Origin of the sequence: uncultured Albimonas sp., assembly GCF_963977235.1 — a bacterium.
Lineage (GTDB): Bacteria > Pseudomonadota > Alphaproteobacteria > Rhodobacterales > Rhodobacteraceae > Albimonas.
In genome coordinates this window covers 1-57671 of the sequence record NZ_CAXBOD010000004.1, presented here as the reverse complement: position 1 = coordinate 57671, position 57671 = coordinate 1, and the positions used below count along the sequence as shown (strand labels likewise).

49 protein-coding genes (1 of these 49 running past the window's edge) are annotated in these 57671 nt (G+C 71.8%); 31 read left to right on the top strand and 18 right to left on the bottom strand.

Annotation, left to right across the window (positions count from 1 at the left end):
- Positions 1-841, bottom strand: partial view of a TRAP transporter substrate-binding protein DctP gene (gene dctP, locus AAC134_RS04960; RefSeq protein ID WP_339947953.1) — the 5' portion only. The gene continues 209 nt to the left of window position 1, outside the view; the window shows 841 of its 1050 coding nt (coding positions 1-841); its start codon is at positions 839-841; its stop codon lies beyond the left edge, outside the window.
- 434 nt (positions 842-1275) lie between these two features.
- On the opposite strand from dctP, the gene AAC134_RS04955 reads away from it, so the two are divergent.
- The 4 genes from AAC134_RS04955 (at position 1276) to AAC134_RS04940 (ending at position 6516) form a co-directional block, all read left to right on the top strand.
- On the top strand, positions 1276-2865 hold the full coding sequence (locus AAC134_RS04955) for a GMC family oxidoreductase (RefSeq protein WP_339947952.1): 1590 nt from the start codon (positions 1276-1278) through the stop codon (positions 2863-2865).
- Positions 2866-3184: 319 nt separating this feature from the next.
- Positions 3185-4165: a glycine betaine ABC transporter substrate-binding protein gene (locus tag AAC134_RS04950; RefSeq protein WP_339947951.1), complete on the top strand. Its 981-nt coding sequence runs from the start codon at positions 3185-3187 to the stop codon at positions 4163-4165.
- Between the two features lie 223 nt (positions 4166-4388).
- Positions 4389-5444, top strand: coding sequence for an ABC transporter permease subunit (locus tag AAC134_RS04945; RefSeq protein WP_339947950.1), 1056 nt, complete (start codon positions 4389-4391; stop codon positions 5442-5444).
- A 13-nt stretch (positions 5445-5457) separates the two neighbouring features.
- Positions 5458-6516, top strand: coding sequence for an ATP-binding cassette domain-containing protein (locus tag AAC134_RS04940; protein WP_339947949.1), 1059 nt, complete (start codon positions 5458-5460; stop codon positions 6514-6516).
- 106 nt (positions 6517-6622) lie between these two features.
- Here the strand turns inward: AAC134_RS04940 and AAC134_RS04935 are convergent, their stop codons facing one another.
- Entirely contained in the window at positions 6623-7558 is a 936-nt protein-coding gene (locus AAC134_RS04935; protein ID WP_339947948.1) for an N-carbamoyl-D-amino-acid hydrolase, read from the bottom strand.
- 101 nt (positions 7559-7659) lie between these two features.
- Between AAC134_RS04935 and AAC134_RS04930 the strand changes: the two genes are divergently transcribed.
- The 9 genes from AAC134_RS04930 to AAC134_RS04890 all read left to right on the top strand — a co-directional run bounded on the left by AAC134_RS04930 (position 7660) and on the right by AAC134_RS04890 (position 16910).
- Positions 7660-8556 (top strand): LysR family transcriptional regulator, encoded by an 897-nt coding sequence (locus AAC134_RS04930; protein WP_339947947.1) that lies wholly within the window; start codon positions 7660-7662, stop codon positions 8554-8556.
- Positions 8557-8670: 114 nt separating this feature from the next.
- The gene (locus tag AAC134_RS04925) at positions 8671-9741 is read left to right on the top strand and encodes an ABC transporter ATP-binding protein (protein WP_339947946.1); all 1071 of its coding nucleotides are present in this window, start codon (positions 8671-8673) and stop codon (positions 9739-9741) included.
- 149 nt (positions 9742-9890) lie between these two features.
- Positions 9891-11027: an ABC transporter substrate-binding protein gene (locus AAC134_RS04920; RefSeq protein WP_339947945.1), complete on the top strand. Its 1137-nt coding sequence runs from the start codon at positions 9891-9893 to the stop codon at positions 11025-11027.
- 142 nt (positions 11028-11169) lie between these two features.
- Positions 11170-12006, top strand: coding sequence for an ABC transporter permease (locus tag AAC134_RS04915; protein WP_339947944.1), 837 nt, complete (start codon positions 11170-11172; stop codon positions 12004-12006).
- A 1-nt stretch (position 12007) separates the two neighbouring features.
- On the top strand, positions 12008-12820 hold the full coding sequence (locus tag AAC134_RS04910; RefSeq protein ID WP_339947943.1) for an ABC transporter permease: 813 nt from the start codon (positions 12008-12010) through the stop codon (positions 12818-12820).
- Positions 12817-14214, top strand: coding sequence for an amidohydrolase family protein (locus AAC134_RS04905; protein WP_339947942.1), 1398 nt, complete (start codon positions 12817-12819; stop codon positions 14212-14214). The genes AAC134_RS04910 and AAC134_RS04905 overlap by 4 nt, the downstream gene beginning before the upstream one ends.
- Positions 14211-14972, top strand: a complete 762-nt coding sequence (locus tag AAC134_RS04900) for a DUF1028 domain-containing protein (RefSeq protein WP_339947941.1) — start codon at positions 14211-14213, stop codon at positions 14970-14972. The genes AAC134_RS04905 and AAC134_RS04900 overlap by 4 nt, the downstream gene beginning before the upstream one ends.
- The gene (locus tag AAC134_RS04895; protein WP_339947940.1) at positions 14969-16282 is read left to right on the top strand and encodes an FAD-binding oxidoreductase; all 1314 of its coding nucleotides are present in this window, start codon (positions 14969-14971) and stop codon (positions 16280-16282) included. The genes AAC134_RS04900 and AAC134_RS04895 overlap by 4 nt, the downstream gene beginning before the upstream one ends.
- 151 nt (positions 16283-16433) lie before the next feature.
- On the top strand, positions 16434-16910 hold the full coding sequence (locus AAC134_RS04890) for a hypothetical protein (RefSeq protein WP_339947939.1): 477 nt from the start codon (positions 16434-16436) through the stop codon (positions 16908-16910).
- Positions 16911-17397: 487 nt separating this feature from the next.
- On the opposite strand, the gene AAC134_RS04885 is transcribed toward AAC134_RS04890, so the two are convergent.
- On the bottom strand, positions 17398-19050 hold the full coding sequence (locus AAC134_RS04885) for a thiamine pyrophosphate-dependent enzyme (RefSeq protein ID WP_339947938.1): 1653 nt from the start codon (positions 19048-19050) through the stop codon (positions 17398-17400).
- A 163-nt stretch (positions 19051-19213) separates the two neighbouring features.
- Here AAC134_RS04885 and AAC134_RS04880 point away from each other — a divergent pair, with 163 nt between their 5' ends.
- Complete coding sequence (locus tag AAC134_RS04880; protein ID WP_339947937.1) at positions 19214-19828, top strand: VPLPA-CTERM sorting domain-containing protein; 615 nt, start codon at positions 19214-19216, stop codon at positions 19826-19828.
- A gap of 146 nt (positions 19829-19974) precedes the next feature.
- Here AAC134_RS04880 and AAC134_RS04875 read toward each other — a convergent pair whose 3' ends face one another.
- The 5 genes from AAC134_RS04875 to AAC134_RS04855 all read right to left on the bottom strand — a co-directional run bounded on the left by AAC134_RS04875 (position 19975) and on the right by AAC134_RS04855 (position 24925).
- Positions 19975-20760: a class II aldolase/adducin family protein gene (locus AAC134_RS04875; RefSeq protein WP_339947936.1), complete on the bottom strand. Its 786-nt coding sequence runs from the start codon at positions 20758-20760 to the stop codon at positions 19975-19977.
- Positions 20754-21482, bottom strand: a complete 729-nt coding sequence (locus AAC134_RS04870; protein WP_339947935.1) for a nitroreductase — start codon at positions 21480-21482, stop codon at positions 20754-20756. Before AAC134_RS04870 ends, AAC134_RS04875 begins: the two co-directional genes overlap by 7 nt.
- Positions 21479-23062, bottom strand: coding sequence for an amidohydrolase (locus AAC134_RS04865; RefSeq protein WP_339947934.1), 1584 nt, complete (start codon positions 23060-23062; stop codon positions 21479-21481). The genes AAC134_RS04870 and AAC134_RS04865 overlap by 4 nt, the downstream gene beginning before the upstream one ends.
- A gap of 2 nt (positions 23063-23064) precedes the next feature.
- Positions 23065-24069, bottom strand: coding sequence for an arginine deiminase family protein (locus AAC134_RS04860; protein WP_339947933.1), 1005 nt, complete (start codon positions 24067-24069; stop codon positions 23065-23067).
- A gap of 148 nt (positions 24070-24217) precedes the next feature.
- On the bottom strand, positions 24218-24925 hold the full coding sequence (locus AAC134_RS04855; protein WP_339947932.1) for a helix-turn-helix domain-containing protein: 708 nt from the start codon (positions 24923-24925) through the stop codon (positions 24218-24220).
- A gap of 214 nt (positions 24926-25139) precedes the next feature.
- On the opposite strand from AAC134_RS04855, the gene AAC134_RS04850 reads away from it, so the two are divergent.
- From AAC134_RS04850 to AAC134_RS04830, 5 genes are all read left to right on the top strand, one after another.
- On the top strand, positions 25140-26060 hold the full coding sequence (locus AAC134_RS04850) for a polysaccharide deacetylase (protein ID WP_339947931.1): 921 nt from the start codon (positions 25140-25142) through the stop codon (positions 26058-26060).
- A 138-nt stretch (positions 26061-26198) separates the two neighbouring features.
- Positions 26199-27032, top strand: a complete 834-nt coding sequence (locus AAC134_RS04845) for an ABC transporter substrate-binding protein (protein WP_339947930.1) — start codon at positions 26199-26201, stop codon at positions 27030-27032.
- Complete coding sequence (locus AAC134_RS04840) at positions 27032-27916, top strand: amino acid ABC transporter permease (protein WP_339947929.1); 885 nt, start codon at positions 27032-27034, stop codon at positions 27914-27916. Before AAC134_RS04845 ends, AAC134_RS04840 begins: the two co-directional genes overlap by 1 nt.
- On the top strand, positions 27913-28749 hold the full coding sequence (locus tag AAC134_RS04835; RefSeq protein WP_339947928.1) for an amino acid ABC transporter ATP-binding protein: 837 nt from the start codon (positions 27913-27915) through the stop codon (positions 28747-28749). Before AAC134_RS04840 ends, AAC134_RS04835 begins: the two co-directional genes overlap by 4 nt.
- A gap of 117 nt (positions 28750-28866) precedes the next feature.
- A complete protein-coding gene (locus tag AAC134_RS04830; RefSeq protein ID WP_339947927.1) occupies positions 28867-29553 on the top strand; it encodes a hypothetical protein in 687 nt (228 codons plus the stop codon).
- Positions 29554-29609: 56 nt separating this feature from the next.
- Here the strand turns inward: AAC134_RS04830 and AAC134_RS04825 are convergent, their stop codons facing one another.
- The 5 genes from AAC134_RS04825 to AAC134_RS04805 all read right to left on the bottom strand — a co-directional run bounded on the left by AAC134_RS04825 (position 29610) and on the right by AAC134_RS04805 (position 36244).
- Positions 29610-30608 carry a hypothetical protein gene (locus AAC134_RS04825; RefSeq protein ID WP_339947926.1) on the bottom strand — a complete coding sequence of 333 codons (999 nt, stop codon included), beginning with the start codon at positions 30606-30608 and terminating at the stop codon, positions 29610-29612.
- Positions 30609-30760: 152 nt separating this feature from the next.
- Positions 30761-32035, bottom strand: a complete 1275-nt coding sequence (locus AAC134_RS04820) for a hydantoinase/carbamoylase family amidase (RefSeq protein ID WP_339947925.1) — start codon at positions 32033-32035, stop codon at positions 30761-30763.
- A gap of 31 nt (positions 32036-32066) precedes the next feature.
- Positions 32067-33551 (bottom strand): PLP-dependent aminotransferase family protein, encoded by a 1485-nt coding sequence (locus tag AAC134_RS04815; protein ID WP_339947924.1) that lies wholly within the window; start codon positions 33549-33551, stop codon positions 32067-32069.
- Positions 33552-33620: 69 nt separating this feature from the next.
- Positions 33621-34604 (bottom strand): CobW family GTP-binding protein, encoded by a 984-nt coding sequence (locus tag AAC134_RS04810; RefSeq protein ID WP_339947923.1) that lies wholly within the window; start codon positions 34602-34604, stop codon positions 33621-33623.
- Positions 34601-36244 (bottom strand): amidohydrolase, encoded by a 1644-nt coding sequence (locus AAC134_RS04805; protein WP_339947922.1) that lies wholly within the window; start codon positions 36242-36244, stop codon positions 34601-34603. Before AAC134_RS04805 ends, AAC134_RS04810 begins: the two co-directional genes overlap by 4 nt.
- 226 nt (positions 36245-36470) lie before the next feature.
- Between AAC134_RS04805 and AAC134_RS04800 the strand changes: the two genes are divergently transcribed.
- From AAC134_RS04800 to AAC134_RS04765, 8 genes are all read left to right on the top strand, one after another.
- Positions 36471-38057 (top strand): ABC transporter substrate-binding protein, encoded by a 1587-nt coding sequence (locus AAC134_RS04800; RefSeq protein WP_339947921.1) that lies wholly within the window; start codon positions 36471-36473, stop codon positions 38055-38057.
- A 112-nt stretch (positions 38058-38169) separates the two neighbouring features.
- The gene (locus AAC134_RS04795) at positions 38170-39156 is read left to right on the top strand and encodes an ABC transporter permease (protein WP_339947920.1); all 987 of its coding nucleotides are present in this window, start codon (positions 38170-38172) and stop codon (positions 39154-39156) included.
- 89 nt (positions 39157-39245) lie between these two features.
- On the top strand, positions 39246-40082 hold the full coding sequence (locus AAC134_RS04790) for an ABC transporter permease (protein ID WP_339948014.1): 837 nt from the start codon (positions 39246-39248) through the stop codon (positions 40080-40082).
- A gap of 8 nt (positions 40083-40090) precedes the next feature.
- Complete coding sequence (locus AAC134_RS04785; RefSeq protein ID WP_339947919.1) at positions 40091-41107, top strand: ABC transporter ATP-binding protein; 1017 nt, start codon at positions 40091-40093, stop codon at positions 41105-41107.
- Positions 41104-42132: an oligopeptide/dipeptide ABC transporter ATP-binding protein gene (locus AAC134_RS04780; protein ID WP_339947918.1), complete on the top strand. Its 1029-nt coding sequence runs from the start codon at positions 41104-41106 to the stop codon at positions 42130-42132. The genes AAC134_RS04785 and AAC134_RS04780 overlap by 4 nt, the downstream gene beginning before the upstream one ends.
- A 112-nt stretch (positions 42133-42244) precedes the next feature.
- Entirely contained in the window at positions 42245-43630 is a 1386-nt protein-coding gene (locus AAC134_RS04775) for an aminotransferase class III-fold pyridoxal phosphate-dependent enzyme (RefSeq protein ID WP_339947917.1), read from the top strand.
- 136 nt (positions 43631-43766) lie between these two features.
- Positions 43767-45290: an aldehyde dehydrogenase family protein gene (locus AAC134_RS04770; protein WP_339947916.1), complete on the top strand. Its 1524-nt coding sequence runs from the start codon at positions 43767-43769 to the stop codon at positions 45288-45290.
- A 4-nt stretch (positions 45291-45294) separates the two neighbouring features.
- On the top strand, positions 45295-46095 hold the full coding sequence (locus AAC134_RS04765) for a sulfite exporter TauE/SafE family protein (RefSeq protein ID WP_339947915.1): 801 nt from the start codon (positions 45295-45297) through the stop codon (positions 46093-46095).
- A gap of 321 nt (positions 46096-46416) precedes the next feature.
- On the opposite strand, the gene AAC134_RS04760 is transcribed toward AAC134_RS04765, so the two are convergent.
- The 5 genes from AAC134_RS04760 to AAC134_RS04740 form a co-directional block, all read right to left on the bottom strand.
- On the bottom strand, positions 46417-47763 hold the full coding sequence (locus AAC134_RS04760) for a pitrilysin family protein (RefSeq protein ID WP_339947914.1): 1347 nt from the start codon (positions 47761-47763) through the stop codon (positions 46417-46419).
- Positions 47760-49214 (bottom strand): pitrilysin family protein, encoded by a 1455-nt coding sequence (locus tag AAC134_RS04755; RefSeq protein WP_339947913.1) that lies wholly within the window; start codon positions 49212-49214, stop codon positions 47760-47762. The genes AAC134_RS04760 and AAC134_RS04755 overlap by 4 nt, the downstream gene beginning before the upstream one ends.
- A 324-nt stretch (positions 49215-49538) precedes the next feature.
- The gene (locus AAC134_RS04750; RefSeq protein WP_339947912.1) at positions 49539-50222 is read right to left on the bottom strand and encodes a DUF3035 domain-containing protein; all 684 of its coding nucleotides are present in this window, start codon (positions 50220-50222) and stop codon (positions 49539-49541) included.
- A gap of 64 nt (positions 50223-50286) precedes the next feature.
- A complete protein-coding gene (gene lspA, locus AAC134_RS04745) occupies positions 50287-50754 on the bottom strand; it encodes a signal peptidase II (protein WP_339947911.1) in 468 nt (155 codons plus the stop codon).
- Positions 50755-50792: 38 nt separating this feature from the next.
- On the bottom strand, positions 50793-51059 hold the full coding sequence (locus AAC134_RS04740; RefSeq protein ID WP_339947910.1) for a hypothetical protein: 267 nt from the start codon (positions 51057-51059) through the stop codon (positions 50793-50795).
- A 299-nt stretch (positions 51060-51358) separates the two neighbouring features.
- Between AAC134_RS04740 and AAC134_RS04735 the strand changes: the two genes are divergently transcribed.
- The 4 genes from AAC134_RS04735 to mutL form a co-directional block, all read left to right on the top strand.
- Positions 51359-53089: a tetratricopeptide repeat protein gene (locus AAC134_RS04735; RefSeq protein ID WP_339947909.1), complete on the top strand. Its 1731-nt coding sequence runs from the start codon at positions 51359-51361 to the stop codon at positions 53087-53089.
- Between the two features lie 85 nt (positions 53090-53174).
- Positions 53175-54071, top strand: coding sequence for a 4-(cytidine 5'-diphospho)-2-C-methyl-D-erythritol kinase (locus tag AAC134_RS04730; RefSeq protein ID WP_339947908.1), 897 nt, complete (start codon positions 53175-53177; stop codon positions 54069-54071).
- Positions 54072-54083: 12 nt separating this feature from the next.
- Positions 54084-55184: an NAD(P)/FAD-dependent oxidoreductase gene (locus AAC134_RS04725; protein ID WP_339947907.1), complete on the top strand. Its 1101-nt coding sequence runs from the start codon at positions 54084-54086 to the stop codon at positions 55182-55184.
- Positions 55185-55746: 562 nt separating this feature from the next.
- Positions 55747-57671 (top strand): DNA mismatch repair endonuclease MutL (mutL, locus tag AAC134_RS04720; protein WP_339947906.1); only part of this gene is annotated, 1925 nt, incomplete at its 3' end.

The window sequence follows — 57671 nt, the reverse complement described above, 5'->3', positions numbered from 1 at the left end:
TGTAGACCTGCTTCACCTCGGGCTTGAGATCCTCGAGCAGCTGCTTGTACTGGTCGGGCAGGGCGTCATAGGCGGTCTGCGAGAACACCACCGGACAATCCGAGGTCCCCGGGCTCATGTTCGAGGTGAACCAGTCGGCCACCTCGTGGATCTTGTAGGAGGCGTGAGCGTAGGTGTAGGGCAGCGACTCCGCGTCGATCGTGCCGCGCTGCAGGGCGGTGTAGACCTCGGTGGCGGGCATCGACTGGCGGGTGGCGCCCATCTTCTCCATCGCCACGCCCACGCCGCCGCCGGCCCGCACGCGCAGACCGTTGAAGTCCTCGGGCTTGGTCGGCGCGTCGCCCACGCCCATGAACTCGTACTGCGGCAGGTTGGTGGTGACGTAGTACATCGCGTTCCAGGCCGCCATCTCGTCGGCCAGGATCGGGTCCTCGTAAAGGCCCGTGCGCACGTCCCAGGCGGTGTCGAAGTCCGGGATCGGCAGGAACGGCATGGTCATCACCATCAGGGCGGGGTTCTTGCCCGGATGGTAGAAGTTGCAGAAGGCCGCGCCCTCGAAGGCGCCGGCCTTCAGGCCGTCGAGGTTCTCCTTGGCCTTCGAGATCTGCTCGCCGAAGAACACGCGCAGCTGGAAGTTGCCGTCGGTCTCCTCGTCGAGCCGCTTGGCCAGGTGCTCGATGCCCGAGGTGAAGGCCCGCGGATTGCCCCAGAAGGAGAACTTCCAGAACACGCTGGGCCCCTCGACGTTGGCCGCCGAGGCGACCGAGGGCGCGACGAGGCCGAGGACGGCGGCGGCGAGCACGCCTTGCGCGCCCTTCCGCAGGATGCGGCGGTTGGTCATGACACCTCCCTGTGTCGTGTTTGGGCGCTCTTGCGGCGCCTTGGATGCGCTGAAGGGCGGCGATGCGCCCTGTCCACGTGTCAGGAGAGACAGGCGGCGCCCGCCAAGTCAACCGTCGTCAGCCGCCATTCAGTCCCGGGGCCCGCCGCCGGCCCGCCGTCGGCCCGCCGCCTGTCCGGGACGTGTCCGGGGCGCGCCCGGCGCCGGCCAAGCCCCTGTCCGCGGCCCGCAGTTTCGCGCCCCCTTCCCCTCCGGCCCTCCTCCCCCTCCGGCCCTCCTCCCCCTCCGGCCCCCCTCCCGCTCCGGTCCCGCCGCCCGGCCTCCGCGACCGACTCCCCCGGGCCGTCCCCGCCTGCGCCCTCTTGGCCTCTGGCCCCGCGCCGCCGGCCGCGGCCAGGATGCGCGCCTGAGGGCGCGGCAAGGAGCATGTGGCGATGAGCGAGATCCATGACGTCATCGTGGTGGGGGCGGGCTCGGCGGGGGCGGCGCTGGCCGGGCGCCTCTCCGAGGATCCCGAGACCCGCGTGCTGCTGCTCGAGGCCGGCGCCGACTGGCGCGCGGCGCAGGCGCCCCGGGCCGCCCGCTCGGCCAACATCTTCCCCTTCATGATGCAGCCCGGCCACCAGGCCGAATGGCAGTGGCCCGGCGTCTGGAGCCGCCGCACCGCCGTCCAGCAGCCCCGCCACTACTGGCGCGGCCGGGGCCTGGGCGGCAGCTCGCTGGTCAACGCCCAGATCGCCATCTGGGGCGTGGGCGCGGCCTTCGACGCCTGGGCCGCCGCCGGCTGCGAGGGCTGGAGCGCCCAGGACGTCCTGCCGCTGTTCGCGCGGATGGAGCACGACCCCGAGATGGCCCACGCCAACCACCATGGCCAGGGCGGCCCGCTGCCGATCTACCGCGCCCCGCAGGACAGCTGGGGCCCGCTCGACAAAGCCCTGCGCGACGCCGCGCTCGCCTGCGGCCACCCCTGGAACCCCGACCTCAACGCGCCCGACGGCGAGGGCGTCTCCTGCTACCCGATCAACAGCCGCAACCTCGAGCGGGTGACCACCAACGACGCCTATCTCGAGCCGGCCCGCGCGCGGCCCAACCTGACCATCCTGGGCGGCGCGCTGGTCGACCGGGTGCTGCTCGAGGACGGCCGCGCCACGGGCGTCCTCGCCCGCGTGGACGGCCAGGCGCGCCGCTTCCACGGCCGCGAGATCGTGCTCTGCGCGGGCGCGGTCCACTCGCCCGCGATCCTGATGCGCTCGGGCCTCGGCCCCTCGATGCAGCTGCGCGCCCACGGCATCGCCGTCGCGCGCGAGATGCCCGACGTGGGCCGCAACTTCATGGACCACCCGATGCTGCGCGTCGCCGTGCACCTCGACCCCGCCCACGCCACCGCCCACCGCGACTTCCGGCACACCAACTGCTGCGTCACCTACTCCTCCGGGCTGGGCGAGGGCGGCGCGCGCGACATGATCCTGATCGGCTTCAACCATCGCAACATCGAGGGTCTGGACGCGCCCAACGCGCTCGGCGCGGTGGGGATCGGCCTGTTCGACGCCTTCTCCCGCGGGGAAGTGAGCCTGACCTCCGCCCGCCCCGAGGACGATCCCCGGATCGAGGAGAACATGCTCTCCGACCCCCGCGACCTGCTGCGGATGCGCGACGGGCTGCGCCGGGTGCGCGAGATGGCCCGCCAGCCGGCCCTGCGCGGCATCGCCGAGCGGATCGAGGTGGCCGAGTCCGGCGTCGACCTCGAGACCGCGGCCGACCTCCCCGACGCCGAGCTCGACGCCCTGATCCTGGCCCATGTCGGCGACATCCAGCACGCGGCCGGAACCTGCCGGATGAGCGCCTTCCGCGATCCCCAGGGGGTGGTGAACCCGGACCTGGGCGTGAAGGGCGTGCCGGGGCTGCGGGTCGCCGACGCCTCGGTGATGCCGATGGACTGCCGGGCCAACACCCACATGACCTGCGTGATGATCGGCGAGTGGCTGGCCGAGCGCCTGAAATCCACGCCGCGCGCCGCCGCCTGAGCGCCAGACCTCCCGCCCCCCCTCCCGCCCCCCTCCCGGGGCCGGCCCGGCGCCGCCCTGCGGGGGGCGCGGCCGGCCCGCGGGATAGCCTGCGCGCGGAAACCGTCAGCCCCCCTTGGCGAACCGGCGTGCCTTCGGGCGGGGCCCCCGCCGAAAACGTTGGTTTGCGACGGGCGCGCGTCGGAAACGCGCCTGCGGGGTTGAAATCCGCGGATGAATGAAACCTAATCTCCTTCGACGTCAACGACGTGCGCCGCCCGACCCTTCGGGAGGCGCCAGAAAGCCGAGCCGCCCGGGAAGCCTCAGGGAGACGCCTTCGATGAACAAGTTCATGGCCGCCGCCATCGGCGCAGCCGCACTGCCCGTCCTCGCCCTGCCCACCGCCGCCGCCGCCCAGTGCGGCGAGGTGGTGATGACCGAGATGAACTGGAAATCCTCCCAGGTCGTCACCGCGGTCGCCGAATTCGTGCTCGAACAGGGCTATGGCTGCGACGTGAAGATGGTCGCCTCCTCGACCGTCCCCGCGCTCGCCTCGGTGGCCGAGACCGGCAAGCCCGACATCGTCACCGAACTGTGGATCAACGGCGCCCCCACCTACGGCGCGATGCAGGAGGCCGGCAAGATCGAGACCCTGACCGACGTCCTCTCGGACGGCGGCATCGAGGGCTGGTGGATCCCCCAGTACGTGGTCGACGCGCACCCCGAGGCGGCGACGCTGGAGGGCATCCTCGCCAACCCCGAACTGGTCGGCAACCGCTTCCACCAGTGCCCCGAGGGCTGGGGCTGCCAGCGGGCCAACGCCTCCAAGGGCGAGGCCGCGGGGCTCGAGGAGGCCGGGATCGAGATCTTCCAGCACGGCTCGGGCGAGACGCTGGCCGCCTCGATCGCCTCGGCCTTCCAGAACGAGGAGCCGTGGTTCGGCTACTACTGGGGTCCGACCGCGATCCTGGGCAAGTACCCGATGCACAAGATCTCGCTGGGCGAGTACAACGAAGAGATCCACATGTGCGACACCGATCCCGAGTGTCCGACCCGCGGCCAGGGCCTGTCGGAATACCCCGTCGGCCCGGTGAAGACGATCGTCACCACCACCTTCGCCGAGGAGCAGCCCCAGGCCGCCGCCTTCATGTCGAAGCTCTCGTTCACCAACGACCAGATGAACGGCCTGCTGGCCTGGATGGACGAGAACGAGGCCACCGCCGAGGAGGCCGCCGTCCACTTCCTGACCACCGAGAAGGACCTGTGGATGAGCTGGATCCCCGAGGAGGACGTGAAGGCCACCCTGGGCGGCTTCTTCTGATCCGCGACCGCGCGCGCAAGGGGCCCGCCTCCGCCTGACCGGGCGGGGGCGGGCCTTTGCGCGCCACGGCAAGGCTCTCGCGCGCTTGCGCGCGGCCGCGACACGGCAAGACAAGGCCCTCGCGCGCTCGCGCGCGCGAGGGCATCATCGGAACGACATCGCGCAGGCGTCGGAGCCAGCGCGCGGCCGGGGCGCACGCGCGCAAGCGGACACGAGGGGCGGCATGGCATTTTACACGGGCGCGTTCGACGGCCTGGGGCTGCGCGAGTGGTGCGACGCCGACAAGCAGGAGGCGCCGCTGAGCATGGCGCAGCTGCTGGCCCGCAGGAAGGCCGAGCAGGCCGGAGGCGGCGGCGGCGGCGAGACCGCCGACGCGGGCCTGGGGACCGTCCCCTTCCCCTCGCTCGACGAGCTGCACCGCGCCTGCGACGCCGTCCCGCGGGCGCGCGACTTCACCTCGGGCGCCGAGCAGCTGTTCCTCGACATCAAGGACCCGCTGAAGGTGGTCCTCGATCCGATCACCCAGCCGCTGAGCTTCCTGCTCGACAACGCGCTCGAGCTGTTCATGTGGCTGCCGTGGTTCGTGCTGATCCCGCTGCTGATCGCGCTGGCCTGGTGGGCGACGCGGTCGTGGAAGGTGCTGGCGCTGGTGGCGGTCAGCTTCCTCGGCATGGCCTTCATCGACCACTACGACTACGCGGTGCAGACCCTTTCGATCATCTTCGTGTGCACGATCTTCTGCGTGCTGCTGGGCGTGCCCATCGGCATCGCCATGGCGCGCAACGACCGGCTGCAGGGCGGGCTGATCCCGGTGCTGGACATGCTCCAGACCCTGCCGACCTTCGTCTACCTGATCCCGCTGATCTTCCTGTTCTCGGTGACGGAATCGAAGCTCTACGGCATCGCCATCATCCTCTACGCCATCGTGCCGGTGATCCGGCTGACCAACCTCGGCATCCGCCTGGTGGACAAGGACGTGATCGAGGCCGCCGACGCCTTCGGCATGACCTCGCGCCAGAAGCTGTGGGGCGTGCAGATCCCGCTGGCGCTGCCCAACATCATGGCCGGCGTGAACCAGACCATCATGATGAGCCTCGCGATGGTGGTCATCGCCTCGCTGGTCTCGGCGCCGGGGCTCGGCGTGCTGGTGCTGCGCGGCATCCGCAACCTCGAGCTGGGGGTGGGCCTCGTCTCGGGCCTGTGCATCGTGCTGCTGGCCATCGTCCTCGACCGGTCCACCAAGGCCGCGCTCGAGCGCATCGACAAGTCCGAGCGCTGAGGAGGCCGCGACCATGACCCAACCCAAGGTTTCGATCCGCGGCCTCTACAAGATCTTCGGCGGCGACCCCGAGCGGGCGCTGGGCGCCGTCAAGCGCGGCATGGGCAAGACCGAGCTGCTGGAGACGCAGGGCCATGTGCTCGGCCTGCAGGACATCAACGTCGACATGCAGCCCGGCCGGATCACGGTGATCATGGGCCTCTCGGGCTCGGGCAAGTCCACCCTGATCCGCCACCTCAACCGCCTGATCGAGCCCACGGCGGGCGAGATCCTGGTCGACGGCGAGGACGTGATGAAGCTGGGCCCCAAGGCCCTGCTCGAGATGCGCAAGACCCGCATGTCGATGGTGTTCCAGAAGTTCGCCCTGTTCCCCCACCGCACGGTGCTCGAGAACGCCGGCGCCTCCCGCCGGATCCGCGGCGAGAGCGCCGAGATCGCCCGCCGCGAGGGCCAGCGCTGGCTCGAGCGGGTGGGCCTCGCGGGCTACGAGAACGCCTATCCCGCCCAGCTTTCGGGCGGCATGCAGCAGCGCGTGGGGATCGCGCGCGCGCTCGCCTCCGACAGCGACATCATGCTGATGGACGAGGCGTTCTCGGCGCTCGACCCGCTGATCCGCACCGACATGCAGGACCTGCTGCTGGAGCTTCAGACAGAGCTGCACAAGACCGTGGTCTTCATCACCCACGACCTCGACGAGGCCCTGAAGCTCGCCGACCATCTGGTGATCCTCAAGGACGGCCGCGTGGTCCAGCAGGGCGAGCCGCAGGAGATCCTGCTGCACCCCAACGACCCCTACATCATCGACTTCATCTCCGACATCAACCGCGCCCGGGTCCTGCGCGTCCGCTCGGTGATGGAGCGCACGACGGCCCCGCCGCAGGTCTCGGCCGGCGACATCGCCGAGAACGCCACGCTGGAATCGGTGATCGCCCTCTCGGGCGGCGACACGGGCCTGAACTACCGGGTGATGCGGGACGGCGAGCAGACCGGCGTCCTGCACATGCAGGACCTGGTCCGCGCCCTGGTCCCCACCGCCGCCAGCGAGGACGGCCTGCGCGCCGGCGCCGCCTGAGCGCAGGGAAAGACGCGGAGACGAGCGGCCCCTCCCCGTCCGTCGCCGCCGCAGGCGACAGGCGCGCGCCCCGGGGCCGAGGTCGGGGCGGACGCCGGAGGCTGGCTCACTCGGGGATCTCCACCCCCACCTGCGCGGTGATCGGCCCGTAGTGCTCGGGCCGCCGGTGGCGGGCGAAGTCGAAGACCGAGCGGCGGATGTAGGCGCCCAGATCCAGGTCGCAGTCGACCGTGATCACCTCGTCGTCCTCGGACATGCACTTCGCCGCCGTCTCGCCCGTGGGCGCCACGATGGCGCTGCCGCCGATCATCGCGAACCCGTCCTCGGACCCGCATTTCGCCGCCGCCATCACCCAGGCGCCGTTCTGGTAGGCGGCCGATTCCAGCGACAGGCGGTTGTGGAACTCGCGCAGGTGGGCGGGCTCGGGGTGGTGAATGTTGCGGGTAGGGGTGTTGTAGCCCAGCATGAACACCTCCGCCCCCCGCAGCGCCATGGTGCGGAACGTCTCCGGCCAGCGGCGGTCGTTGCAGATGCACATCCCGAACCGGCCCGAGGGGGTGGCGAAGCTGGGAAACCCGAGGTTCCCCACCTCGAAATACCGCTTCTCAAGGTGCTCGAACTCCGGATCCCCGATCGGATCCTTCGTGCCCGGCAGGTGGATCTTTCGATATTTCCCCAGGATCGCCCCGTCCGGGCCCACCAGCACCGAGGTGTTGAAGCGGCGCGTCTCGCCCCCCTCGACCACCTTCTCGGCATAGCCGAGGTAGAAGCCGACGCCCAGGTCCTTCGCGACCTCGAACAGCGGGACCATGGCCGGCGAGGGCAGCCCCTCCTCGTAGAAGCGGTCGTAGTCGGCGGGGTCATCGTAGACGTAGCGCGGGAAGAAGGTGGTCAGCGCCAGTTCCGGAAAGGTCACCCAGCGGGCGCCGCGGGCGTGCGCCTCGCGCAGCATCTCGATCAGCCGGGCGACGGTCGCCTGCTTGCTGTCGGCCAGGTGCACCGGGCCCATCTGGGCGACGGCGAAGACTTCCTTGCGGCTCATTCCAGGCAATCCTTTCGCTTCCTCGCTTTACGGATAGCCCTCCGCGACATTAGCCTGAAATCACGAATGCGCCCCCGTCTATAATTCAGGGTTATTAACCCATGCTCAAGGCCCGCAACCTCGAAGTCCTCTGCGCCGTGATCGAGATGGGCACCACCGCGCGGGCCGCCGACGCGCTGGGCGTCAGCCAGCCCGCCGTCTCGAACATGATCCGCCACACCGAGGACCTGATCGGCTTCCCCCTGTTCCTGCGCGAGCGCGGCCGCCTGACCCCCACGCGCGAGGCGCTGCACCTCGCCGACGAGGCCCGCCACCTGTTCCGCCAGCAGAAGCGCATCGCCGGCATGGTCGAGGAGCTCAAGGGCGGCGTCGCGGGCCGCCTCTCGATCATCGCCACGCCCTCGCTCGGCCACGGCATCGTGCCCCGCGCGCTCAGCGCCTTCCTCAAGGGCCGCTCCAAGGTCCGCATCTCCTTCGAGGTGGGCACGGTCGACGAGATCGCGGCCCGCCTGATCGCGGGCGAGGCCGACCTGGGCCTCTCGATCACCCGGCCGCGGCAGTCGGCGCTCTCGACCCATCCGCTGGCCGACGGCCGGCTGGTCTGCGTGCTGCCCGAGGGGCATGAGCTGGCGCTCTCGGAGCGGGTGCGCATCACCGACCTCAACCACGTCCCCCACATCTCCTACGCGGTCGAGACGCCGCTGGGCCGGGCCGTCGACGCGGTGTTCTCGGCCGAGGGGCTCGAGCGGCGGCATTTCTGCGAGGTGCGCCACACCTCCACCGCGCTCGACCTGGTCAAGGGCGGGCTGGGGGCGGCGCTGGTCGACGATTTCGCCCTGATCGGCGGCCTGCCGCCCGGCGTCGTCGCCCGCCCCGCCACGCCCGAGGTGCCGCTCAAGATCTACGCCCTGACCTCCACCCTGTTCCCCACGCCGAACCTGGCGCTGCTGTTCCAGCGCCACTTCTCCGAGTTCGTCGGCGCGGCGCCCAGGATATAACCTGCAACTATAGAACTCGGCGATCTTTTGATTTCCCAATGATGGGCGACCGTGGTCGTCTGGACATGTCGGAGGCGTCGCACGCCTCGCCCGACCTGCCGGACCCGGAGCCCCATGACCGACGTGATCCTCTCCATTCGCGACGCGGTGAAACGCTATGGCGAGACCCATGCGCTGGACCGCGTCGACCTCGACGTGGCGGAGGGGGAGTTCCTGACCCTTCTGGGCCCCTCCGGCTCGGGCAAGACCACGCTGCTGACCGCGGTCGCGGGCTTCACCCAGCTGACCGCAGGCAAGGTGGCGCTGCGCGGGACCGACATCACCTCGCTGCCGCCCGAGAAGCGCGGCTTCGGCATGGTCTTCCAGGGCTACGCGCTGTTTCCCACCATGACCGTGGGCCAGAACGTCGGCTTCCCCCTCAAGGTCCGCGGCCGGCCGAAATCCGAGATCGCCGCGCGGGTGGCCGAATGCCTCGACCTCGTGCAGATGGGCGCCTTCGCCGACCGCATGCCCCAGCAGTTGTCCGGCGGCCAGCAGCAGCGCGTGGCGCTGGCCCGCGCGCTCAGCTTCAACCCGCCGGTGCTGCTGCTCGACGAGCCGCTCTCGGCGCTCGACAAGAAGCTGCGCGCCGACCTGCAGTGGGAGCTCAAGGCCCTGCACGAGAAGCTGGGCGTGACCTTCATCTACGTCACCCACGACCAGGAAGAGGCCCTGTCGATGTCCGACAGGATCGTCATCCTCGAGGGCGGCCGGATCCAGCAGGAGGGGGCGCCCGAAGCCCTCTATGACGCGCCGCGCACCGACTTCGTGGCGAACTTCCTGGGCAAGTCGAACTTCCTCGAGGTGACGGTCGCGGGCCACGTCCCCGGCGGCGCCGCCTGCGACATGGGCGGCGTCCCGATCGAGATCGCCTCCTCCGCCCCGCCCCCCGTCGGCGCCGCCGCCCGCGTGGCGCTGCGCCCCGAGCGCATCGCGCTGGGGCCTGCGGGCGGCGAGGGCGTGGCCGGCCGCATCGCCCAGGTCTCCTACCTCGGCGAGCGCGCCCAGCTGATCGTGGAGACCGAGCGCCTGGGCCCGCTGCTCGTCTCCCGCCCCACCTGGAAGGCCGCGATCCACCCCGACGCGGGCCTGCCCGTGACGCTGCGCTGGGACCGCGACGCCTGCGTGTTCCTGCAGGCGCCCTGAGCGCCGCCGCGCAACTCCCGGGCGCGCCCGCCGCGCGCCAACGCAACTCCGGGGCGCGCCCGTCCGGGCCGGCCCCGGATCCAAGAACCAGCGGCCGACAGAAGCCGCGCCCCAAAGCCCTCGCAGACCCGTCCGACAAGGAGCGACCGATGTCCCACGACAACGACTTCAAGCGCGACCTCGCAGAGATCGCCGCGCACAAGCTGCGCGAAGGCCGCATCACCAAGCGCGGCTTCCTCCAGGCCATGGGCGCGCTGGGCGTGATCCCGATGGTGGGCCTGGGCGCCCGCCCGGCCTTCGCCCAGGCCTCCGAGCTGGTGATCGTCAACTGGGGCGGCACCGCCGCCGACGTGATCAAGGAAGTGCTCGGCGACACCTACAAGGCGGCCACCGGCATGGACGTCGTCATCGACGGCTCGGGCCCCTCGGCCGGGCGCATCCGCGCCATGGTCGAGAGCGGCGCGGTGGTCTGGGACGTGTGCGACTCGGGCCCCGGCTCGGCGATCATCCTGGGCGAGGCCGGCGTGACCGAGCCGATGAACTACGACATCATCGACCGCTCCAAGATGATGGAAGGCACCGACTGGGAATACGGCGCGGGCAACTACGTCTATTCCTACGTGCTGGCCTACAACCCCAAGCTCTCCGAGGGCGGGGTCCCGACCAGCTGGGCCGACGTGTTCGACGTCAAGAACTTCCCCGGCATGCGCACCTTCCGCAAGGCCGTCCGCGGCCAGCTGGAATGCGCGACCATGGCCCAGGGCGTGCCGCTCGAGGAGGTCTACGACGTCCTCTCCACCCAGGACGGGATCGACGCGGCCATCGACCAGTTCCGCAAGATCCGCGACAACGTCATCGTCTGGGGCTCGGGCTCTGAATCCCAGAACCTGTTCCTCCAGGAAGAGGTGGTGATGGGCAACATCTGGTCGACCCGCGCGCACCTTCTGAAGGACGAGATGGACGAGGGGACCTTCGCCGTCTCCTTCGACGGCGGCGTGATGTCGCCCGGCACCTGGGTCGTTCCCAAGAACAACCCCGCCGGCGCCGAGGAGGCGATGAAGTTCATCGCCCACGCCCAGGATCCCGCGCTGCAGGTGAAGTGGTTCGAGCTGATCGGCTCGGCCCCGATCAACCCCGCCGCGGCCCCGCTGGTGCCCGAGTCGATGGCCGCCTGGAACCCGACCTCGCCCGAGAACGTGGCCACCCAGATCCTCTACAACGACGAGTGGTACGCCGCGAACCAGATCGCCGCGGAAGAGAAATACGTCAACGCCCTGATCAACTGAGGCGAGACGCCCCTCGCCCCGCCCCCCGCCTGCCGCGCGGGGCGGGGCACAGGGCCGGCGCGCGCCCTCCGCGCGCGCCGGCCGCCCCCTGATTTCCGGCCTGACCGCGCGGCGCGCGCAGGCCCCCGACGCGGATCACGCCATGACCTCCGACAAGGCCCGATACTGGCTGCTCGCCCTCCCCGCGCTCGCGGTGATGGTGATCTTCTACATCTGGCCCCTGGCGAGCATCTGGGCGATCTCGGTGACCGAGCCCGAGCTCGGCTTTGGCAACTACGTCCGGGGCGCCGAGTCCCAGGCCGTGACCACCTCCTTCGTGATCACCTTCCGCGTCGCCGCCCTGACCACCGTGTTCTGCGTGATCCTGGGCTACATCTGCGCCTACGCCATCGCCAACACGATCCGGCGCGCCAAGCCCCTGCTGATCGCGCTGGTGCTGCTGCCGTTCTGGGTCTCGGTGCTGATCCGCAGCTTCTCGTGGATCGTGCTGCTGGGCCGCTCGGGCATCGTCAACGACGCGCTGCGCGACGTGGGCGTCATCGAGCGCCCGCTGCGCCTGATGCACAACGAATTCGGCGTGGTGCTGGCCATGGTCCACGTGATGCTGCCGTTTGCGGTGCTGCCGCTGCTGGCCAACATGCGCGGCATCTCGCCGGCCTACACCGACGCCGCCCGCGGCCTGGGGGCGAGCGAGCTGACCGCCTTTCGCCTCGTCTACATGCCCCAGACGCTGCCCGGCATCGGCTCGGCCGCGCTGCTGGTCTTCGTGCTGTCGCTCGGCTTCTACATCACGCCCGCGCTGCTGGGCGGGGGCCGGGTGCTGATGGTCTCCGAATACATCACCTACCAGATCCAGGAGTTCCTGAACTGGGGCCTCGGCTCGGCCCTCTCGGTCGCCCTGCTGGTCGCCACGGCCCTGGTGCTGGTGATCGCGGGCCGGTTCCTGAACCTGAAGAACGCCCTGCTGGAGCGGAACTGACATGGCCGGATCCACCGCCCCCCAGACTGTCGGCGAGACCGCCCGCGCCACCCCCTTCCGCATCGCCATGTCCACCGGCGGCTGGCTGGTGGCGGCCTTCCTCGCCCTGCCGATCCTGGTGGTGATCCCGGTCTCGCTGACCGACACCTCCTATATCGGCCTCCCGAAGGAGGGTCTCAGCCTCCAGCACTACGAGTCCTACTTCACCTCCGCCCGCTGGCTGGGGGGGACGCTGGCCTCGATCCTGGTGGGGCTGGCGGTGGCCTTCTTCGCGACCGTGCTGGGGACCGCCTTCTCGATCGGCGTTTGGTTCCTGGGCGGACGAGCCGCGACCATCGCGCGCTGGGTGCTGATCGTGCCGATCCTGGTGCCGCCGGTGGTGCAATCCTTGGGCTTCTACCGGTTCTGGGTGCAGCTCGGCCTGATCGACACCTGGACCGGGGTGATCCTCGCCCACACGCTGCTGGCGCTGCCCTACGTCTCGATCTCCGTGTTCGCGGCGCTGGCGAACCTCGACCCCAAGCTGCCCCAGGCGGCGCGCTCGCTCGGCGCCAACATCTGGCGCACGGTGTGGGAGGTCGTCGTCCCCGCCGCCCGTCCCGGCATGATCACCGGCGCCGTCTTCGCCTTCATCGTCAGCTTCGACGAGATCGTCGGCGTCCTCTTCATCACCGTCCGCCGGGTCGAGACCCTGCCCAAGCTGATCTGGGAGGGCATCCAGGACAACATCGACCCCACGATCGCGGCCGTCGCCACGATCCTCGTGGTGATCTCCCTGATCGTCGCCGTGATCTCGGGCCTGCGCCGCACATGACCCGCCTGCTCCTGAAGAACGCCGCCTGCGCCCTCCCCGGCGCGCCCGGAACCGACGGCCCCCGCATCGCGCCGGCCACGCTCGCCATCGAGCACGGCCGCATCGCCGCCGTGCTGGAAGACCCCCCCGCCGGAACCGACTTCGCGGATTTCGAGCCCATCGACTGCTCTGGCCGCCTCATCATCCCCGGTCTGGTCAACGCCCACACCCACGCGGTCCTGCTGGCCCTGCGCGGCACCATCGAGGACGTCGAGGGCAACCTCGTCTACCAGTACATGGTCCCCGTCTCCTACCTGCTGACGGGCCCCGAGCGTGCCGCCATCGCCCGCCTCGCCTGCGCCGAGGCGATCCGCTCCGGCACGACCACCCTCGTCGATCCGCTGCGCCACGTCGCCGACTACGCCCCCGCCATGGCCGCCTCCGGCCTGCGCCTGTGGCTGGCCGAAAGCTGCGCGGATGCGGTCACGACCGAAGTGGGCAAGGGCCAATACCGCTTCGACCGCGCCTTCGGGCAGACCTTCCTCGACCGGACAGAGGCGCTGATCGAGCGCTTCCACAACTCCGAGGACGGCCGCGTGCAGGTCATGGCCGCCGCCCACGGCCCCGACAACTGCTCCCCGTGGATGCTGGAGCAGGTGAGCGAGCTCGCCGCCCGCCACGGCCTGCGCCGCACCATCCACCTCTCCCAGATCATCTCGGAAAAGACCCAGGTCGAGGCGCTGCACGGCTGCACCTCCACCGAATACCTCGCCCGCAACGGGTTTCTGGGCGACGATCTGCTGGCCGTCCACTGGACCTTCTGCACCGAGAAGGACGTCGGCATCCTCGCCGAGCACGGCGTCCACTTCATCCACTCCCCCGCCTCGATGTCGGCCAAGGGGCCTCACCCGGCCCCGGTCCGCGCCATCCAGGAGGCCGGGATCAATATCGCGCTCGGCTCCGACAACATGACCGAGGACATGTTCCAGTCGATGAAGACCGCGCTGGTCCTGCATCGCGGGGCCTGGGGGCGCTCGGTCCGCCCCTCCCCGGGCCGGGTCTTCGACTACGCCACCGTCAACCCCGCCAGAGCGCTGGACCGCCCCGACCTCGGCCGCATCGCGCCGGGCGCGGCCGCCGACCTCGCCATGATCGACCTGACGCAGGCGAGCATGGCCCCCACCGTCTCGGCCATCTCCAACCTCGTGCACTATGGCCACCCTGGCCTCGTCACGGATACCATGGTCGCCGGCCGCTTCCTGATGCGCGACCGTCGCCTGACCACAATCGACGAGCCCGCCGCCGTCGCCGAGGCGCAGGCCGCCACGCGCTCGATGTGGACCAAGTTCGAGGCCGAGGGGCACGACGTCCCCGTCCCCCGCTTCGACGCCCTGACGACCGGAGACCCTGCATGACCTTCTCGCTTGTCGGCCGCTGCGCGCGCACCGGCGCCTATGGCGCGGCGATCACCACCTCGGACCTCGCGGTGGGCTCGCGCTGCGTGGGGCTCGCGCACGGCAAGGGCGGGGTGCTCAGCCAGCACCGCACCGACCCCCGCCTGCGCGACCTCGGCGTGCGCCTGCTCGCAGAAGGGGCCTCGGCCGACGCGGTGCTGACCGAGATCTGCGGCTCGACGCCGGACATCGAGTGGCGCCAGGTCGGCGTGATCGACGCCCAGGGCCGGATCGCCGTCCACCACGGCCGCTCGATGTATTCGATCTATTCCCACGCGGTGGTCCCCGACTGCCTGGCGCTCGGCAACATCCTCGACAACCCCGAGGTTCCGGTCGCCATGGCCGAGGCCTTCGCCGGGCAGCCCCAAGCGCCGCTGGCCGAGCGCCTGCTGGCGGGCCTCGAAGCCGGCCGCGAAGCCGGCGGAGAGGTCGGCGACCGCCTCCTTTCGGCCGCCCTGCGCGTCTCGGGCCCCCACGAGATCGACCTCTGCGACCTGCGCATCGACATCGCCGACGGCGATGCGGTCCACCAGCTGCACCGCCTCTACGAGGCCTGGGGCGGGCGGGGCGAGGCGATCCGCAAGGTCGCCCTCTCCCCCGACGGCGTGCCGGTGAACCGCGCCCTCTTCGAGGCCTCCATCGCCCGCATCAAGGCCCTCGACCTCACCGACCGCTTCCCGACCGAGCGTCGCCGCCAGGCCTGGACCCTGACCGAATGAGCGCCGCCCCCATCGCCCCCGGCGACGGGGAGAACTACTGGCGCGACGGCCGCCCGCCCTACATCCCGCGCCCCGCGCAGATGCCGGCCGAGGTCGACGTCGCCGTGATCGGCGCCGGCTTCACCGGGTTGCGCACGGCGCTGGAGCTCGCCCGCGCCGGCCGCTCGGTCGCGGTGCTCGAGGCGCGCGACATCGGTCATGGCGCCTCGTCCCGCAACGGCGGCATGGTCGGCCCCAGCTTCCACAAGCTGGGCATGGCGGGCCTCACCTCGGCCTATGGCGAGGCGAAGGCCGCCGCAATCATGCGCGAGGGGATGCTCGCCCTCGACCATTTCGAGAGCTTCGTGGCCGAGGAGGGCATCGACTGCGCCCTGACCCTCCCCGGCCGCTTCCGCGGCGCCCCCACCGCCGCCAGCTATGAGGCGACCGCCCGCGAATGCGAGCGCATCTCGAAGGCCGTGGGCCTGCCCTTCGAGATGATCCCCAAGGCGCGCCAGCGCGATCACATCGGCTCGGACTTCTACCAGGGCGGCGTCCTCTACCTGCGCGACGGCGGCATCCAGCCCCGCCTGCTGGTCGAGGCGCTGGCCGAGCGCGCCGAGGCCGCCGGCGCGATGCTGTTCGAGACCACTCCCGTCTCCGGCCTCCGCCGCGAGGGTGAGCGCGTCGCCCTGCGCCTCCCCTCCGGCACGCTGCTGGCCCGCGACGTGGTGGTCGCCACCAACGGCTACGGCGCCCCGGGCGCAACGGCGCCGCTGGGCCCGCGCGTGGTGCCGATGCTGACCGGCGTGGCGGCGACCGAGGAGCTGTCGCCCAACCTGATGCGCGACCTGACGCCCGCGGGGAACAATTTCGGCGAGAACCGCCGAGTCTTCACGTGGTTCCGCCCCACGCCCGACGGCAAACGCTTCATCTTCGGGGGCCGCATCGGGCCGATGAACGGCTCGCGCGAAACGCGCGCGCGGGCCGTGCGCGCCTCGGCCTCGCGGGTGTTCCCGCAGCTTTCGGACGTGCGCTTCTCGCACCTGTGGACCGGGCGGATCGCCTACACCCAGGATCACGCGCCGCATCTGGGGCGCATCGACGGGGTGTGGTTCGCGGGCGGCTACTGCGGCTCGGGCGTCACCCGCAGCGTCTACTTCGCCGACAAGATCGCGCGCCGGATTCTTGGAAAGCCCGACGCCGGGACCGCCTTCGACGACCTCCCCTTCCCCAAGATCCCGTTCCGCCCCTTCGCCCCCTGGGCCGCCGTGGCGCTGACCCGCTGGCACGCCTGGCAGGACGCGCGCGACGACCGCCGCCGGGGCTGAGGGCTCTCCCGTCCCGGGTCTCTCGAACCCCCGCCGGAGTCGCCCTCCGGCGGGGGTTTCCGTTTGACGCACCGCAAAACGTGGAGTTAACTACAAAACAAGAGTCGAGTTCACGGCCGCCCGTTTCCGCCCCCCGACAGAGAGGTTTCCGATGACCCAGGACGTCCACGATCAGGTCGCGCTCTACATCTCGCGCACCCGCTATCCTTTCCCCGGCCAGCAGGACTGGCCCGAGGGCTATTACGCGATCTGCAACGCCGGCGATCCGAAGCGCGGGATCGAGACCGCGGACGGCGGGATCTACTATCCCGACATCATCATCGTCTCGCCCAAGGACGAGGTGCGCGAGGTCGGCGAGGTCGAGATGACCATCGACCCCTCGAAGATCCCGATGATGCGCCTGGGTTCCGAGACCGCCGACGACCGCACGCCCACCAAGGTGCGCCACTTCTTCCTCTATGTGCCGATGGGGCTGGAGGCGGAGGCCAAGGCGATGCTGGAGGAGGCGGGGATCTCCTACGCCGGCGTGCGCGGTTTCGAGGCGACCGAGGCGGGCTTCCGCATCGTCCCCTTCCACACCGCCGGCGACCAGTACGACCACCAGATCACCGAGCCCGGCCTGGTCTGAGCGTCGGGCCGCGTGCCGTCCTCGGGGGGCGTCGAGCCCCCCTTGGCCGCCCGGCTTGCGCCGGGGCCCCGCCGTCCGCGTCGCGCGGGTCCGGCCGAAGGCCGGAAGGCGCGCCGCAGGCGCGCCTGCGCCGCGGCGCCGAAGGCGTTTCCCCTCCCTGTTGCCGCCGCCGATGCTCGCGCGCCGGCCGCCGTTCGGGCGGCCGGCGCCGGATGCGTCCTCAGGGGGCGTCGAGCCCCCGTCGGCCGCCCGGCTGACGCCGGAGGGCCCCTTGGCGGGCGGATCGAGACGAAGGCGGGCGGGGAGCGTGCGGCGCCGGTCCGCCGGGGCGCCGGATCTGCGGCGCATGGCCCGACGACCAGGGCCTTGAGCGCAAAGCCCTGAACCGATCGGCCGGAGCGCAGGGCTGGCAGGGGCGGCCGGGGGCGCGCGCCGAAGGCGCGCGCGGGTCGCCGCCGTCAGGCGGCGAAACCCGGCGGCGGGCGCCTCAGCGAGGCTCGAGCAGCTCCCACGGGTCGGGGAGCACCGGCATCGGGCATTCGATCAGCGTCGGGCCGGGGCGGGAGATCGCCCAGGTCAGCGCCCCGCCGAGGGCCTCGGGGCCCTCGGCCAGGCGCGCCTCGGCGCCGAAGCTCTGCGCATAGGCCACGAAGTCGGGGTTGCGCAGCTCGGTCGCGATCAGCTTGCCGCCGTGGATCTGGTCCTGCATCCGGCGCACGTTGCCGTAGGCGCCATCCGAGAACACCACCGCCACCGCGTTGATCCCGTGCTGCACGGCCGTCGCCATCTCGTTGGCCGTGAACAGGAAGCCGCCGTCGCCGCAGAGCGCCACCACCGGCGCCTCGGGCAGGGCGGTCTTCACCCCCAGCGCCGTGGCATAGGCGAAGCCCAGCGTGCCCTGGTAACCCGGCGTGATCAGCCGCCGCGGCCGGTCCATGGGCAGGGCGGCGGTCGCCGCATAGCCGATCTGGGTGTAGTCGCAGACCACCGCCGCCTCCATCGGCAGGGCGGCCCGGATGGCCCGCAGATACGCCATCTGCGGGGCCAGACGCTCCTCGAAGAGGGCGGCCTTGCGGGCCTTCAGCGCCGCCGTGCGCTCGGCCCGGGCGGGCGCGTCGGCGGCGATCTCGCCCCCGGCGAGGGCTGCGGCGAGCGCCGGGATCGCCTCGGCCGCGTCGGCCTCCAGCGCCACGGTCGGCGGCGCCCCGCGGGAGAACTGGGCGGGGTCGAGGTCGATGCGGATCACCGCCTGCCCCTCCTCCAGCCCCCAGCGGCGGCGAGGATCGTGCAGGCGGGTGCCCACGGCGAGGATCACGTCGGCCTCGCGCCACAGCTCCCGCCCCTCCCAGGTTCCGACCGCCCAGGGGTGATCGGTGGGCAGCACGCCGACGCCGGTCAGATGGCTGACGACCGGGGCGCCGATGCGCTCTGCGATGGCGGCGAGCCCCTCGCCGCAGGCCAGCGCGCCCGAGCCGATCCAGATCAGCGGACGCGTCGCCCCCGCCAGCAGGGCGGCGGCCTGGTCCATCGCCACCGAGTCCGGCGCGGGAACCGAGCGCGCGGCGGCCTCGACCGAGGCCCCCTCGGCCGGCTTGCGCAACACGTCGGCGGGCAGCTCCACCCCCGCGGGCGCGCGGCCGGAGGCGAGCGCGGCGAAGGCGTCCTGCATCACGCCCGCCACCTCGCCGGCCTCGCTCGCGATGCCGTGGCTGCGGGTCAGCCCGTCGAGAATCGCGGACTGGTCGGGCAGCTCGTGCAGCTCGCCCCCGCCCAGGCCGATGGCCTTCGAGACGATCTGCCCGATCACCGCCAGCACCGGCGCATGCACCGCATAGGCCGTGGACAGCGCCGCGGTCGTGTTCAGGAACCCCGGCCCGGGCACCACCGCATAGGCGCCGACCCGCCCGCTCGCCATCGCATAGCCCAGCGCCATGTAGGCCGCGCCCTGCTCGTGGCGGGGATGGATCACCCGGATCCGGTCGGTGGCGCCATGCAGCGCGTTCATCAGATGGTCGAGCTGCACGCCGGGCAGGGCGAACAGCGTGTCGACCCCGTTGGCGATCAGGCTCTCGACCGCGACCTCGCCCCCGGTGGGAGCATTGGCGGAGGTCTGCGGGGCGGAGCTGGGGGCGGCGGTCATCTTCCGGGTCCTTCCTGCGGTGGGGTCATGCCGGGGCGGGCCTTCCGGGCCCGGCGACGGGCCGGCGCCCAGAAGGCCGCAACGATCTGACTTGGGGTCACCGTGTGCTTGGCATCTGTTGCCGGGGTAGTGTCGCCACGTAACTTGCAGGGGGAAACGCAAGATGGCGATCAGGTTTCATATCATGGCCGCGGCGCTGGCCGTGCCGCTCGCGCTTGGCGCGCAGGCGGCGAGCGCGGTTTCCGTCGAGTTCGACGCAGGCCTTGCGGATGGCGACACGCTCGCTCTCCCCTACGCCGAGGGCGGCTTCTGGTTCACCCAGGTTGTCGGGTCGCAAGCCCAGCTGGTGAACAGCAATCCCTACACGATCCTCTCCCTCGGCATCCTCCCGCTTCCCTTCGTGGGGGACACGGTCCGGATCCACCGGGACGGGGGCGAAACCTTCACCTTCGACTCGTTCGTTCTGGTCGGGCCGGGGACGGGGGCCACGAACTTCGACTCCATCGACATCTTCGGCCTGGTCGGCGGAAGCGTGACCGAGGAGTTGCTGGGCCTGACGGCGGCCGGCCCGGGTCTCTCGACGGTCGTCGCGTCCGGCTTCTCCGCGCCGGTCGACCAGGTGCGCATCGTGCTCTCGCGCATCGGGGACGAGGCGCTGTGGTTCGACTCGATGACCTTCGACGAGCCTGCCGCGACCTCCGCCGTGCCGCTTCCCGGGGCGCTGCCGCTGCTGGCGGCGGGCCTCGGCGGTCTCGTGCTGCTGCGCCGGCGCGCCTGAGCCCGGGCGCCCGGCCGATCCGGCCATGCCCGAAGTTCCCGGTCCGGCCATGTCCGAAGTCCCCGGTCCGGCTGCGGCCGGTCCGGGGCCCCCAAGAATCTGCGGGCCGCTGGGCGCCGGTCCGCGGGGCGCTCCCGGGGGAGGGCTCAATGGCGATAGTCCGGCTGCTCGCGGTCCAGCTTGCGGCGCAGGGCCTGCCAGGGCAGCCAGCCCTTGTTGGGGCCCGGCGTGAACTGGGCCGCGGTGCGCTCGACCACCTGCGTGGGCGGGATCGACAGCTCCGCCCCCGTCGACTGGGCGGCGACCTGCAGGCGGCAGACCTGCTCGAGGTAATACATGTTGTAGAAGGCCTCGGGCACGTTGCGGCCCACGGTCAGCAGGCCGTGGTTGCGCAGCAGCAGGCAGGTCGCGGTCCCCAGATCCCGCACGATCCGCTCCCGCTCCGAGAGGTTGTCGTCCGCCGCGATCCCCTCGTAGTCGTGGATCGCCACGCGGCCGTGGAACTCCATCGACATCTGGTTGAGCATCAGCAGCCCGCCGGCCTGGGCGCACACCGTCATCCCGGCCTGGGTGTGGGTGTGCATCACGCAGGCGGCGTTCGGCGCCTCGCGGTGAACGGCCGAGTGGATCACGAAGCCCGCCGGGTTCACCGGCCAGGCGGTCTCCTGCTTCGGCTCGCCCTCCGCGTCGACCAGCACCAGGGAACTCGCCGTGATCTCCTCGAACAGCAGCCCATAGGGGTTGACCAGGAACTGATGCCCGGCCCCCGGCACCCGGACCGAGAGGTGGGTGAACACCGTGTCGGTCATCCCGAAATGCGCGATCAGCCGGTAGGCGGCGGCCAGGTCCTCGCGCAGCTCCCGCTCGGTGGGGACGTGGTCGGGGCCGGGCGGCTGGGGGAGGGTCGCGGGCAGGTTCTGCGAATTCAGCATCGGAAGGCTCCGGGAGGGGGAGGCGAGGCGGTCGGCTCGTCGGCCAGCGGGTCGTCCCGCTCGGTCCGGGTGCGGTTCACGGGGGCGTCGCGGTCGGGATGGCCCACGGCGACGCCGACGGGCAGGCGCAGGCCGGGGTCGGCGCCCAGGAACCGGGCCACCGCTTCGCCGTGCATCGCCCAGTCGGCCTGGGGGCAGGTCCCCAGCCCCGCCTCCTCGAACAGCAGCATCAGGGTCTGGAGGTAGATGCCCAGATCCAGCCACTGCCAGGCCACCGCCTCGCGCGGCATCAGCAGGAACACGCCCACGGGGGCGCCGAAGAACTGGAAGTTCTCCTCGTTCCAGGCCGCCCGGGCGGCCGCGTCGGCGCGGTCGATGCCGAGCGCGCCATAGAGGATCTCTCCGTTGCGCACCTGCCGCCGGCGCCAGTCCGGCAGGGGGCCGCCCTCGGGCTGAAACGGCGGGTCCACGCTCTCGCCGCCGGGCTCGGCGGCGCGCAGCGCGCGCATGATCGCCCGCAGCTCGCCCATCCGCGCCCCGTCCACGATCCGCGCCGACCAGGGCTGCACGTTCGAGCCCGAGGGCGCACGGGCCGCACGCCGCACCACGTCCTCGACCAGCCCCCGCTCCACCGGCGCCTCGAGGAACGCGCGCACCGAGCGGCGCGCGTTCACGACCGCCGAGACCGAGGTCCCCGCGGGTCCCTGCCGCCCTGCGCTCAAGAGGGCAGGGTCCATTCCGGGCCGCGCGGCGTCTCGACATACTCCGGCCAGCGGTAGTGGATCGGCGGCTCGAAATCGGCCGGCAGCAGGGGGGCCACCCATTGCGTTCCGCCGATCCCGCCGCCGGTGCGCTCCTCGAACTCGGCCTTCGCGCGGGCCAGCGCCTCGGCGTCGGTCATCAGGTCGAGCACGGTGGTCGCGATCACCTCGGCGGCCTTCGACCACATCGGGTCGATGCAGGCGGGCACGCCGCCCATGGCGTGACGCACCCACTCGGGCCAGCGGGCGCCGTCGGGGCGGGCCTCCATCGTCGGCCGGGCCACATAAAGGCGCACGGTCGGCGCGTGCCAGGTGTAGTCGACATAATCGTCGGCGGCGTAGTTCAGCTGCCAGGCGGGAAGCTGCTCGCGAAAGCTCTCCTCGGCCTCCCACGGCGGGGTCAGCTTCTCCATGCCGGCCAGCAGGGGCGCCTCGGTCTCTGGCGTCCCCAGCTCCTTCTGAAGCGCGCGGGCGAAATCCTTCGCCTCGTCGGACCACCTGGGCGGCCCCAGCTTCTCGAAATTCCGGAAAGTGATCTCGGCCATCGCCTTGTTGGGCAGGCCCGCGCGCGTGCGCGCCACCCAGTCCGCCCGCCAGGTGCAGTGGGTCATGCCCGCCACCTGCTCGGCGTTGCGGTCAAGCACGGCATAGGCCGCCTCGCACATCTCGATCGAGGGCGCGCGCAGGGTGAACTGCACCTGCCCGAAGGCCGGCGCGATGTTGTCCGAGGTCGCCTGGCCCGCCACCGGAATGAACTCGTTCATCGCCCAGGAGCCGGTGTGGGGCAGCATCGACTCCTTCATCATCTTCGAGGTGGTGTACATCATGCACACCGCGTCGATCGCCCCCGGCGCGCGGGCCGAGGCGTGCTGGTGGGTGGCGCCCCCGGCCGAGTGGCCCTGCTGCCAGGTCTCGGGGTGCTCGCATTCGAACGTGTACATCCGGCTCCACAGCGGGGCGGAGGTCGTCTCCCAGAAGCAGCCGTTGGTCAGCGCGGGGAAGCTGTGGGGGTGAAAACTGATCGCGGCGTCGAGCCCGTCGTAGAACCCCTTCGCCGCATGGATCGGCTTCGAGCCGCACAGCTTCTCGGCCGGCTCCCCGAAGAACACCAGCGTGCCGCCGAGGCCGTGCGCCTCCATCGCCTGCTTGGCGGCCAGAAACCCCGCGAACGCCCCGATCCCCAGCGCCGAATGCGGGTCGGTGTGTCCGGCCGCGTGGCGCGAGGTCCCCTCCCGCGGCTGGCGTCGGGGAACCGGCGCCTGGCTCTGGCCCGGCACGGCGTCGTATTCGGCATAGCCCGCGATGGTCGGGCCCTCGCCGTTCGACCAGGTGGCGCGGAAGGCGGTGGGCATGCCCCCCGTCCCACGCTCGACCGCGAACCCCTCGGCCTCCAGCCGGTCCATGTACCAGGCCGAGGACTTGTACTCGCGCCACGACGGCTCATGGAAATGCCAGATCGTCATGTGATCGCGGCTCAGGCCCTCATGGTTGGCCTTCAGCCAGTCCAGGGCCGCGGCCTGGGCGTCGGTCCAGTCGCTCATGCTCACACCTCGTCGCGGATCAGGGGGGCGGTCGAGCAGTGCAGCCCGCCGCCGCCGAGGATCACCTGGTCATAGGGGATCTGCAGGATCTCGACCCCCGCGCCGCGCAGCTCGCGCTCGGTGCGGGTCGAGAGGCCGTCGGGCATGATCACCCGCCCCGGCGCGATGGCGAGGCTGTTGATGATCGAGCCGTCGTCCTCCGGGCACACCTCGACGATGCGGATCCCCTTCGCCTCCAGCTCCTGCAGAAACCACCACGGCAGCAGGGTCGAGTTCACCAGCGCCAGATCCGGCTGCAGCATCACGAACAGCCCGTCGATATGCAGCCGGTAGCCGGTCAGCTGCACGCGCAGCAGCTCGACCCCCTGCGCGGCCAGCACCTCGCCGACCTGCCGCGCGCCCTCCTCGTTGACGCGGGACGAGACGCCCACCACCGCGGTCTTCGCGTTCAGCCAGGCGAAGCTGCCGCCCTCGAACACGCCCGTGCCGTTGATCGTGCGCAGGATCGGGCAGCCGAGCGAGGCGAGCGTGCGGGTCGCCGGCAGCTCCTCGCCGCGCCGGATGCGGGGCCCGAGGCGGGTGACGATGGCGCCGCCGCCGATCCCCACCACGGAATCGCGGGTGTAGCAGGTCTTCATCCGGTCCTTGGCGGCGCGGTCGATGAACACGACCTCCACCCCCTCGGCGCGCAGCAGCTCGACATAGGCGTCATGCTGGGCCTGCATCGCGGGCAGGTCCGGGGGCATGTCGCCGCGCCAGTACCAGCCCGCCTGCTCGTCGCCATAGGAATTGAAATCGAGCTTCTTGGAGGCGTCCACCTGCAGCAGCTCGTCTCCGGGCCGGTGCATCAGCACCACCCGCAGTTTCCCCACGTCATTGGTGCAGCCCCAGGCGCGGCCCCACCAGCGCTCCAGCTGGTCGGGCGCCTCGAAGGCGGGCTCCGGCTCGGAGGGGAAGCGCTTGATGGTCTGGTTGTAACGCCACTCGTTCTCGGTGATCGCGGACACGGGGGGCTGCTCCTTCAGGCCGGGCGCGGAGGGGGAGCGGGCCGCCGCGCCAGGCGGGGCCGCGGGCGTCATCGTAGACGCGCCTTCGGCGCCGCGGCAAGACGGAAATGGAGTGTGCTCCAAAGTTGGAGCCGAATCACGTTTCGCCTCAGGCGGGGGCCGGTTCCGGCGCCACGCCCACGGCCCGCGGCGCATCGCCCTCGGCGGTCGAGGCGGCGAGCCGGCGCGTCCCCTGCTCGGTCGTCAGCCCCTCGAGGATCAGCCGGACATGGGGCACGCCCATCCGCAGCAGGTCCTCGATCGTGCCCGCCTCGGTGGCCACGAAGCGGCTGAAATCCCAGGTGGTGATGCCCACGATCAGGTCCGCCAGGTGCCCCAGGTCGATGTCCCGGCGCAGCAGCCCGCGGTCGCGATAGGTGGTCAGCAGGCGCACATAATGCCCCCGGATCAGGTTGTTGAGCCGCGCGCCCGTGCGGCTGGGCCGGGCGCCGGGCTCCATCTGCTGGGCCGAGAGGATCACCCGCCAGCACTCCCGCGACAGGTGGCGCATCGCCTGCTCGGCCAGCAGCCGCTCGAACCCCAGAATCGCGGCCAGCGGGTCCTCCGGCAGGTCGGCCAGATAGGCCCGACGGTCCGGCAGGGCCGTGCGCACGTGGCGAATCGCCAGCGCCATCAACAGGTTGGGCTTGGTCGCGAAGTAATTGTAGACCGTCGCCGGCGCCACCGAGGCGCTGTCGGCGATCGCCTCGATCCGGGTCGCCTCGTAGCCGTCCCGGAAGAACAGCTCTTCGGCCGCGTCGAGCACCTGCTGCAGCCTGCGCCGCTTGTGTTTCTGCCTCAGGCCGCCTGACGCCACCGATTCGCCTCCCGCGTGAAATCGCCTTCCGCGCAGCCATACCAGACCGGGCGGAAAGGGCCTACATAGATGAAACTCCAAAAATGGAGTTGACATTAGAAACGGCCGGCCGCAGCGTTTTCCGCATCGCAGCATAACGGAGACCGTCCGGCATGACCCCAGCCGCCAGCCCTCGCGTCCCGGCCCTTCGCGCCGCCGCCCCGCAGGCGTCCGGATGCTGAGCCTGATCGACAACCCGCCGCCCTGGCCCGACGGCGCCCGCTGCGCGGTGTGCTTCGCCTACGACTTCGACGCCGAGAGCCTGCTGCACCTCTATTACCCCTCCGACGACGTGCGCCGCCGCGTGGCGCTCGCCCAGAGCCTGCGCTACGGCGCCACGGTCGCCATCCCGCGGATCGCGAAGATCTGGAACCACTTCGGCATCCGCCAGACCGTGTTCACCCCCGGCTGGTGCCTCGAAAGATACCCCGAGGCCATCGCCCTGCTGGTCGAGGGCGGGCACGAGATCGGCCACCACGGCTGGCTGCACGAGCGGATCAACCAGTTCTCCCGCGAGGACGAGGAAAAGGTCCTGATCGCCGGCATCCAGGCCATCGAGAAGGCCACCGGCGCCCCCCCCGTCGGCTACCGCTGCCCCTCGGGCGCGTTCTCCGAACACACGCTCGACCTTCTGGTCGAGCACGGGCTGCGCTACGACGCCTCGCTCTCGGGCTACGACGTGCCCTACCTGATCAAGCGCCCCGACGGCCGCGGGCTGGTCGAACTCCCGCACGAGGCGACGGCCGACGACTGGAACCAGTACGTCAACCTGCCCCCCTCCGGCTGGACCATGCAGCCCCGCGCCCCCGCCGTGGCCCGCGAGGTCTTCCAGGCCGATTTCGACGCGGCCTGGGAGCATGGCGGCCTGTGGACCGCGGTCTGGCACCCGTTCGTCTCCGGCCGCCTCGCGCGGGCCGAGGAGCAGGTGCGCCTGATCGAGCACATGATGGCCAAGGGCGACGTCTGGTTCGCCACCTGCGCCGAGATCGCCGCGCACGTCGAGGGCCTGATCGCCCGCGGCGCGTGGACCCCGCCCGAGGAGACGCTGCCCTTCTACGACGGCGCCGTCGAGCAGCTGGTTCATCCCAGCCGCTGAGGCGCTCCGCCATCCGGCCGGGCGGCTCCCGTCCGCCGGTCCCCCGCGACGCAGGCCCCCGACCGGGGAACCCGCGCCGACCAGCCCGCGACGGACGCCCCGGCAACAGGGACGCCGCGCACCGACATGGAGGTCATGATGAAACGGATCACCCAGGCGGCCCTGGCCGCGACCCTCGCTCTCGGCGCCGCGACGGCCGCCGGCGCGCAGGCGCTTCCCGAACGCATCGCCAGCTCCGGCGTGCTGAAGTCGGCGCTCAACGCCGGCTACGCGCCGATGGAGATGCTCGACCCCGCCACCAACGAGTTCACCGGCTTCGACGTCGATCTGCTGGCCGCCGTCGGCGACAAGCTGGGCTTCGAGGTCGAATACCTCAACGGCTCGTTCGAGGCGATGATCCCGGCCCTGCAGTCGGGCCGCGTCGACATCATCTGGTCGGGCTTCTACGACACGCCCGCGCGTCGCGAGATGTTCGACTTCATCGACTACCTGCGCGCCGGCGCCCAGTTCTACGCCCCCCTCGCCGCGGGGATCGAGACCCAGGCCGACCTCTGCGGCCAGACCGTCACCACCTCGCGCGGCACCTCCTACCCCGCCACGGTCGAGAAGTGGTCCGAGGAGAACTGCGTGGCCAACGGCGCCGAGCCGATCACCGTGATCGTCGACACCGACCGCGGCCAGCAGTTGACCAACCTGCGCACCGGCCGCGCCGTCGCCGCCGTGCAGGGGCTCGAGTCCGTGCCCACCATCCTCGAGGACTACCCCGACGAGTTCATGGCCCTGGGCGAGCCGATCTCCTCGGCCCTGATGGGCATCGCCTTCCCCAAGGAGGAGGAGCAGCTTCGCGAGGCCTTCCTCGCCGCCCTCACCGAGCTGAAGGAGGAGGGCGTCTACGCCGAACTGATCGCCAAGTGGAAGCTGGGCCTCTCCTCGCTCGATGAGTTCACCGTCAACCAGGGCCCGCAGCCCTGATGGCCGCGGCCGGCTCCGCGATCGCTCCGGCGCGGCGCGAGGCCGTGCCGGTGGTCGACGTCTCCGCCATGACCGTGGTTCGGCCCCGTCGCTGGGGCCGGATCGCGGCGGTGGTCCTGATGCTTCTGGTCATCGCCTGGCTGATCAAGGCCTTCGCCGAGGGCAAGATCGCCTGGGCGATCACCGGCCAGTACATGTTCTGGCCCACGATCCTGATGGGCGTGGTCAACACCATCTGGATGTCCATCGCCTGCATGATCATCGGCATCGTCATCGGGGTGCTGGTCGCCGTCATGCGCGGCTCTCCGAACCCGGTGCTGCGCTCGGTCGCGGTGGGCTATCAGTGGTTCTTCCGCGGCACGCCGGTGATCCTGCAGCTGCTGATCTGGTTCAACCTCGCCCTCGTCTTCCCCTATCTCGGCATCCCGGGCCTGTTCCAGGCCCGCACCGTCGACGTGATCACGCCCGCCATGGCCACCCTGCTGGGCCTCGGCCTCAACCAGGGCGCCTACACCTCCGAGGTGATGCGCGCGGGCCTCCTCTCGGTCGACCGCGGCCAGTACGAGGCCGCCCAGGCCATCGGCATGAGCTACTGGGCGAGCCTCAAGCGCATCATCCTGCCCCAGGCGATGCGGGTGGTGATCCCGCCGCTCGGCAACGAGTTCATCGGCCTGGTGAAGATGACCTCGCTGGCCTCGATCATCGGCTTCGCCGACGTCCTGCGCACCAGCCAGGACATCTACTACGTCAACGCCCGCGTCATCGAGCTGCTGATGGTCGCCGCCGCCTGGTATCTGGCGGTGGTCACGATCCTCAGTCTCGGCCAGGCCCGGCTCGAGCGCCGCTTCGGACGCGGCTTCGCCTCGGGGGTGCGCGACCGATGACCCGGATGGAGACCGCCATGGACCCCGCCGCCCCCGCCGCGCCCGAGGCGACCCTCGCCCCCGGCCTGCCCATCGTTTCCGGCCAGCGGGTGGGCAAGCTGTTCGGCGACTTCCGCGCCCTGTCGGAGGTCTCGATCGACGTCGCCGAGGGCGAGGTGGTCTGCATCATCGGCCCCTCGGGTTCCGGCAAGACCACCTTCCTGCGCTGCCTCAACCAGCTCGAGCGCATCGACGAGGGCGCCCTCTGGCTCGACGGAGAGCTCCTCGGCTGGCGCCTCGAGTCCGACCGCCTCCACCCCCTCCCCGAGGCCGAGATCGCCCGTCAGCGCCGCAAGACCGGCATGGTCTTCCAGCGTTTCAACCTGTTCCCCCACATGACCGCCCTTCAGAACATCACGGAAGGCCCGGTCCAGGTCCTGCGCGAGCCCCGCGGCCAGGCCGAGGACCGCGGCCGCCGCCTCCTCTCCCGCGTGGGCCTCGCCGAAAAGGCCTCGAGCTACCCCAAGGACCTCTCCGGCGGCCAGCAGCAGCGCGTGGCCATCGCCCGCGCGCTCGCGATGAACCCCAAGGTGATGCTCTTCGACGAGCCCACCTCCGCCCTCGACCCCGAACTCGTCGGCGAGGTCCTCTCCGTCATGAAGGACCTCGCCCGCGCCGGCATGACGATGGTGGTGGTCACCCACGAGCTCGGCTTCGCCCGCGAGGTCGCCGACCGCGTGGTGTTCATGGACCAGGGCCGCGTGGTCGAGACCGGCTCCGCCCAGGCGCTGATGGACGACCCGCAGGAGGAGCGGACCCGCAACTTCATCCGCTCGGTGGCGGGGCGGGAGTAGGGGCAAGCCCTACGTCGTTGATAGCCGACAGAGGCGGTGCCAGAGTTTCGGCGTCCAGTGCAGCCGGAGCCATTCGACATGCCAAGCAGCGAACCTCCCCCCGGATGGGGTGACGACATGCTGACGGAATATCTGGAAAAATGCCGGAGCAACCAGTTTGCTTCGTTTCACGGCAAGCGGACGGTATTCCGAGACCTTGCCGCCGTCGATCGAGTCTTTAGGGCAATGTTCGATAAGGCCGTCAATCCGCGCCCGCTCCGGCCTGTAGGGTTTTTTCTACGCTCCCATTCTGCATACCTTTCGGCGGTTAGCATGGTCGCTGCGGGGCAACTTATCGAGGCATCCGCCGTTCTGAGGCTATCGCTGGAGCAGGCTGCTTACGGGCACTACATAGCTCGGGACGAGAACCGCTACGAGGTCTGGATGCGTCGGGGGGAGAGCGAGGCCGCTCGGAAAGCCGTTCGCACAGAGTTTCAGGCGCGAAAGATCTTCAACGTCCTTAAGTCTGATGACACCACGCTGGCTGCGATCTACGACAAGCTCTATGAAAAGCTGATTGATGCGGGCGCACACCCAAATGAATTCGGAGCGATGCTCAGCACGACAGTTGCGGAGAGCGAGAAAGGCGACATGTCTTTCGACACGATTTACCTCCACCAGAATGGCGTCCCGCTCGACTACTGGTTCCGGCTCTGCGCACAAGTCGGGATATGGGCTTTGCGCGCAGCCGATCTTGTCTATCCCGAGCGCTCAAAGCTGACGCGTGCGAGGTATGATCTCGACGCCCTGATCGCCCGCTACTGAGGCCGGTATCCGAGCTACACTGGCAGAAAGCGCTCGAGCGCTGCCGGCTGCCTTGGCTAGGATGTGCCCCGCGCCACCGGCGGCAGGATCGCCGGCATCCGCACGCGCAGCGCCTGCGTCACCTCGTAGCCGCGCACGCCGGCGCAGGAGATGCCGGCGTCGATCAGCATCGCGCGGGCGGTCTCCTCCTGGCCGAGGGGGACGTAGAGGAGGAAGTGTTTCGCCGGGCGGCCGGTGTCGGGGTCGGTGTAGTGGCCCTCATAGACCGCGGCCTCCGAGCAGGCGCGCCAGAAAGGGAGGCGGGTCTCAGAGACCTCGGTCTCGACCATCGCGATCTTGCAGGGGCGACCTTCGGCGTCGACCACCACCACCGAGGGGAACAGGTCTCCCGAGGGGCCGGGGATGGCGCGGCGGGCGTGCAGGCGGGTGTTGGTCAGGCAGTAGAGGTCGAGGCCCCACTTCTCGGTCCCCTCTCCGGGAAACGGAAACCGCTCGGCCAGCAGGAAGCGGATCACCGCCTCGCGGGCGTCGTCGTCTAGATGCGCACGCACCGGGTCCTGATCGGCCGGGGGCGGGCTATCGGGGCGGTGGTCCTTGGAATTGCCCAGCGTCCGGTGGGGCAGGACGTGGACCGTGCCGTCCTCGTCCACCCGCACGCCGCGCAGCGCGTGATAGCTGATGCCGGCCCCCTCCAGCATCGCCAGCGCCTCGTCCTCGCGGCCCTGGGGGACGTAGATCAAGAGGTGGCGGTCGCCGGTCTCGGTGGTGTCGTCGGCCGCGAGCGAGGCGGCCTGCCAGCGGGGGATCATCTCGGGGTTCAGGTCCGTCTCGACCTCGGCGATCTCGCGCAGGCGGCCCTCGCCGTCGACGATGACGATGTCGGGATAGTGCGGCCCCTCGGGCAGGTCGATGGCGATGCGCGGATGCGTCGGCGCGTTGAACCAGGTGCGGTAGTGCAGCGGCCAGCTGGGGTGCGGCTGGTCGGGGAACGGGAACCGGTTGGCCGCGATGAAGCGGACCGCGCGGTCGTGCTGATCCTGGGTGAGCGTCGCCATGGGGAGCCTCCTGCATGCGGCCGCGCGATGGGGTTGCCCGCATGACGCCGCAGCCAGGCCGCGCCGTCAATGGATTCCACTCCAAGTTTGGAGATGAGTCTGCGATTGCCGAAGTTCCGGGCGCCCCGGCGCCGCTTCCCGCGCCAGCGCCCTCAGCCCGCCCCGGCCAGCTCCAGCATCGCGTCGGCGATCACCTGCGCGCCGGCGGCGGCATGGGCGGGGTCCACGTTCTCGGCGGGGTGATGGCTGACGCCCTTCTCGCAGGGGATGAACACCATGCCCGTGGGGCAGCGCCCGGGAAACCAGCGCGCATCGTGCCCGCCGCCCGAATAGATCTCGCGCCGCGCATAGCCGCGGCGGTCGGCGGCGCGGGCGAAGATCTCGCGCACCTCCGGCGTGAAGACGACCGGCGCGTGCCAGGAGCTGTCGGCCACGCTCACCTCGCACAGCCGCGCCAGCCCCTGCGCGCGGGCGTGCACCAGGTCGCCCAGCCGGATCAGCTCGGCCTGCGAGGGGTGGCGCAGGTCCAGCACCATGTCCACGCGCCCCGGCACCACCGACACCGCATTGGGGCTCACCACGAACCGCCCGAAGGTGAAGCGCAGCACGTCGGTCTCGTCCCGGCACAGCTCGGCCAGCCCCCGGCACACCTCGATCGCGTCCACGAACGCGTCCCGGCGCAGGCTCAGCGGCGCGCCGCCGGAGTGGTCCTCCCGCCCGATGACGGAGATGTCGAGCCGCCGGTGGCCCTGCACCCGGTCCACCACGCCGATCAGCTTGCCCTCGGCCTCCAGCACCGGCCCCTGCTCGATATGCGCCTCGAGCAGCGCGGCGAAGCTTCGATCGAGGGGCGCAGGCGCGGCCTCGGGCAGGGCGGCGGCCAGCGCCGCGACCCCCTCGCCATAGAGCGCGCCGTCGTCGCCCACCACCGCGAGGGCCTCCTCCAGCGCCGTCTCGCCGGCATGCACGGCCGAGCCCAGACACCCGGGGCGAAAGCGCGAGCCCTCCTCGTTGGCCCAGACCACCACCTCCATCGGGCGCCGGGTGACGATCCCCCGATCCTCGGCGATCTCCAGCGCCTCGAAGGCGGCCAGCACGCCGAACACGCCGTCGAACCGGCCCCCGGAGGGCTGGCTGTCGAGATGCGAGCCCGCGACCACGGGGGCCGCGCCGGGCTCGGTCCCCTCGCGCCGCACGAACAGGTTGCCGGCGGGATCCAGCGACAGCGCGAAGCCGCGGGCCAGCGCCAGGTCGGCCAGATGACGGTGGGCGGCGATCTCGGCCGCGTCGAAGGCCAGGCGCCGGACCCCGCCCTCGGGCGTCGCGCCGATGCGGGCGAAGTCCATGTGGCGGGTCCACAGGCGCGCGGCGTCGATCTCGGGCAGGGCGGTCATCGCAGGCTCCTTGCTGGTCTCGCGGCGATCCATGCGGGTTTCGTGCCGACCGGCGCGGACGCCCTCACAGCGCCCCGATGCGCCGGGCGGCGAGGGCCAGACGCTCGACCCCCTCGGGGATGCGCGCCTCGGCGATCGAGGAGAAGGCCATGCGGAAGAAATTCGTCGGCCGGGCCTCGCCGTCGGGGCCGGGATCGGCGAACAGCACCCCGCCCGGTTCGATCAGCACGCCCTCGGCGCGGGCCTCTGCGGCCAGATCCGCGGCGTCCATCCCCTCGGGCCCGCGCACCCAGAAACAGGTGCCGCCAAAGACCGCCCCCTGCGACCAGCCGGGCAGATGCGCGTCGAGCGCGCCGTGCATCGCCTCCCACCGCCCCGCAAAGCTGCGGTGCAGCCGCCCGATCAGCGCGTCATGCGCCCCCAGCGCCAGGAACAGCGCCACCGCGCGCTGGTTGTTGCCCGGCGGGTGGCGCAGCATCAGGCGGCGCAGGGCGCGGGCCTCGGCCACGAACTCGGCCGGGCCCACGATGAAGCCCATCCGCAGCCCCGGCATCAGCGACTTCGACAGGCTGCCCACATAGATCACCCGGTCCGAGCGATCCATCGACTTCAGCGCCGGGGTCGGCTGGCCGCGGTAGTTGAACTCGAACTCGTAGTCGTCCTCGATCACCAGCCCGTCATGGGCCTCGGCCCAGTCCAGCAGCGCGTGCCGCCGCGCCACGCTCATGGTCACAGAGGTCGGCGACTGGTGCGAGGGCGTCACGAAGGCCAGCGACGGCGCGCGGGGCAGGCGGTCGACCACCAGCCCCTCGGCGTCCACCGGGATCGGCGTCACCCGGTCCGAGGCCAGCCCGAGGATGTTGCGCGCATCCGCATAGCCGGGGTTCTCGATCGCCACCGGCGTCTCGCGCCCCACCAGCAGCTGGGCGATCAGATACAGCGCGTTCTGCGCCCCCAGCGTCACCAGCACCTCGTCGGGGCGCGCGGTGATCCCGCGGCGAGGCAGCAGCCGCTGGCGGATCTGCTCGACCAGCATCGGATCGTCCTCGGCGAAGCGGTCGTCGGTCCAGGCGTCGAAGCTCTTGCGGGCCATCGACTGGCGCATGCAGTCGCGCCAGGCGGCGAGCGGAAACAGGTCGGAATCGAGCTGCCCATAGAGGAACGGATAGGGGTATTTCCGCCAGTCCGCCGGCTTGACGATGTTGCGCTGGGCGGTGGGGGCCACATGGAACCGCGCCGCCCAGTCCGGGCGCCGGGCCGCGTGGCCCGCATCGGGCTCGGCCGCGGCCGCCGTCTCGGGCGGGGTCTGCGAGACGTAGAACCCCGAGCGCTCCCGCGCCGCAAGCCAGCCGTCGTCGGCCATCGCCTGGTAGGCCAGCATCACCGTGTTGCGCGACACCCCCAGCCGCTGGGCCATCGCCCGGGTCGAGGGCATCGCCGCCCCGGCGCGGAACTGCCCCGCGAGGATCGCCGAGACCAGCCGCTCCCGGATCTGGGCCTGGAGGGAGACGCCCTCGGCCCGTTCGACATGGATCAACGTATCGCGCATGCGGCCTCCGAGGCGGCAGGCGCCGCCGGGCCGCCCCGCCCGCCTGGAGGGGCGGCGCCGCGGCCGGCCTCAGACTAGCAGAGCCCGCCAGCGCGCATCCAGAGCGTCCGCATCGAAACGCGCCGCGAAGCCAATGGCGACCGCGCGCGACACCCCGTCCGCCGGCGCCTGCGCCCCCCGCCACGAGACCTGGCGGCCGGCGCGGTGGAACTCCACCCACCCCTGACCCGTGCGCGCCACGCCCTTCAGCCGGTAGAGGCCCAGATCCTGCGCCCCGATCAGCGCCTCCGCGCCCGCCGCATCCAGCGCCTGCGCGCCGCTCCACGACCAGCTCCGGTAGTGGGCGCCGTGATCGTGGGCAGGGTCATGACCGCAGTCCGGTCCGCAGACATGATCGGCGGCGACGGGGGCGATCTCTGCGGGGTCGAGCAGCATCTCGATCGGCAGCGCCCCGAAGGCCGCCTCGATCCGCGGCACGCCGGGGGCCATCGCCTCGAGCTTCGCGGCCAGCGCCGCGGTCGCCTCCGCCCCCGCATGGTCGGCCTTCGAGATCACCGCCAGCCCCGCCGCCCGCACCTGGCGGATGAGCGTGTCGGCAAGCAGCGGATCGGCGAGCCCCGCCTCGAAATTCGCCGCGTCCACCAGGGTCGCGGTCAGCGCCAGCGCCATCTCCGGCTCGGCCATCGCGATCTGGGCGACCTTGGCGGGGTCGGCCACGCCCGAGGTCTCGATCACCAGATGCTCGGCCCGCGGGCGCGCCTCGAGGATCCGGTCGATGGCGTCGAACAGATCCCCCCCGATCGAGCAGCACATGCAGCCGTTGGCGAGGCTCAGCGTGTCGCCGTCGCGGTTGAGGATCAGGCTCTCGTCCAGCGGGATCTCGCCGAAGTCGTTGACCAGCACGGTGATCCGCCGGCCATGCGCCTCGCTCAGCAGGCGGTTGACCAGCGTGGTCTTGCCCGCGCCCAGATACCCCGAGATCACGGTCACGGGCAGAGGGGGCACGGGCAGGGGGGCGGGCCCGCCCCCCCGGGTGTCATCGCCCCCGCTCACGCCAGGAACACCCGGCCGCCCGAGACGGTGCCCAGCACCTCGATGTTGCGCAGCTCATAGGGCGCGACGCTCAGCGGATCGTCGGCCAGCACCGCGAAATCGGCCTTCTTGCCGGTCTCGATCGAGCCGATGTCGCGGTCCATCTTCAGCGTCTTCGCCGGGCCCAGCGTGATCGCGTGCAGCGCCTCGGCCACCGTGATCCGCTGGGCCTCGCCCAGCACCCGGCCCTTGGGGGTGATGCGGTTGACCGCGCACCAGGCCACCGTCAGCGGCCCCATCGGCGTCACCGGCGTGTCCGAATGGATCGCCAGCGTCACCCCGTGGTTCAGCGCCGAGCGGCAGGCGTCCATCCGCCTCGCCCGGTCCGGCCCGATCGACAGCTCATAGTGCGCGTCCCCGAAGTACCACATGTGGTTGGCAAACAGGTTGGCGCAGACCCCCAGCGCGGCCATCCGCGCGAACTGGTCCTCGCCCGCCATCTGCACATGCTGCAGCGTGTGGCGATGGTCGGGCCAGGGCGACTTGACCAGCGCCGCCTCGAGCGCGTCGAGCGTCACCTCGGATGCCTCGTCCCCGTTGGTGTGGATGTGCATCTGCACGCGCGCGGCGTTCAGCGCCTCGATCACCTCGAACAGCTGCGCGGGCGGCACGTTCCAGATGCCGTTGGGCTGCCCGCCCAGGTGCCCCGGCCACTTCAGCCGCGCCGTGAACCCCTGGATCGACCCGTCGGTCACGATCTTGACCGAGCCCAGCCGCAGCATGTCCGAGGACCGCTTGCCCAGCGCCTGCGCGCGGGCCACGAAATCGGCCGGCGCCATCTCGCGGAACACCAAAGTGGGCACGATGCGCAGGCAGAAGTCGTCCGAGCCGGTGATCCGCAGCAGCCCGTCCACGTCCTCGTCTTCCAGCATCGCAGCCAGGTCCGTGGCCGTGGTCACCCCGCAGCGCATGGCCGACTTGGCATAGGCGCGCACCGCAGGCTCGCGGCGCGACAGCTCGCGGAAGTCGATCTTGCAGCGGCGCAGGATCGGGAACATGGCGGCCATCTCCTGCAGCTCGCCATTGGGCTCGCCGTTCGAGAACCGCGCCACGCCCTCGACATTGGTGTCGCGCGAATAGCCCGCCATCTCGAGGGCCTTCGAGTTCACCGTCAGCAGGTGGAAGTTGGAATGCACCACCGCCACCGGGCGATCCTTCGAGACCTCGTCGAGGTGGCGGCAGTTCAGCCGCTCGGTGGTCAGGAAGATCGGATCGAAGCCCCAGGCGACGATCGGCTCGCCCTCGGGGATCTCTGCCGCGGCCTGCTTGAGCCGGGCCACCACCGCCTCGACCGAGGGCATGCCCTCGTGCAGGTTGCCGTCGGGATCGACCCGGTCCTGGTCGCCCGCGTAGACATAGCGCCACATCGCGCCGGTCATCATGTGGCCGTGGCCCTCGACAAAGCCCGGCAGCAGCACCGCGTCGCCGAACCGCTCGTCCAGCGCGCCGCCGCCCCAGGGCGCGGCGCAGTCGGGGCCGCCGACGGCCAGGATCCGCCCGTCGCGGACCGCCACATGGGTCGCCTCGGGCTTGTTGGGGTCCATGGTGACGATCTTGCGGGCGCGATAGACGACAGTCTGGGAAGCGGGCTGTGCGGGCATGGGCTGATCGGGGCTCCTCTGGGGGACGCAGGGGGCGGAGGGCGGCGCGGGCGGCGGGCGCGCGCAGGGCGTCTTCATACACCCTCGCCGCTCGGTGGTCCGGACCTTAGGACCAGATGCGGAGAACTCTTGGCGCCAGTCGCTTGGGCAGGCGGTTTGGGGTTTGCGTTCGCGCGCCAACACGGGCTGACTTCGCTTTAGGCAAACACCGACACGAGGCCAGAACATGAGCATCACGCGCCGGACCCTGATCGCAACCGCGGCGTCCCTCGCCCTCGCCCTGGGCCTGCAGCCCGCCGCGGCCCAGCAGCCCACGCAGGGCGGCGACCTGGTGATGATCTCCACCCAGACGCCCCGCCACCTGAATCCGGCCGTGCAGTCGGGCATCGCCACCGCCATGCCCGGCACCCAGATCTTCGCCTCGCCCCTGCGCATGGACGAGAACTGGAACGCCCAGCCCTACCTCGCGGAGTCGTGGGAGTGGGCCGAGGACGGCCTCTCCCTGACCCTGAAGCTGGTCGAGGGCGCCACCTTCCACGACGGCCACCCGATCACCTCGGCCGACGTCGCCTTCTCGATCGAGACGATCAAGGCCAACCACCCCTTCAAGACCATGTTCGCCCCGGTCGAGAGCATCGACACCCCCGACGACCTGACCGCGGTGATCAACCTCTCCCAGCCCCACCCGGCGCTGATCCTGGCGCTGTCGGGCGCGCTGTGCCCGATCATCCCCGAGCACATCTACGGCGACGGCCAGGACGTGGCCTCCCACCCCGCCAACGCCGCCCCCGTCGGCTCGGGCCCCTTCAAGCTGGAAAGCTTCGCGCCGGGCGAGCAGATCGTGATGGTCCGCAACGAGGACTTCTTCATCGAGGGCCGCCCCTACCTCGACCGGATCATCATCCGGCTGGTGCGCGACACCTCCGCCTCGCTGCTCTCGATGGAGGCGGGCGAGGGCGACATGCTGCCCTTCCTGACCACCTCGCAGGGGATCTCGCGCCTGACCGAGGCCGACGGGATCGAGGTCACCGACAAGGGCTACGCCGCCGTCGGCCCGATCAACTGGCTGGCCTTCAACATGCGCCAGGGCCCGCTGGCCGAGAAGGCGGTGCGCCAGGCCATCGGCTACGCCATCGACCGCAACTTCATCACCAAGGCGCTGATGCGCGGCGTCTCCGCGCCCCAGCGCAGCCCCATCGTCGAAAGCTCGCCGTTCTTCAACGAAGACATCCCGGCCTATGACTTCGATCTCGACAAGGCCAACGCCCTGCTCGACGAGGCCGGCTTCCCGATGGACGGCGACCAGCGCTTCTCGCTGACCGTGGACTACATCCCCGGCAACGACGAGCAGCAGCGCAACGTGGCCGAATACCTGCGCTCGGCGCTGGGCAAGGTCGGCATCGGCATCGAGGTCCGCGCCTCGGCCGACTTCCCCACCTGGGCCAAGCGCATGGCCGCGGGCGACTTCGAGATGTCGATGGACTCGGTGTTCAACTGGGGCGACCCGGTGATCGGCGTGCACCGCACCTACCTGACCGACAACATCCGCCCCGTGGTGTGGGCGAACACGCAGGGCTATTCCAACCCCAAGGTCGACGAGATCCTGACCGCCGCCGCCATCGAGCTCGACGAGGCCAAGCGCAAGGCCCTCTACGACGAGTTCCAGATGATCGTGGGCGAGGATCTGCCCGTCTACTGGATCAACGCGCTGCCCTACCACACCGCCTACGACTCGCGGCTGGGCAACGTGCCGGTCTCGATCTGGGGTCCGATGCAGTCGTTTGACGAGGTCTACTGGACCGAGCCGCGCTGAGCCCCGGCGCCCCCGCGCGCCGCGCCCCTCGAGGCCGCGGCGCGCGCCAGCCAACCGGCGGCCCAGACGCGGACCGCCGACCCAGCCAAGACCCCCGCGGAGGACCCCCACGATGGGCGCATCCGGCTACATCCTCAGGCGCCTCGGCTACGGCGTGATCCTGCTTCTGGGCGTGGTTGTCCTGAACTTCCTGCTGATCCACGCCGCGCCGGGCGACCCGGCCGAGGTGATCGCGGGCGAGATGGGCGGCGCGACCGAGGAGATGATGGCCAGGATCCGGGCCGACTACGGCCTCGACCAGCCGCTGATCGTGCAGCTCGGCCTCTACCTCGGCGGCGTGATGACCGGCGATCTGGGCGAGAGCTACTTCTTCAACCAGCCGGTGATCGAGCTGATCGGCGCGCGCATCGTGCCGACCATCCTGCTGGTGGTCGCCGCCCAGATGATCGCCATCGTCCTGGGCGTGGGCATGGGCGTGCTCGCCGCGCGCAAGCCCCAGGGCGCCTGGTCGGCCTTCGTCTCGGTGTTCTCGACCATCGGCTACGCCGCGCCGGTGTTCTGGACCGGGCTGATGCTGATCATCCTGTTCGCCTCGATCATCCCGATCTTCCCGGTCGAGGGGATGGAGAGCGCGCGCTTCTCGGGCGGCCCCGTCGCCTATGTCTTCGACGTGCTCCACCACCTGTTCCTGCCCGCGCTGACGCTGGGGATCATCTTCCTGGCCCAGTATGCGCGGCTGTCGCGCGCCTCGATGATCGACGTGCTGGGGGCCGACTACGTGCGCACCGCGCGCGCCAAGGGGCTTTCCGAGCGCAAGGTCACCTTCAAGCACGCGCTGCGCAACGCGGTGCTGCCGATCATGACGGTCGCCGGCATCCAGTTCGGCAACCTGATCTCGGGCGCGCTGCTGGTCGAGACGGTGTTCAACTGGCCCGGCATGGGCCGGCTCGCCTTCGACAGCGTGCTGCGCCGCGACTACCCGACCCTGCTGGGGGTGCTGTTCTTCGCCGCCCTGATGGTGGTGGTCGCCAACCTTCTGACCGATCTCGGCTATCGCCTGGCCGATCCCCGCATCCGCACCGGAGGCGCCCGCAAGTGACCGACGTCGCGACCAACCCTCCCCCCGCCGCGCCTGCCGCCGCCGCCGCGCCCTCCGCCTCCGCCGGCCCGGTCGAGGCCGTCAGCCCCCTGCGCGAGAGCTTCGGCATCTTCCTGCGCAACCGCCCCGCGCTGGTCGGCACGGCGATCCTGGCCGCAATCCTGCTGGCGCTCCTCTACGGCACGTTCTTCGTCACCGCCGATCCCTACGAGATCGTCTGGGCCCCGATGACCGCGCCGTTCGAGGAACCCGAATACGCCCTGCTCGGCACCGACTACCTCGGCCGCGACATCCTCGCGGGGCTGCTGACCGGCGGCTGGCCGACGCTCGCCGTGGGCGCCGCGGCGGCCCTGCTGACGGTGGGCATCGGCATCCTGGTCGGCGCCCTCTCGGGCTTCTTCGGCGGCTGGGTCGACGACCTGCTGATGCGGGTGACCGAGTTCTTCCAGGTCCTGCCCGCCCTCCTCTTCGCCATGGTGCTGGTGACGCTGTTCTCCCCCTCGCTCGCCACCATCGCCATCGCCATCGGCGTGGTCTCCTGGCCCCAGACCGCCCGCCTGACGCGGGCCGAGTTCCTGCGCATCCGCGAGCTCGAATACGTCGCCGCCGCCCGCTCGATCGGCGCGAAGAACAGCCGGATCATCTTCCGCGTGGTGCTGCCCAACGCGCTGCCGCCGCTGATCGTCTCGGCCACCCTGACCGTGGGCGTCGCGATCCTGTTCGAGGCGGGCCTGTCGTTCCTCGGCCTCGGGGATCCCAACACCATGTCCTGGGGCCTGATGATCGGCCAGAACCGCGGCTACATGCTCGAGGCCTGGTGGCCCGTCACCATCCCCGGCCTCGCGATCTTCCTGACCGTCTTCGCCATCTCCCTGATCGGCGACGGCCTGAACGACGCCTTCAACCCGAAACTCCGGTCGAGGTGAGCGCCCCCATGAAGACGTCTACCGACCCCCTCCTCTCCGTCCGCGACCTGAAGGTCGAGTTCGACACCCGCCACGGCCGCGTCACCGCGCTCGCGGGCATCAGCCTCGACGTGATGCCCGGCGAGACGCTTGGCATCGTCGGCGAATCCGGCTGCGGCAAGTCGATCACCGCCCTCGCGATGATGGGCCTGATCCCCAACCCGCCGGGCCACCTCACCGCCGGCCAGATCCTGTTCGAGGGCGAGGACATCACCCGCGCCAGCCCCAAGCGGATGCGCCAGCTCCGCGGCCGCGACATCTCGATGATCTTCCAGGAGCCGATGACCTCCCTGAACCCCGTGTTCACGGCGGGCGACCAGATCGCCGAGGCGATCATGCTCCACCAGGACGTCTCCAAGCGCGAGGCGTGGGAGGAGGCGGTCGAGCTGCTGCGCATCGTCGGCATCCCCGAGGCGCGGCGCCGGGCCTCCTCCTACCCTCACGAGATGTCGGGCGGCATGCGCCAGCGCGTGATGATCGCCATGGCCCTCTCCTGCCGCCCCAAGGTGCTGATCGCCGACGAGCCGACCACCGCGCTCGACGTCACCGTGCAGGCGCAGATCTTCGACCTGATGCGCGACATCCAAGCCAAGTTCGGCGTGGCCATCGTGATGATCACCCACGACATGGGCGCCATCGCCGAAATGGCCGACCGCGTCGCCGTCATGTACGCCGGCCGGGTGATCGAGCAGGGGCTCGCCGACGACATCCTCGACGACCCCCGCCACCCCTACACCGCCGGCCTGATCGGCTGCATCCCGGCGCTGGGCCGGGCCGCCGCCTCGACCGACCGCCTGCCCCCATTGGCCGAGATCCCCGGCGTCGTCCCTCCCCTGCACCTGCTGGGCGCCGGCTGCGCCTTCGCCGACCGCTGCGCGCTGGTGCACGACCGCTGCCGCGCCCAGCGCCCGCCGCTCGACCCCCACGGCATGGCCAACGGCCACGCGGTCGCCTGCCACGCCGCCGAGACGGAGATCGCCGCATGAGCTTCGACGGACACCCCGCCGCGGCCCCCGGCGGCGCCCCCACGACCGAGCGGCCCCTGCTGGAAGCCGTCGACCTCTCGGTCCGCTTCGCGATGCCCAAGAAATCGCTCCTGGCCGAGCGCGACTATCTCCACGCCGTGCGCGGCGTGAACTTCAAGGTCCACGCCGGCCGCACGCTGGGCATCGTGGGCGAGAGCGGCTCGGGCAAGACCACCACCGCCATGGCCGCCGTGCGCCTGACCGAGGCCCACGACGGCGCCGTGCTGTTCGAGGGCCGCGACGTCCTGCAGATGGGCCCCGAAGCCCTGCGCCAGCAGCGCCGCGACATGCAGGTGATCTTCCAGGACCCCTATTCCTCGCTCAACCCCCGCGACCGCGTCGGCGCCATCGTGCGCGAGCCGCTGGACCTTATGGACGTGGGCGAGAAGGCCGACCGCGCCGACCGGGTGAAGGAGCTGTTCTCGCTCGTCGGCCTGCGCCCCGACCAGATGACGCTCTTCCCCCACCAGTTCTCGGGCGGCCAGCGCCAACGCATCTCCATCGCCCGGGCGCTCGCGACCAACCCCAAGCTGATCGTCTGCGACGAGCCGGTCTCGGCGCTCGACGTCGCCATTCAGGCCCAGGTGCTGAACCTCCTGCGCCGCCTGCAGGACCAGTTCGGGCTGTCCTACCTCTTCATCTCCCACGACCTCGGGGTTGTGCAGTTCATCTGCGACGACATCGCGGTGATGTATCTGGGCGAGATCGTGGAATACGCCGACCGCCCCACCCTCTTCGCCACCCCGCGCCACCCCTACACCTCGGCGCTTCTGGACGCCGCGCCCTCGCTCGCGCGGCGCAAGTCGGCGGGCTATTCGCGCGCCGGCGCGGTGAAGGGCGACCCGCCCTCGCCGATGAACCTGCCCAGGGGCTGCGCCTTCGCCTCCCGCTGCCCGCGCGCCCAGACCCGCTGCAAGGACGAGAAACCCCTCCTCCGCCCTGTGGAAGGCGCCAAGGTCGCCTGCCATTTCCCTCTGGAGGGTTGAGCCCATCTGGTCCTAGGCTCGCGCCAGCCTGGTCCTATGACCCGCCCCCCCGGCGCTGCTATGCCGGCATCATGCATCCGCCGCCCGTGCCGGGGATGAAAGGAGTTCGCAAATGAACGTCGCCGCCAATCCCAACGATCTTTCCGACGTCATCGCCGCCGACAAGGCCAACGTCTGGCACCACCTGGTCCAGCACGCCATGTTCGAGACGACCGATCCCAAGATCATCGTCGAGGGCAAGGGCATCCGCGTCTGGGACGCCACCGGGCGCGAGATGATCGACGCCGTCTCGGGCGGCGTGTGGACCGTCAACGTCGGCTACGGCCGCGAGCGGATCGCCAACGCCGTGCGCGACCAGCTGGTGAAGATGAACTACTTCGCCGGCGCCGCCGGCTCGATCCCCGGGGCGCTGTTCGCCCAGAAGCTGATCGAGAAGATGCCGGGCATGTCCCGCGTCTACTACTCGAACTCCGGATCCGAGGCCAACGAGAAGGCCTACAAGATGATCCGCCAGATCGCCCACAAGAAGTACGGCGGCGTGAAGCACAAGATCCTGTTCCGCGAGCGGGACTACCACGGCACCACCATCGCGGCGCTCGCCTCCGGCGGCCAGCCCGAGCGCGCCGCCCACTACGGCCCCTTCCCCGCGGGCTTCGTGCAAGTCCCCCATTGCCTCGAGTATCGCAAGCAGTGGGACGTCGCCGACTACGGCCGCCGCGCCGCCGACGCGATCGAGGAGGTGATCCTGCGCGAGGGCCCCGAGACCGTGGGCGGCCTGGTGCTCGAGCCGATCACCGCCGGCGGCGGCGTCATCGTCCCGCCCGAGGGCTACTGGCCCCGCGTGCAGGAGATCTGCGAGAAATACGACATCCTGCTCCACATCGACGAGGTCGTCTGCGGCATGGGCCGCACCGGCGAGTGGTTCGGCTACCAGAACTTCGGCGTGAAGCCCGACATCGTGACCATGGCCAAGGGCCTCGCCTCGGGCTACGCGGCGATCTCGTGCACCGTCACCACCGAGCGCGTCTTCGACATGTTCAAGGACGACGCCTCGGACCCGCTGGGCTACTTCCGCGACATCTCCACCTTCGGCGGCTGCACGGCGGGCCCCGCCGCCGCGCTCGAGAACATGGCGATCCTCGAGGAGGAGAACCTGCTCGCCAACACCAAGGAGCGCGGCGCCCAGCTGATGGCCCGCCTCGAAGCCCTCAAGGCCAAATACCCCATCGTCGGCGACGTGCGCGGCATGGGCCTGTTCCAGGGCGTCGAGCTGGTCGCCGACCGCGAGACCAGGGAACCGCTCGACGAGAAGATCGTGGCCAAGGTGGTCGCGGCCGTCGGCGCGCGGGGCGTGATGATCGGCATGACCAACCGCTCGCTGCCCGGCCTGAACAACACGCTGTGCCTGTCGCCCGGCCTGATCGTGACCGCCGCCGAGATCGACACGATCGCCGAGGCCATCGACGGCGCGCTCGAGGAAATCTCCGCGACGCTCTGATCGCGGTCTCCCCCGTCCATCGCTGACCCGGCCCCGCAAGGGGCCGGGGCTCCGCCCGCGGCCGCCCCCGGCGACCGCGCTCTCTCCGCGCGTCGTCTCTCCCCCGGCGGCGCGCGCTCCGAACGGACCGATCCCGATGAACAAGCCTCTCTCGCCGCTGGAAACCGCCCCCGAAGAGCTCGCCCAGGACCCCGACGCCGCCGCGCGCGCCTGGCTCGCGGCGCTCGAGCGCAGGAACCTGATCGACGGCGCCCTGATCGAGGCGCCCGCCGGCATGGAGGTGACCGAGCCCGCCCGGATGACCCCGCTCGGCCAGGCCGCCGCCTCCGGCCCGCAGGAGGTCGACGCCGCCGTGCAGGCCGCCGCCCGCGCGCAGGCGCAGTGGGCCGCCACCCCCGCCCGCGCGCGGGGCAAGCTGGTGGCCGAGGCCGGCCGCCGCCTCGCCCTGCAGGCCGAGCCCATCGCCCGCCTGCTCGCCCGCGAGACCGGCAAGGCGCTGCGCACCGAGTGCCGGGGCGAGCTCGCGGTCGCCGCCGACCTGCTCGAATTCTACGGCGGCCTCGGCTCCGAGCTGAAGGGCGAGACGATCCCCTTCGACCCGAAGACCCTGTCGGTCACCACGCTCGAGCCGCTCGGCGTCGTCGCCGCGATCCTGCCCTGGAACGTGCCGCTGGTGCTGATGACGCTCAAGATCGCGCCCGCGCTGGTCGCCGGCAACACGGTGGTGGTCAAGGCGGCCGAAGAGGCCCCCTTCGCCACCCTCGCCGCCGCCGCCATCCTCGACCAGGTGCTGCCCCGGGGCGTGGTCAACGTGGTCGTCGGCGACGGCCTCGAATGCGGCGCCCCGCTCACCAACCACCCCAAGGTCGCAAAGATCACCTTCACCGGCTCGGAGGAGGTCGGCGAGACCGTCTACGGCGCCGGCGCCGATCGCATCATCCCCGTGTCGCTCGAGCTCGGCGGCAAGTCCCCGATGATCGTGTGCGCCGACGCGGACCTCGACAAGACCGTGACCGGCGCCATCGGCGGCATGCGCTTCACCCGCCAGGGGCAGAGCTGCACCGCCGCCTCGCGCATCTACGTGCACCGCACCCTCTACGACGCCTTCCTCGCCCAGCTCTCGGCCAGGCTCGAGGAGCTGGTGATCGGCGACCCGCTCGACGAGGCGACCGACGTCGGCACCATCGTGTCGGCCACCCAGAAGGCCACCGTCGACCGCTACGTCGCCCTCGCCGAGGCGACCCCCGGCGCCACGGTCCTCAAGATCGGCAAGCTGCCCACGCAGGGCGTCGCGCCCGACCTGTTCATGCAGCCCACCCTGCTCCTGAACCTGCCCGAGACCTCCCCCTGCGTGCAGGAGGAGATCTTCGGTCCGGTCTGCGTGATCCAGGCCTGGGACGACTACGACACGGTGATCGAGGCCGCCAACGCCACCCGCTACGGGCTCGCGGCCACCATCTGGACGCGCGACATCGGGCTCGCGCTCGACGCCTCGCGCCGGGTCAACGCGGGCTATGTGCAGGTGAACCAGAACCTGACGATCCAGCCCAACCTCTCCTACGGCGGCTTCGGCCGCTCGGGGCTCGGGAAGGAGGCCTCGCTCGAGGCGATGGTCGCCCATTTCACCCGCAACAAGACCATCGTGCTGGCGGGCATGTAGGGGGGTGGAGGCCCTTCCCGCCCTCTGGGCCGCCCACGCGCCGCCGGCGGGGACGCTGGTCCTCTGTTGCCTCGCCGTCGCCGTCGCGGGCGTGCTGCGCGGGCTGACCGGGTTTGGCTTCGCGCTGGCCGCGGTGCCGCTCCTGTCGATGTTCCTCGTCCCCGCGCAGGCGGTGGCGCTGGTGATCTGCATGCAGGCGCTGGTCGGCTTTCGCGACGTCGTGCAGGTGGGACGGCTGGTCGAGTGGCCCTCGATCGGCCGCCTCACGCTGGGGGCCGTGGCCGGCACGCCGGTCGGGGTGGCGCTGCTCGCCTGGCTCGATCCCGCGGCGATGCGGCTGGCGATCGCGGCGCTGGTGGCGCTGGGCCTCGCCATGCTGCTGCGGCCGGGCAGGGCGCCGCTGCCCACGGCCGAGGGGGCGGGCCCCTCGACCCGCGGCGCGCTGCCGACCGGGGTCCTCTCGGGCCTGTTCGGCGGGCTCGCGGCGATGGCCGGACCGCCGGCGATCGTGTGGTTCATGCGCGGCGGCCACCCGCCGGCCACCATGCGCGCCAGCCTGATGGTGTTCTTCTTCGCCACCTCGATCGTCGCGGCGCCGATGCTGGTCTGGAACGGGGTGCTCGGGGTCGAGGTCCTCGCGCTCGCGGTCTGCGCGCTGCCGGTGCTGATCCTCTCGACCTCGGCGGGCGCGCGGCTGTTCGCGCGGACTTCGGACGCGGGCTACCGGCGGCTGGCGCTGGGGGTGCTGGCGGCCATGGCGCTGGCCTCGGCGATCCGCGGAGCGGCGGATCTGCTGGGCGGATAGCGCGGAGGTTGAGGGCGGGAGCCTCCGGCGGAGCTCCTGACTCACCCAAGAACAGGGGCCGCGCCTGTCCTCCGAAGCCGTCCTTCGCGGATTGATGCCTGAGCGACTCGCCCGCAGGGGTCAAGGACAAGCCCCCTGCGGGGGTCGCTTCGCGATCCCTGACCCCTGCGGCCGAGTCGCTCTTTACGGCATCAGCGAAGGACGGCTCCGGAGAACAGGCGCTCGCGCGGGACCCGGGCGGGGGGCGCCTGGGGCGCGCGGAATCGAAACGGCCGGCCCCGGGAGGGGCCGGCCGTCGGGGCAGGGGGGCGTGGCTGGGGCTCAGTCGGCGGGCTGGTCCGCGGGGGGCAGGCCCTCGGGCTGGCCGATGACCACCACCTTCAGGCGGTCGGGGTCCATCAGGCGGCCGGCCACGCGCGCGATGTCGTCCACGCTCACCGCCTCGATCAGGCCGTTGCGCTCGGTCAGGTAGTCGGGGGTGAACCCCTCCTCCATCAGGCCCGCAAGCTGGCCGGCGATCTTGGCGTTGGCGTCGAAGCGCAGCGGATAGGCGCCGGTCAGGTAGCGCTTGGCGGCGTCGAGCTCTTCCTCGCTCACGCCCTCGTCGCGCATCCGCGCCCACTCGGCCCGGATCACCTCGATCGCCTCGGCCACCCGGTCGTTGGCCGAGGACACGCCGCCGGCCATCAGCGCCGCCCGGTCATAGGGCGCAAGGTAGGAATACACCCCGTAGGTCAGCCCCCGCTTCTCGCGCACCTCCTCGGTCAGGCGCGAGGTGAAGCCCCCCCCGCCCAGGATATGGTTCATCACATAGGCCGGGATGAAGTCGGGATCGTCGCGCGCGAGCCCCTCCTGCACGAAGCTGGCGGTGGACTGGGGGATGTCGAAGTCCACCACCTCGAGGCTGCGGTCGGCCGCGAGCTCGGCCGGGCCCAGCGGCTCCCACGGCGCGTTGGGCAGGTCGCCCAGCAGACGGTCGAGCAGGGGGCCCAGCTCCTCGGCCGTGATGTCGCCCACCACCCCGATCGCCATGCGCGAGCGGTTCAGCGCCCACTCCCGCGCCGCCCGCAGATCCTCGGCGCCGATCGCGGCCACCGACTCGGGCGTGCCCTCCAGCGGGCGGGCATAGGGATCGTCGCCGAACATCGCCTCGCGCCAGGTCCTGGCCAGGATCGCCTGCGGATCGGTCGCCGCCTCGCGCAGGTTGGCCAGGATCGTGGCGCGCATCCGCTCCAGCGGCTCGGGGTCGAAGCGCGGCTCGACGAGCGCCGAGCGCAGCAGCTCGACGCTGTCCGCGCGCGTCTCGCTCAGCATCCGCGCCGAGACCGAGAACGAATCCCGCCCCGCCTCGAACCCGTATTTCAGCGCCAGCTGGTCGGCGCGCGCCGAGAAGGCCGCGGACTCCAGCTCCCCGGCCCCCTCGTCGAGCATGGTCGAGAGGAACGAGGTCACCCCCACCTTGTCGTCGGGCTCGCGCGAGGCGCCGCCCTTGAAGGTGATCTCGATCGCCACCATCGGGATCGAGGGCTCCTCGACCAGCCAGGCGGTGATGCCGCCGGGCGAGGTGACGACCTGCACGTCCGTGGCCGCCTGCGCGGGGACGAACGGCAGCCCGAGGGGGGCGAGAAGCGCCAGCGCGGGCGCCACGATGCGGGCGAGACGGCTCATCCCTGCTGCTCCTGCGTTTCGGCGGCGGTCCCGGTGTCGGTGTCGGCCCCGGCCCCGGCCCCGGTCTCTGTCCCGGCCCCGGCTTCTGCCTCGGTCCCGCTCCCGGAGGGCTGGCGCAGCCAGCCGGTCACCGAGCGGCGGCGGTCGAGCACCTGCCTCGCGGCCTCCATCACGTCGCCTGCGCTCACCGCCTGCAGCCGCTCGGGCCACTCCCGGATCTGCTCGAGCGTGTAGTCCGCGGCCAGCGCCGAGCCGTATTCGCGGGCCAGCGCCATCTGGCTGTCCTGGCGGTACACCTCGGCCGAGCGGTAGCCCATCTTGATCCGCTCCAGCTCCGCCTCGGTCGGGCCCTCGGAGGCCACGAACTCGGCCAGGGCGGCGTCCATCGCGTCCTCGGCCTCCTGCAGGCTGCGGCCGGGGGCGGGGACGGCGTAGACGCCGAACTCGCCATAGTCGCGCCAGTCGCCCGAGTACCAGGCGCCGGCCTGCAGGGCGACGCCCCCGCCGACCACCAGCGCCTGGGTGAAGCGCGAGTTGATGCCGTCGCCCAGCACATCGGCCAGCACCTGCAGCGCCGCCGCCCTCGCCGCATCGTCGCGGCGCGCGATCGTCAGGTACTCGCGCATCAGGTAGGGCTGGCCGATGCGGGCGTCCTCATAGACCATCCGCCGCTCGGCAAGCTGGGGGGGCTCCATCGGGCGGGTGCGCTCGGGCAGGTCCTGCGTGGGGGCGAGGGGGCCGAAATGCTCCTGCGCCAGCGCCTCGACCTGCTCGGGCGTCACGTCGCCCGCCACCACCAGGATGGCGTTGTTGGGGGCGTAGTAGGTCCGGTAGAAGTCCAGCGCGTCCTGCCGGGTCAGCCCCTCCATCTCCGCCCGCCAGCCGATCACCGGGATCCCGTAGGGGTGGTTCATGTAGAGCGCGGCGTCCCGCTGCTCGCCGAAGATCGCCTGCGGGTTGGTGTCGGTGCGCGAGGAGCGCTCCTCGAGGATCACCTGCCGCTCGGGCGTCACCTGGTCCTCGGTCAGCTCCAGGTCGCGCATCCGGTCGGCTTCCATCTTCATCACCAGCCCCAGCCGGTCGGCGGCGATGCGCTGGAAATAGCCGGTGTAGTCGCGCGAGGTGAAGGCGTTGTCCTGCCCGCCGTTGGCCGCCACGATCTTCGAGAAGGCCGCGTCGGGGATCTCGTCGGTGCTCTTGAACATCAGGTGTTCGAGGAAATGGGCGATGCCGGACTTGCCCGGCGGCTCGTCGGCCGCGCCGATCCGGTACCAGACCATGTGGGTGACGACCGGGGCGCGATGATCCTCGATCACCACGGCGCGCAGGCCGTTCTCCAGCTCGAAGGTGGTGACGGGCGGCTCGGCCGCGGCCGGGGCGGCGAGGCTCGCGGCAAGGGCCGCGGCGGCGGCCAGGACGGCGAGCGCCGGCCTGGGGGCGGGAAGGATCATGCAGGGCTCCCCTTGCGTCGGAACGGGCCGCGCGGGGCCGGTGGGGGCGCGCCGGGCGGTCGTCCGAACCTAGGCGGGCGCGAGCCGGGCGCAAGGCGCGCGTCGCCGCGCGGGCTTCACGTCCCCGTTGGAGGGCGGCCTCCGGGCGCCCTGCGCAGCTTCCGCAGACCGCGCCCGGCCCGCGCCAGGGCCCGAGACGCGGCCCCCGATCGCGGCCCCCGATCGCGCCGCCCTGAAGCGCCGCCCTGAAGCGCCGCCCCGAAACGCAACCGGCCCGCGCGGGGGGCGCGGGCCGGACGGCGGACGTTCGGGAGCGGCGGCCGCTCAGCCGCCCAGCGGAATGCTGATCGCGTTCGAGGGGGTCTCGGGCGCCGCGGGCGTCGGGGTCGGGGTCTGGGCGCCCTGGCTGCGCAGCACGTCGGATTCGTCGCGCGCGTCCAGCGTCTGCTCCGCGTCGGGATCGTTGATCTTGTAGCCGAAGACGCTGTCGAGCGCGTAGATGCTCTCCTTCTCCGGCGGCCTCTCGGTCTCCAGCGTCTGGCGGATGCCCGGATCGGCGGCCGAGGCGCCGGCGGCCTCCAGCAGCGCCAGCTCTCCGGGCGTCGGGGCGGCGCCCTGGACGGGCTGCGCGGATCCCCCGCCGGCCGAGGCCAGCGCCGCCTGGGCCGCCTGCCCGGGCTGGGGCTCGAGCGGGCTGCGCGCGCCGGGCGAGGGCGGGGGCAGCGTCTCGTAGCTCGGCGGCAGCCGCAGGGGCGCGTTGGGCGAGACGTTGAACGGGTTGGGCGACTCGTAGTTCAGCCCCATCGCGGTGCCGATCATGTCGCGCCCCCCGCTGCAGGCCGCCAGCGCCGCGCCAAGCCCGGCCAGCGCCAGCGCGCGCAGCACGCGGCCCGCAACGGGCCGGCCCGGCGCGAGGCTCACGCGGCCGTCGCTGCGCAGACTCCGGCGACGCTCCGGCGCGCCGGGCTCCCGGCGAGGGTCGGCGGTGGGGGCGAGGGGATAGGTCATGTCCCGCGGTCTCCTGTCGGCCGGCGCGGCCCGTCGCCGACGGGCGGCGCGGGCGGGGGCCCGTTCAGGCCCTCTGCTTGTCAGAACCGTCGAGCAGGATCAAGCCGGCGGCGCCGACGAAGATGCAAACATCCGCGACATTGAAGGCGTATGGATTGCGGATCCCGCAGCAGCTCATGTTGAGAAAGTCGAACACCGCGCCATGCACCGCGCGGTCCAGCGCGTTGCCCAGCGCCCCCCCGATCAGCAGCCCGACCGAGGCGCGCCGCCAGACCTGGGGCATCCGCCGCGACCAGATCGCCAGCCCGACCGAGATCGCCACCGCCGCCGCGATCCACACCCCGCGCCCGACATGGGCGCCCAGACCGAAGTTGGCCCCGGTGTTCCAGGCCATCGTGAACCGCAGGAACGGATCGGCCACGTCGATCACCCCCCGCTCGCGCAGGTCGAGGCCCAGCAGCACCCACCACTTGGTCGCCTGGTCCAGCAGAAAGGCCGCGGAACCCGCGGCCAGAACGACGCCTGCCCGCATCGGGCCTCCGGAGCTCGCGCCGGCGGTCACGCGCGGCGTCAGTTGCTGGTCGCGCGCGGCTTGAAGCCGCCTCGCAGGATCTCGGTCGCGCTCGCGCGGTTGTTTCCCGCCGACGCGCACGAGGAATAATAGCGGTTGGCGACGGCGCTCTCGTATTCGAACAGGCGCCGGTCGCGCGGATCGCGGGGACCCGCCCGCAGCCCCCGATAGCCTGTCGCGTCGATCTCGTCGATCTTGGCGTGCAGATCACTGCACGACAGCTCGCCCGCAGGAACCAGACGGATCGCGATTCCGCCGCTCGTCACGAACGTGTCCTGCGCGCTCGCGGCTGGCGGAGCGGTCGCCAGCGGGGCAAGCGTCGCCACGGCTATGAGGAAACGATGGAGTGTTGTCATGGCCTCGTGGTCGCGCGTTCATCGCGCTCTCGCTTTGGTTTGTGCTCATACATGATCGTCAGCCAGTGTTCAAATTTGGGCGAGTCCTCGGCGTGGGGGCGCCGCACAGCGTGAATTCACGACTTCCGTGAGTTGGCGCGGAGCCTGCGCATGGATATGTTCGCGCGATGACGTTCTTCCGGACTCCGGCGATGGGAGCGACCGCCCAGATGCGAGCGAAGCTGAACAGGGCCCTGATCGGGCTGGTTATGGCGGGGTGCGGGGTTGCCTTCGGCGCCCAGGCCTCGGCCTCCGGCCTCTCGGGGTCCTACCTCGCGGCGCAGTCCGCCGCGGCGCGCAACGACTACCAGGCCGCGGCGCGCTATTTCGCCGCAGCTCTGGCCCGCGACCCCGCGAATCCCGGCCTGCGGGAGCGGACGATGAGCTTCAAGCTCCTGACCGGCGACCTGCGCGGCGCCGCCGCCATCGCCCAGGTGATGCGCGACGCCGGCGCCGCGACCCAGCTCGCCGAACTCGCGCTCGCCGCCGACGACGTCGCCTCGAACGACTTCGAGGGCGCGGTCGAGACCCTTTCCCTCGAGGACAGCCGCGTCAACGCCCTCGTCGGCGCGCTGTTGCGCGGCTGGGCCGAGGCCGGCGCCGGCAACCGCGAGGGGATGGAGGCGGCGTTCTCCTCGCTCGAGGGCGACGCCATGGGCGAGCTCTTCGGCAACTACCACCTCGGCCTCGCCCGCGCCGTGATCGGCGACCTCGAGGGCGCGAAGGAGGCGCTCGAGCGCACCCGCGAGGAAGGCGGCGTCACCGGCCGTCCCGCCCTCGCGCTGGGCGCGGTGATGGAGATGACCGGCGACGCCGAGGGGGCGCGCGCCCTCTACGAAGGCATGGTCGCCTCCTCGCGCGACGAGCGCACCGCCTCGGCCGCCCTGCAGCGCATGGCCCAGGGCGAGCCTCCCGCCCTGCCGGTCGCCGACGCCTCCGCCGGCGCCGCCGAATCGCTGTTCTCGATCGCCGCGGCGCTGGGCTCGGACCGCAACGCCGCCGTGGCGCTGCTGTATGCCCGCATCGCCCTCTCCCTGCGCCCCGAGCTGCACGAGGCCCGCCTGCTGGTCGCGGGCCTGCTCGACGCCCAGGGCCAGGAGGAAGCCGCGGTCGAGGCCTTCCAGGTGGTCCCCCGCCGCTCGCCCCTGTTCATCTCGGCCGAGCTCGGCCGCGCCGACGCCCTGATGTCGCTCGACCGCCAGGACGAGGCGGTGGTGGTGCTCGAAAGCCTCTCGGCCGCCTATCCCTCCGAGCTCGACGCCCAGCTTGGCCTCGCCGCCGCCCTGCGCCGGACCGAACGCTGGACCGACAGCGCCGCGGCCTACGACCGCGCCCTCGACCTGATCCAGCCGGTCGAGCGTCGCCACTGGTCGGTGTTCTACGAGCGCGGCATCGCCCATGAGCGCGCCGGCGACTGGCCCGACGCCGAGGCCGACTTCCAGAAGGCGCTCGACCTCTCGCCCGAGAACCCGCTGGTGATGAACTACCTCGGCTATTCCTGGGTCGAGATGCACATGCACCTCGACGAGGCCCAGGCGATGATCGAGAAGGCGGTCGAGCAGCGCCCCGACGACGGTTACATCACCGACTCGCTGGGCTGGGTCCTCTACCGCCTCGACAAGTTCGACGAGGCGGTCCCCCACCTCGAGCGCGCGGTCGAGCTGACCCCCACCGATCCGATCATCAACGACCACCTCGGCGACGCCCTGTGGATGGTCGGCCGCAAGCGCGAGGCCCGCTTCCAGTGGTCGCGCGCCATGTCCTTCGAGCCCGAGGAGAAGGACGCCGAGCGGATCCGCGCCAAGCTCGACCGCGGTCTCGACGCGGTGCTCGCCGACGAGCGGGCCGAGGGCCCCCCCCGCACCGCCGGCGCCGAGGCGCCCAAGGCGGATGGCGGCTGAGATGGCCCCCGCGGCGGAGGCCCCGACCTCCGCCGCGGCCCCGGCGCCCGATCCTGGGCTCGATCCTGGCCCCGTGCCTGGCCCCGTGTCCGTCCCGTCCCACGCCAGCGCCCTCGCCCCGGCCAAGGTCAACCTGCACCTGCACGTCCTCGGCCGGCGCGCGGACGGCCTGCACCTGCTCGATTCGCTGACGGTGTTCCCGGCCGTCGCCGACGTCGTGACCGCCCGCCCCGCCCCGCCGGGCGTCTTCACGATCGCGGTCTCGGGCCCCTTCGCCGCCGGCGCTCCGTCCGACGCGCGCAACCTCGCCCTGCGCGCCGCGCTCGCGCTCGCCGACGCGGTCGGCCGCGGCCCCGGCGCGGCCGAGCCGCTGGGCGTCGCCCTGATCCTCGAGAAACACCTGCCCGCCGCGGGCGGCGTCGGCGGCGGCTCGGCCGACGCCGCCGCCGTGCTGGGTCTGCTGAACCGCCTCTGGTCCCTCGACCTGCCGCTCCCCCGCCTCTCGGAGATCGGCCTCTCCCTCGGCGCCGACGTGCCGGTCTGCCTGCGCGCGCCCGCCCCCGCCTGGATGGGCGGCGTCGGCGAGGACGTGCGCCCCGTCGCCGGCGTCCCGCCGCTCGCCATGCTCCTCGCCAACCCCGGCACGCCCACCCCCACGCCCGAGGTCTTCGCCCGCCTCCGCCATCGCGACGGCGCCCCCGCCGCCTGGCCCGCGCAGGGCTGCGCCACCCTCGACGCGCTGGTGAGCTGGCTGCGCGCCACCTCCAACATGCTCGAGCCGCCCGCCCGCGAGGTCGCGCCCCCCGTGGCCGATCTGCTGGCGGCGATCGCCGCGCAGCCCGGCTGTCGCCTGTCGCGCATGTCGGGCAGCGGCGCCACCTGCTATGGCCTCTTTGAAACCATGCCCGAGGCCGAGGCGGGGGCGCAGGCGCTGCGCCGCGCCGGGCTCTGGGCCGCCGCCGGCCGCTCCGCCGGCGCCTGAAGGGGGATCGCAATGGAAGAGGTCGACTGCCTCGTGATCGGGGCCGGCGTCGTGGGCCTGTCGGTGGCCCGCGCCATGGCCCGCGCCGGCCGCGAGGTGCTGGTGCTGGAGGCCGAGACCCTGGTCGGCTCGCAGATGTCGAGCCGCAATTCCGAGGTCATCCACGCCGGCATCTACTACCCGCAGGGCAGCCTCAAGGCCCGCCTCTGCGTCGAGGGTCGCCGCGCCCTCTACGCCTACTGCGCCGAGCGCGGCGTCGCCCATTCGAAATGCGGCAAGCTGATCGTCGCCTCGACCCCCGACCAGCTCCCCCTGCTCGACGACCTGCTCGCCAAGGCCCGCGCCAACGGCGTCGAGGGCATGCGCCGCCTGACCAGATCCGAGACCCTGGCGATGGAGCCCGCCCTGCGCACCGAGGGCGCGCTCCTCTCTCCCGAGACCGGCATCGTCGACAGCCACGGCCTGATGCTCGCCTACCAGGGCGAGGCCGAGGACCACGGCGCCACGGTCGCCCTCGCCTCGCCCGTCGCCGGCGGCGAGGCCGGCCCGGACGGCGTGACCATCGAGGCCTCGGGCATCGCGCTGCGCGCCCGCACGGTGGTCAACTGCGCCGCGCTCAACGCGATCCCGCTGGCGGCCTCGCTCCGCGGCTACCCGGTCGCGACGCTGCCGAAACTGACCCTGGCGCGCGGCAACTACTTCTCCCTGACCGGCCCGACTCCTTTCAAGACGCTGATCTACCCCGCCCCGGCCGAGCGCGGGGGCCTGGGCGTTCACCTGACCCTCGACCTGCAGGGCCGCGCCCGGTTCGGCCCCGACGTCGAGTGGATCGAGGCGGTCGACTACGCCGTCAACGCCGCCCGCGGCGAACGCTTCTACGAGGCGATCCGCCGCTACTGGCCCGAGCTTCCCGACGGCGCCCTGGCCCCCGCCTACGCCGGCATCCGCCCCAAGATCGGCGAGGACCCCGGCGGTTTCGCCGATTTCACCCTCCACGGCCCCGAGACTCACGGCGTCCCCGGTCTGTGGAACCTGTTCGGCATGGAAAGCCCCGGCCTGACCTCCTCGCTCGCCATCGGCGAATGGCTTCGCGACCGGGCTCACGCCGCCTGACCCCGCCGCCGCCGCGGGAGGGGCGCCCGCCCCTGTCGGCCCCTGTGGGGCGACGCCCCGAGCTGGCGCGCCCGAAGTCCGACGACGCTGGGGAGCACCGCCAGCCGACGCCGGCTTGCGCGCCGGCCGCCTGCGCTGACGAGCGCGCTGGCAGCCGATGGCGACCAGCGAACCGCCAGCCGACGCTGACCGGCGCGCAGACGGTTGCCGCTGACCAGTGCGCCGCCCGCCGACGCCGACGAGCGCGGAGCTGGAAACCCGAGGGCCATCGCGTCTCACCGCGCCGGCGCGCTCGAAGGCGCGCGCACGTTCTTGCCTCAACCCCTCAGCGGGCGCCTTCTGCGCCCTTGCCCAGGGAGACGAACTCCGGACCCGGCCTCACGACGGCTTCGCCGTCGACGGGTCGCGGCACGGTCCCCACCCGGCTTTCGCCAAAGGACCACGCACGGACCACCCGGCCGCACGGCCCGCCCTGCGCGCCACGCCCGTGCCGGCTCGCGCGCCACTTCCCACCTGGGACGCGCGCTTCCCGACTCGACCTCGTCATGCTAGCCCTAGGGGCATGAACGCTCCCAGCCCCTATATCTCGAAAAATCGACCGATCCAGCGGCTGGACGAATCCGCCCAGAACCGCATCGCCGCGGGCGAAGTGGTCGAGCGTCCGGCCTCCGCGGTCAAGGAGCTGGCCGAGAACAGCCTCGACGCCGGCGCCCGCCGGATCGAGATCGCCATCGCCGACGGCGGACGCACCCTGATCCGGGTCTCCGACGACGGCCACGGCATCCCGGCCGATCAGCTCGCCCTCGCGCTCGAGCGCCACGCCACCTCCAAGACCGACGGCGCGGACCTTCTGGACATCCGCAGCTTCGGTTTCCGCGGCGAGGCGCTGCCCTCGATCGCCGCCGTCTCGCGCCTCACGCTCACCTCGCGGGCCGCCGAGGCCGACGCCGCCTGGACCCTGCGCTGCGACGCCGGCCGCCTGGCCGACCCCGCGCCCGCGGCGCTGGCCCGCGGCACGGTGGTCGAGGCGCGCGACCTGTTCCACGCCACGCCCGCCCGCCTGAAGTTCCTGCGCACCGATCGGGCCGAGACCCAGGCCGTCGCCGACATGGTCCGCCGCCTCGCCATGGCCGCCCCCGAAGTCGGCTTCGTGCTGTGCGACGTCTCCGAGACCGCGGCCAGGGCCTCCTCCGAGGGCCGGATCCTGTTCCGCGCCGACCCCGAACCCGGAGAGCCCCGCCACGCCCGCCGCCTGCGCCTCGCGCGCGTCATGGGCCGCGACTTCGCCGACAACGCGCTGGAGATCGAGGCCGAGCGCGAGGGCCTGCGCCTGACCGGCCTCGCCGGTCTGCCCACCTATTCGCGCGGCGCGGCGGTGGCGCAGTTCCTGTTCGTCAACGGTCGCCCGGTGCGCGACAAGCTGCTGACCGGGGCGCTGCGGGCGGCCTATCGCGACGTGCTCCACTCCGGCCGCCACCCGGCCGCGGCGCTCTATGTCGACTGCGATCCCCAGCTCGTCGACGTCAACGTGCACCCCGCCAAGACCGAGGTCCGCTTCCGCGAGCCCGGCGTGGCGCGCGGTCTGCTGGTCTCGGCCCTGCGCCACGCGCTGGCCGAGGGCGGGCATCGCGCCTCCTCCACCGTGGGCGAGGCCGCGATGGGCGCCTTTCGGGCCGAGCCCGACGCCCCCGTCGCCCCCCGCCTGACCGGCTGGGGCCCGCGCCTCGACCGCCCCTCGGCCGCCGAGGTCCGCCGCGCCTACGACTTCCAGGCCCCGGCGGAAGGCGCCCCCGCCCCCGGGTTCGGGGCCGAGGCGCGGCCCCCCGCCCAGCCCGGCCTCGCCGAGGAGCCCTCCGCCTGGCGCGCCGCCCGCGCCGAACCCGCGCCCGAGCCCGACGAGGCTGGCGCGCAGGACCTGCCGCTCGGCCTCGCCCGCGCCCAGCTGCATGAGAACTACATCGTCGCCCAGACCCGCGAGGGCATGGTCATCGTCGACCAGCACGCCGCCCACGAGCGCCTGGTCTACGAACGCCTCAAGCGCCAGGCCGCCGGCGCGGGCGTGCGCCGCCAGGCCCTGCTGATCCCCGAGATCGTCGAGCTTCCCTCCGAGGACGCCGAGCGTCTGCTGGCCGCCGCCGAGACGCTCGCCGAGCTCGGCCTCGCCATCGAGCCCTTCGGCCCCGGCGCCCTCGCGGTGCGCGAAACCCCCGCCGAGCTCGGAACCCCCGACGCCGCCGCGCTGCTGCGCGACGTGGCCGACGAGCTGGCCGAGGAGGGCGAGAGCGCGGCGCTGCGCGCGCGGCTCGACGCGGTGCTCTCGCGCATGGCCTGCCACGGCTCGGTCCGCTCGGGGCGGAGGATGGGGGCGGCGGAGATGAACGCGCTGCTGCGCGAGATGGAGGCGACCCCGATGTCGGGACAGTGCAACCACGGCCGCCCGACCTACGTGACCCTGACGCTCGCCCAGATCGAGAAGCTGTTCGGGCG

Bases quoted from the DNA above. Each gene is read 5' to 3' on its own strand.
- AAC134_RS04955 (WP_339947952.1), top strand. From the start codon at position 1,276: ATGAGCGAGATCCATGACGTCATCGTGGTGGGGGCGGGCTCGGCGGGG.
- AAC134_RS04950 (WP_339947951.1), top strand. From the start codon at position 3,185: ATGAACAAGTTCATGGCCGCCGCCATCGGCGCAGCCGCACTGCCCGTC.
- AAC134_RS04945 (WP_339947950.1), top strand. From the start codon at position 4,389: ATGGCATTTTACACGGGCGCGTTCGACGGCCTGGGGCTGCGCGAGTGG.
- AAC134_RS04940 (WP_339947949.1), top strand. From the start codon at position 5,458: ATGACCCAACCCAAGGTTTCGATCCGCGGCCTCTACAAGATCTTCGGC.
- AAC134_RS04935 (WP_339947948.1), bottom strand. From the start codon at position 7,558: ATGAGCCGCAAGGAAGTCTTCGCCGTCGCCCAGATGGGCCCGGTGCAC.
- AAC134_RS04930 (WP_339947947.1), top strand. From the start codon at position 7,660: ATGCTCAAGGCCCGCAACCTCGAAGTCCTCTGCGCCGTGATCGAGATG.
- AAC134_RS04925 (WP_339947946.1), top strand. From the start codon at position 8,671: ATGACCGACGTGATCCTCTCCATTCGCGACGCGGTGAAACGCTATGGC.
- AAC134_RS04920 (WP_339947945.1), top strand. From the start codon at position 9,891: ATGTCCCACGACAACGACTTCAAGCGCGACCTCGCAGAGATCGCCGCG.
- AAC134_RS04915 (WP_339947944.1), top strand. From the start codon at position 11,170: ATGACCTCCGACAAGGCCCGATACTGGCTGCTCGCCCTCCCCGCGCTC.
- AAC134_RS04910 (WP_339947943.1), top strand. From the start codon at position 12,008: ATGGCCGGATCCACCGCCCCCCAGACTGTCGGCGAGACCGCCCGCGCC.
- AAC134_RS04905 (WP_339947942.1), top strand. From the start codon at position 12,817: ATGACCCGCCTGCTCCTGAAGAACGCCGCCTGCGCCCTCCCCGGCGCG.
- AAC134_RS04900 (WP_339947941.1), top strand. From the start codon at position 14,211: ATGACCTTCTCGCTTGTCGGCCGCTGCGCGCGCACCGGCGCCTATGGC.
- AAC134_RS04895 (WP_339947940.1), top strand. From the start codon at position 14,969: ATGAGCGCCGCCCCCATCGCCCCCGGCGACGGGGAGAACTACTGGCGC.
- AAC134_RS04890 (WP_339947939.1), top strand. From the start codon at position 16,434: ATGACCCAGGACGTCCACGATCAGGTCGCGCTCTACATCTCGCGCACC.
- AAC134_RS04885 (WP_339947938.1), bottom strand. From the start codon at position 19,050: ATGACCGCCGCCCCCAGCTCCGCCCCGCAGACCTCCGCCAATGCTCCC.
- AAC134_RS04880 (WP_339947937.1), top strand. From the start codon at position 19,214: ATGGCGATCAGGTTTCATATCATGGCCGCGGCGCTGGCCGTGCCGCTC.
- AAC134_RS04875 (WP_339947936.1), bottom strand. From the start codon at position 20,760: ATGCTGAATTCGCAGAACCTGCCCGCGACCCTCCCCCAGCCGCCCGGC.
- AAC134_RS04865 (WP_339947934.1), bottom strand. From the start codon at position 23,062: ATGAGCGACTGGACCGACGCCCAGGCCGCGGCCCTGGACTGGCTGAAG.
- AAC134_RS04850 (WP_339947931.1), top strand. From the start codon at position 25,140: ATGCTGAGCCTGATCGACAACCCGCCGCCCTGGCCCGACGGCGCCCGC.
- AAC134_RS04845 (WP_339947930.1), top strand. From the start codon at position 26,199: ATGAAACGGATCACCCAGGCGGCCCTGGCCGCGACCCTCGCTCTCGGC.
- AAC134_RS04840 (WP_339947929.1), top strand. From the start codon at position 27,032: ATGGCCGCGGCCGGCTCCGCGATCGCTCCGGCGCGGCGCGAGGCCGTG.
- AAC134_RS04835 (WP_339947928.1), top strand. From the start codon at position 27,913: ATGACCCGGATGGAGACCGCCATGGACCCCGCCGCCCCCGCCGCGCCC.
- AAC134_RS04830 (WP_339947927.1), top strand. From the start codon at position 28,867: ATGCTGACGGAATATCTGGAAAAATGCCGGAGCAACCAGTTTGCTTCG.
- AAC134_RS04825 (WP_339947926.1), bottom strand. From the start codon at position 30,608: ATGGCGACGCTCACCCAGGATCAGCACGACCGCGCGGTCCGCTTCATC.
- AAC134_RS04820 (WP_339947925.1), bottom strand. From the start codon at position 32,035: ATGGATCGCCGCGAGACCAGCAAGGAGCCTGCGATGACCGCCCTGCCC.
- AAC134_RS04815 (WP_339947924.1), bottom strand. From the start codon at position 33,551: ATGCGCGATACGTTGATCCATGTCGAACGGGCCGAGGGCGTCTCCCTC.
- AAC134_RS04805 (WP_339947922.1), bottom strand. From the start codon at position 36,244: ATGCCCGCACAGCCCGCTTCCCAGACTGTCGTCTATCGCGCCCGCAAG.
- AAC134_RS04800 (WP_339947921.1), top strand. From the start codon at position 36,471: ATGAGCATCACGCGCCGGACCCTGATCGCAACCGCGGCGTCCCTCGCC.
- AAC134_RS04795 (WP_339947920.1), top strand. From the start codon at position 38,170: ATGGGCGCATCCGGCTACATCCTCAGGCGCCTCGGCTACGGCGTGATC.
- AAC134_RS04785 (WP_339947919.1), top strand. From the start codon at position 40,091: ATGAAGACGTCTACCGACCCCCTCCTCTCCGTCCGCGACCTGAAGGTC.
- AAC134_RS04780 (WP_339947918.1), top strand. From the start codon at position 41,104: ATGAGCTTCGACGGACACCCCGCCGCGGCCCCCGGCGGCGCCCCCACG.
- AAC134_RS04775 (WP_339947917.1), top strand. From the start codon at position 42,245: ATGAACGTCGCCGCCAATCCCAACGATCTTTCCGACGTCATCGCCGCC.
- AAC134_RS04770 (WP_339947916.1), top strand. From the start codon at position 43,767: ATGAACAAGCCTCTCTCGCCGCTGGAAACCGCCCCCGAAGAGCTCGCC.
- AAC134_RS04760 (WP_339947914.1), bottom strand. From the start codon at position 47,763: ATGAGCCGTCTCGCCCGCATCGTGGCGCCCGCGCTGGCGCTTCTCGCC.
- AAC134_RS04755 (WP_339947913.1), bottom strand. From the start codon at position 49,214: ATGATCCTTCCCGCCCCCAGGCCGGCGCTCGCCGTCCTGGCCGCCGCC.
- AAC134_RS04750 (WP_339947912.1), bottom strand. From the start codon at position 50,222: ATGACCTATCCCCTCGCCCCCACCGCCGACCCTCGCCGGGAGCCCGGC.
- lspA (WP_339947911.1), bottom strand. From the start codon at position 50,754: ATGCGGGCAGGCGTCGTTCTGGCCGCGGGTTCCGCGGCCTTTCTGCTG.
- AAC134_RS04735 (WP_339947909.1), top strand. From the start codon at position 51,359: ATGCGAGCGAAGCTGAACAGGGCCCTGATCGGGCTGGTTATGGCGGGG.
- AAC134_RS04725 (WP_339947907.1), top strand. From the start codon at position 54,084: ATGGAAGAGGTCGACTGCCTCGTGATCGGGGCCGGCGTCGTGGGCCTG.